At 31.3% G+C, this 57671-nt stretch carries 40 protein-coding genes and 7 tRNA genes (2 of these 47 only partly in view); 22 read left to right on the top strand and 25 right to left on the bottom strand.

Annotated features, from left to right (window positions below; all coding sequences use genetic code 11):
* The 5 genes from DPIF8902391_RS05880 to DPIF8902391_RS05900 all read left to right on the top strand — a co-directional run.
* On the top strand, nucleotides 1–996 hold the end of the coding sequence (locus DPIF8902391_RS05880; RefSeq protein ID WP_242037265.1) for a tetratricopeptide repeat protein. The gene continues 2025 nt to the left of window position 1, outside the view; the window shows 996 of its 3021 coding nt (coding positions 2026–3021); its start codon lies off the left edge, out of view; it ends in the stop codon at nucleotides 994–996.
* A gap of 27 nt (nucleotides 997–1023) precedes the next feature.
* Nucleotides 1024–2823, top strand: a complete 1800-nt coding sequence (locus DPIF8902391_RS05885; protein ID WP_172505294.1) for a hypothetical protein — start codon at nucleotides 1024–1026, stop codon at nucleotides 2821–2823.
* A 34-nt stretch (nucleotides 2824–2857) separates the two neighbouring features.
* Nucleotides 2858–4471 (top strand): amidohydrolase, encoded by a 1614-nt coding sequence (locus tag DPIF8902391_RS05890; protein ID WP_172505295.1) that lies wholly within the window; start codon nucleotides 2858–2860, stop codon nucleotides 4469–4471.
* Nucleotides 4472–4512: 41 nt separating this feature from the next.
* A complete protein-coding gene (locus DPIF8902391_RS05895) occupies nucleotides 4513–4971 on the top strand; it encodes an FKBP-type peptidyl-prolyl cis-trans isomerase (RefSeq protein ID WP_101902994.1) in 459 nt (152 codons plus the stop codon).
* A 354-nt stretch (nucleotides 4972–5325) separates the two neighbouring features.
* Nucleotides 5326–5877 (top strand): sigma-70 family RNA polymerase sigma factor, encoded by a 552-nt coding sequence (locus DPIF8902391_RS05900; RefSeq protein WP_172505296.1) that lies wholly within the window; start codon nucleotides 5326–5328, stop codon nucleotides 5875–5877.
* A 56-nt stretch (nucleotides 5878–5933) separates the two neighbouring features.
* Here the strand turns inward: DPIF8902391_RS05900 and DPIF8902391_RS05905 are convergent.
* From DPIF8902391_RS05905 to DPIF8902391_RS05920, 4 genes are all read right to left on the bottom strand, one after another.
* Nucleotides 5934–6016 (bottom strand) — tRNA-Tyr (locus tag DPIF8902391_RS05905).
* Between the two features lie 54 nt (nucleotides 6017–6070).
* Nucleotides 6071–6143: transfer RNA gene (locus DPIF8902391_RS05910), tRNA-Lys, on the bottom strand.
* 134 nt (nucleotides 6144–6277) lie between these two features.
* Complete coding sequence (locus tag DPIF8902391_RS05915; protein ID WP_058885689.1) at nucleotides 6278–7042, bottom strand: ABC transporter ATP-binding protein; 765 nt, start codon at nucleotides 7040–7042, stop codon at nucleotides 6278–6280.
* Nucleotides 7043–7786 carry an MlaE family ABC transporter permease gene (locus DPIF8902391_RS05920; protein ID WP_058885690.1) on the bottom strand — a complete coding sequence of 248 codons (744 nt, stop codon included), beginning with the start codon at nucleotides 7784–7786 and terminating at the stop codon, nucleotides 7043–7045. It lies immediately after the preceding gene.
* A gap of 118 nt (nucleotides 7787–7904) precedes the next feature.
* Between DPIF8902391_RS05920 and pafA the strand changes: the two genes are divergently transcribed.
* Complete coding sequence (pafA, locus tag DPIF8902391_RS05925; RefSeq protein WP_083501084.1) at nucleotides 7905–9545, top strand: alkaline phosphatase PafA; 1641 nt, start codon at nucleotides 7905–7907, stop codon at nucleotides 9543–9545.
* Between the two features lie 304 nt (nucleotides 9546–9849).
* Here the strand turns inward: pafA and DPIF8902391_RS05930 are convergent, their stop codons facing one another.
* The 10 genes from DPIF8902391_RS05930 to DPIF8902391_RS05975 form a co-directional block, all read right to left on the bottom strand.
* A complete protein-coding gene (locus tag DPIF8902391_RS05930) occupies nucleotides 9850–10557 on the bottom strand; it encodes a M48 family metallopeptidase (protein ID WP_172505297.1) in 708 nt (235 codons plus the stop codon).
* Nucleotides 10558–10561: 4 nt separating this feature from the next.
* Nucleotides 10562–13816: a type I restriction endonuclease subunit R gene (locus tag DPIF8902391_RS05935; protein ID WP_172505298.1), complete on the bottom strand. Its 3255-nt coding sequence runs from the start codon at nucleotides 13814–13816 to the stop codon at nucleotides 10562–10564.
* Between the two features lie 74 nt (nucleotides 13817–13890).
* A complete protein-coding gene (gene dinD / locus DPIF8902391_RS05940; RefSeq protein WP_172505299.1) occupies nucleotides 13891–14730 on the bottom strand; it encodes a DNA damage-inducible protein D in 840 nt (279 codons plus the stop codon).
* 59 nt (nucleotides 14731–14789) lie between these two features.
* On the bottom strand, nucleotides 14790–15980 hold the full coding sequence (locus DPIF8902391_RS05945) for a restriction endonuclease subunit S (RefSeq protein WP_172505300.1): 1191 nt from the start codon (nucleotides 15978–15980) through the stop codon (nucleotides 14790–14792).
* 1 nt (nucleotide 15981) lies between these two features.
* Nucleotides 15982–17496, bottom strand: coding sequence for a type I restriction-modification system subunit M (locus tag DPIF8902391_RS05950; protein ID WP_172505301.1), 1515 nt, complete (start codon nucleotides 17494–17496; stop codon nucleotides 15982–15984).
* A gap of 262 nt (nucleotides 17497–17758) precedes the next feature.
* On the bottom strand, nucleotides 17759–18346 hold the full coding sequence (locus DPIF8902391_RS05955) for a restriction endonuclease subunit S (protein WP_172505302.1): 588 nt from the start codon (nucleotides 18344–18346) through the stop codon (nucleotides 17759–17761).
* 698 nt (nucleotides 18347–19044) lie between these two features.
* Nucleotides 19045–19118, bottom strand: a tRNA-Arg gene (locus DPIF8902391_RS05960).
* A 30-nt stretch (nucleotides 19119–19148) separates the two neighbouring features.
* Nucleotides 19149–19223 (bottom strand) — tRNA-Pro (locus tag DPIF8902391_RS05965).
* Between the two features lie 15 nt (nucleotides 19224–19238).
* A tRNA-Ser gene (locus DPIF8902391_RS05970) sits at nucleotides 19239–19322 on the bottom strand.
* A 100-nt stretch (nucleotides 19323–19422) separates the two neighbouring features.
* Complete coding sequence (locus tag DPIF8902391_RS05975) at nucleotides 19423–21471, bottom strand: HD family phosphohydrolase (RefSeq protein WP_172505303.1); 2049 nt, start codon at nucleotides 21469–21471, stop codon at nucleotides 19423–19425.
* 95 nt (nucleotides 21472–21566) lie between these two features.
* On the opposite strand from DPIF8902391_RS05975, the gene DPIF8902391_RS05980 reads away from it, so the two are divergent.
* Together DPIF8902391_RS05980 and DPIF8902391_RS05985 are read left to right on the top strand one after the other, a co-directional pair.
* Nucleotides 21567–22742 carry an acetyl-CoA C-acyltransferase gene (locus tag DPIF8902391_RS05980; RefSeq protein ID WP_058886298.1) on the top strand — a complete coding sequence of 392 codons (1176 nt, stop codon included), beginning with the start codon at nucleotides 21567–21569 and terminating at the stop codon, nucleotides 22740–22742.
* 30 nt (nucleotides 22743–22772) lie between these two features.
* Nucleotides 22773–23600: a C40 family peptidase gene (locus DPIF8902391_RS05985; RefSeq protein ID WP_172505304.1), complete on the top strand. Its 828-nt coding sequence runs from the start codon at nucleotides 22773–22775 to the stop codon at nucleotides 23598–23600.
* Between the two features lie 93 nt (nucleotides 23601–23693).
* Here the strand turns inward: DPIF8902391_RS05985 and DPIF8902391_RS05990 are convergent, their stop codons facing one another.
* Nucleotides 23694–24929 carry a tetratricopeptide repeat protein gene (locus DPIF8902391_RS05990; RefSeq protein ID WP_058885694.1) on the bottom strand — a complete coding sequence of 412 codons (1236 nt, stop codon included), beginning with the start codon at nucleotides 24927–24929 and terminating at the stop codon, nucleotides 23694–23696.
* Between the two features lie 18 nt (nucleotides 24930–24947).
* On the bottom strand, nucleotides 24948–27488 hold the full coding sequence (gene gyrA, locus DPIF8902391_RS05995) for a DNA gyrase subunit A (RefSeq protein ID WP_172505305.1): 2541 nt from the start codon (nucleotides 27486–27488) through the stop codon (nucleotides 24948–24950).
* A gap of 302 nt (nucleotides 27489–27790) precedes the next feature.
* Between gyrA and DPIF8902391_RS06000 the strand changes: the two genes are divergently transcribed.
* Entirely contained in the window at nucleotides 27791–30340 is a 2550-nt protein-coding gene (locus tag DPIF8902391_RS06000) for an ATP-dependent Clp protease ATP-binding subunit (RefSeq protein WP_172505306.1), read from the top strand.
* Between the two features lie 211 nt (nucleotides 30341–30551).
* Nucleotides 30552–31943, top strand: a complete 1392-nt coding sequence (locus tag DPIF8902391_RS06005; RefSeq protein ID WP_172505307.1) for a TlpA family protein disulfide reductase — start codon at nucleotides 30552–30554, stop codon at nucleotides 31941–31943.
* Between the two features lie 83 nt (nucleotides 31944–32026).
* On the opposite strand, the gene DPIF8902391_RS06010 is transcribed toward DPIF8902391_RS06005, so the two are convergent.
* Complete coding sequence (locus tag DPIF8902391_RS06010) at nucleotides 32027–32491, bottom strand: DUF4442 domain-containing protein (protein ID WP_058885698.1); 465 nt, start codon at nucleotides 32489–32491, stop codon at nucleotides 32027–32029.
* 204 nt (nucleotides 32492–32695) lie between these two features.
* Here DPIF8902391_RS06010 and DPIF8902391_RS06015 point away from each other — a divergent pair, with 204 nt between their 5' ends.
* The 8 genes from DPIF8902391_RS06015 to DPIF8902391_RS06050 all read left to right on the top strand — a co-directional run bounded on the left by DPIF8902391_RS06015 (nucleotide 32696) and on the right by DPIF8902391_RS06050 (nucleotide 41393).
* Nucleotides 32696–33145 (top strand): DUF4870 domain-containing protein, encoded by a 450-nt coding sequence (locus tag DPIF8902391_RS06015; RefSeq protein ID WP_198912918.1) that lies wholly within the window; start codon nucleotides 32696–32698, stop codon nucleotides 33143–33145.
* Between the two features lie 18 nt (nucleotides 33146–33163).
* Nucleotides 33164–33508, top strand: coding sequence for a PadR family transcriptional regulator (locus DPIF8902391_RS06020; RefSeq protein WP_058885700.1), 345 nt, complete (start codon nucleotides 33164–33166; stop codon nucleotides 33506–33508).
* Nucleotides 33501–35189, top strand: coding sequence for a PspC domain-containing protein (locus DPIF8902391_RS06025; RefSeq protein ID WP_172505308.1), 1689 nt, complete (start codon nucleotides 33501–33503; stop codon nucleotides 35187–35189). Before DPIF8902391_RS06020 ends, DPIF8902391_RS06025 begins: the two co-directional genes overlap by 8 nt.
* 380 nt (nucleotides 35190–35569) lie before the next feature.
* Entirely contained in the window at nucleotides 35570–36856 is a 1287-nt protein-coding gene (locus tag DPIF8902391_RS06030) for a DUF445 domain-containing protein (protein ID WP_172505309.1), read from the top strand.
* Nucleotides 36857–36891: 35 nt separating this feature from the next.
* A complete protein-coding gene (locus DPIF8902391_RS06035) occupies nucleotides 36892–37584 on the top strand; it encodes a M15 family metallopeptidase (RefSeq protein WP_172505310.1) in 693 nt (230 codons plus the stop codon).
* A gap of 341 nt (nucleotides 37585–37925) precedes the next feature.
* Nucleotides 37926–38606, top strand: a complete 681-nt coding sequence (locus tag DPIF8902391_RS06040; RefSeq protein ID WP_172505311.1) for a hypothetical protein — start codon at nucleotides 37926–37928, stop codon at nucleotides 38604–38606.
* Between the two features lie 141 nt (nucleotides 38607–38747).
* Nucleotides 38748–39743, top strand: coding sequence for a pyruvate dehydrogenase (acetyl-transferring) E1 component subunit alpha (pdhA, locus tag DPIF8902391_RS06045; RefSeq protein WP_058885705.1), 996 nt, complete (start codon nucleotides 38748–38750; stop codon nucleotides 39741–39743).
* Nucleotides 39744–39746: 3 nt separating this feature from the next.
* Nucleotides 39747–41393, top strand: a complete 1647-nt coding sequence (locus DPIF8902391_RS06050; protein WP_172505312.1) for a pyruvate dehydrogenase complex dihydrolipoamide acetyltransferase — start codon at nucleotides 39747–39749, stop codon at nucleotides 41391–41393.
* A gap of 90 nt (nucleotides 41394–41483) precedes the next feature.
* Here the strand turns inward: DPIF8902391_RS06050 and aroC are convergent, their stop codons facing one another.
* A complete protein-coding gene (gene aroC, locus DPIF8902391_RS06055; RefSeq protein WP_172505313.1) occupies nucleotides 41484–42545 on the bottom strand; it encodes a chorismate synthase in 1062 nt (353 codons plus the stop codon).
* Between the two features lie 289 nt (nucleotides 42546–42834).
* Here aroC and DPIF8902391_RS06060 point away from each other — a divergent pair.
* Nucleotides 42835–42919: transfer RNA gene (locus DPIF8902391_RS06060), tRNA-Ser, on the top strand.
* A 56-nt stretch (nucleotides 42920–42975) separates the two neighbouring features.
* Here the strand turns inward: DPIF8902391_RS06060 and DPIF8902391_RS06065 are convergent.
* From DPIF8902391_RS06065 to DPIF8902391_RS06085, 5 genes are all read right to left on the bottom strand, one after another.
* Entirely contained in the window at nucleotides 42976–43668 is a 693-nt protein-coding gene (locus DPIF8902391_RS06065; protein ID WP_058885708.1) for a M48 family metallopeptidase, read from the bottom strand.
* A 250-nt stretch (nucleotides 43669–43918) separates the two neighbouring features.
* On the bottom strand, nucleotides 43919–47095 hold the full coding sequence (locus tag DPIF8902391_RS06070) for a type I restriction endonuclease subunit R (RefSeq protein ID WP_172505314.1): 3177 nt from the start codon (nucleotides 47093–47095) through the stop codon (nucleotides 43919–43921).
* Between the two features lie 95 nt (nucleotides 47096–47190).
* Nucleotides 47191–48822, bottom strand: a complete 1632-nt coding sequence (locus tag DPIF8902391_RS06075; protein ID WP_172505315.1) for an ATP-binding protein — start codon at nucleotides 48820–48822, stop codon at nucleotides 47191–47193.
* Between the two features lie 159 nt (nucleotides 48823–48981).
* Nucleotides 48982–50259 carry a restriction endonuclease subunit S gene (locus DPIF8902391_RS06080; protein WP_172505316.1) on the bottom strand — a complete coding sequence of 426 codons (1278 nt, stop codon included), beginning with the start codon at nucleotides 50257–50259 and terminating at the stop codon, nucleotides 48982–48984.
* On the bottom strand, nucleotides 50256–51821 hold the full coding sequence (locus DPIF8902391_RS06085) for a type I restriction-modification system subunit M (RefSeq protein ID WP_172505317.1): 1566 nt from the start codon (nucleotides 51819–51821) through the stop codon (nucleotides 50256–50258). Before DPIF8902391_RS06085 ends, DPIF8902391_RS06080 begins: the two co-directional genes overlap by 4 nt.
* Nucleotides 51822–52318: 497 nt before the next feature.
* Between DPIF8902391_RS06085 and DPIF8902391_RS06090 the strand changes: the two genes are divergently transcribed.
* From DPIF8902391_RS06090 to DPIF8902391_RS06100, 3 genes are all read left to right on the top strand, one after another.
* Nucleotides 52319–52403 (top strand) — tRNA-Ser (locus DPIF8902391_RS06090).
* A gap of 148 nt (nucleotides 52404–52551) precedes the next feature.
* A complete protein-coding gene (locus DPIF8902391_RS06095; protein WP_172505318.1) occupies nucleotides 52552–53634 on the top strand; it encodes a DUF6688 domain-containing protein in 1083 nt (360 codons plus the stop codon).
* A gap of 50 nt (nucleotides 53635–53684) precedes the next feature.
* On the top strand, nucleotides 53685–54608 hold the full coding sequence (locus DPIF8902391_RS06100) for a hypothetical protein (protein WP_172505319.1): 924 nt from the start codon (nucleotides 53685–53687) through the stop codon (nucleotides 54606–54608).
* An 88-nt stretch (nucleotides 54609–54696) separates the two neighbouring features.
* Here DPIF8902391_RS06100 and DPIF8902391_RS06105 read toward each other — a convergent pair whose 3' ends face one another.
* A complete protein-coding gene (locus DPIF8902391_RS06105) occupies nucleotides 54697–55524 on the bottom strand; it encodes a GIN domain-containing protein (RefSeq protein WP_172505320.1) in 828 nt (275 codons plus the stop codon).
* 165 nt (nucleotides 55525–55689) lie between these two features.
* On the bottom strand, nucleotides 55690–57671 hold the 3' portion of the coding sequence (locus DPIF8902391_RS06110; protein ID WP_242037264.1) for a YgiQ family radical SAM protein. Its footprint extends 154 nt past the window's final position; only the last 1982 of its 2136 coding nucleotides appear in the window; the start codon falls outside the window, past its right edge; the stop codon is at nucleotides 55690–55692.

Genomic DNA, 57671 nt, shown 5'->3' on the forward strand with positions numbered 1-57671 from the left:
GCAAAACATCCTAATTCAAAAGAGGCTGCACAGGCGGTTAGCAATGTTAAAAACATATATATTGACCTTGGTAAGGTAGATCAATATGCCGCATGGGCTAAAGATATCAGCTTTATAAATATTACCGATGCAGAGCTTGACAATGCCACCTATCAGGCAGCTGAAAATAAATTTTTAGAGAATAACAACAACAAAGCAATTACAGGTTTTAACAAATACCTTCGTACTTTTCCTTCAGGAATACACGCTTTAAAAGCCCATTTTTATTTAGCACAATCGTACAGTAACATCAAAAAATTTCAAAATAGCATACCTCATTATAACTATGTAATTGGTAAAGATAAAAACGCATTTACAGAAGAATCTCTAATTAAACTTGCTAAAATATACTTAGAAAAAGAGAATTGGAAAAATGGAATTCCTATTTTAGAAAAACTAGAAAAAGCAGCAAATTATCCTCAGAATATTGTTTTTTCTCAAAGTAATTTAATGAAGGGTTATTATGAAAAACAAGCCTATTCAAAAGCAATTTCTTATGCCGAAAAAGTATTGGCAACTTCAAAAATAGACACCAATATTTCTAATGATGCAAAAATAATTATTGCCCGTTCGGCTTTTAAAACAAATGATTTTACCACTGCCCAAGAATATTTTAATGAGGTAAGTAAAAATGCTACTGGCGAATTAAAAGCAGAAAGTTTATATTATAAAGCCTTCTTTTTAAACAAACATAAAGATTTTGAAGCCTCTAATAAAGCAGTACAAAATTTAATTGCCAACTACTCCTCTTATAAATATTGGGGTGTAAAAAGTTATGTTATTATGGCAAAAAATTATAACGCCCTAAATGATGCATATCAGGCAACCTATATTTTAGAAAATATTATTAAAAATTTCAGTCAATATAAAGACATTACAGAAGCGGCTAGTAATGAACTTCGAGCAATTAAAAATAAAGAAGCCAAAACCAACGAATCAATTAACAGCCAAAACTAAAATTTGTTAAAAACAAAAAAGAGTTCAATGATTAAATTAATAAAAAAACACCTTGTTTTACTTGTTTTATTTGTAATTTCAATTGCCAATTCACAAGAAAAAAAAGCCTCCGAAAAGCCCGTAATTTTAAAAGATAGTATTATAAAAACAGAAGTTGTAAATGTTGTTACTTCCTATGTTCCTAAAATTACAGATGCTTTTAAAATAAAACAAAAACCGTTTATAAAACACACGAAAGAAACTCAGAAAAAAGCCCTAGAATATACTATATTTTCAGTGCCTGTCGCCTCTACTTTTATTCCTAAAAGTGGCGTTATGAAAAAAGTTGATTTAGGAAAAAGAGAAGAATTATACCCTAATTATTTTTCGCTTGGTTTTGGTACAAAAATGACGCCTTTTGCAGAAGCTTATATCAAAAATGATGATGGATATGGTGGTGAATTTGGTGCCTATTTAAATTTTTTACTTTCGGCTAATCCCGTTGCAGAAAAACCACTTAGCAGTACCTATTACACTATGGGATTGAAATTATTTTACGCACAAGACGAACGATATTACAATTGGAAAGCAGGTATTAATGCAAATCGAAATAAGCATAATTGGTATGGTTTACCAAAAAATATAACTTTTAAAGATGCTACAACTAGCCGTATAGAACCCGAACAAGCCTACAATTTTTTTAATCTTTTTGGGGAAATTAACATAGAAGATTCTTCTTTAGAGTACGCAAAAATTTCAGGATCATTTTTTTCTGATATTTTAAGCAGTAGTGAATTTTTAGTTGATGGAAATGCCCTTTTAAAATTTCCTTTAGATAACATACATCGCGAATTAAATGACCTATATATCAATACAACTTTAAGTTATTTAGGCACTAATTTCAATAATAACTACCAAACACAAGACCAATTAAAACATGGTTTTTTTACCGCAGGAATACATCCTAGTTATAATTTTTTAGCACATAATTTTTCGGTTAAAATAGGGGCGAAAAGTTATTTTTCTATGGATATGGAAAAAAGCACCAATCAATTTTTAATCTATCCTGATCTTGAAATTTCTTACCCTATTATAACAAATGCGCTAGATATGTATATAGGTGCTTCTGGTGATTTAAAAACAAATAACTATCATGATTTAGCCACTAAAAACCCTTATATTTCTCCTACGCAAAAATTATTACAAACTAGTAAATATGAAGCTTTCGCAGGTTTTAGAGGGAAGTTAAAACATCAATTTAGTTATCATTTAAAAGCAAGCTATGCTGATATTGAAAACAAGGCATTTTCATCTTTAAATCAATCAAAATCTAACGGAAAAAACAATGCAGGAAGCAATGCTTTTTCGTTATTTGGATATGAATACGGAAACTCTTTTAATACAAATTACGATAATGTTAGCATTATTTCGGGCTTTGGTGAACTTGCTTTTGATGGTATTAAAAACCTAAGTATTGGTTTAAACGGACAATACAATCAATTTACTTTAACTACCCAAACAGAACCTTGGAATACACCTGAAATAAAAGGAGAATTATTTGGAACTTATAAAGCTGATAAATGGTTTGCGGGTACAAACTTATTTTTTGTAGGACAACGAAAAGGAAAATTACACGCTATACTACCCCAAAAAACGTTTACAACGGTAAATTTAGACAGTTATTTTGACATTAACTTTAATGGTGGTTATCATTTTAGCGATTCATTTTCGGTGTTCTTAAACCTGAATAATGTATTAAATAACGAATATCAGCGCTTCCATAATTTTAACGTACAAGGCTTTCAAGCTATGGCAGGATTAACATGGAAATTTGATGCTATTTTATAAGCAAAATAGCAAGCACTAAAAAACTAAATTCTACATGAAAAAAACACTATTTTACGGCCTTATTTTTAGCCTTTTACTTTCTTGTAAAACCCATCAAAAAGTCGATTTAATTGTTATTAACGCAACCATATACACCGTTAATAAAAATTTTGATAAAGCCCAAAGTTTTGCTGTTAAAGACGGTAAATTTATCGGTATAGGAAGCAATAATGATATTCAAAAAAAGTACAGCGCACCCCAAATTATAGATGCTAAAAACAAGCCAATATACCCTGGTTTTATCGATGGGCATTGTCATTTTTATGGCTTAGGATTACAACAGCAAAAAGTAAATTTAGTCGGCACAAAAAGTTATGATCAAGTACTTGAAAAATTGGTAGCATTTCAAAAAGAAAAAAACAGCAATTTTATAACAGGTCGTGGATGGGATCAAAACGATTGGGAAGTAAAAGAATTTCCTAGCAAAGAAAAATTAGATCAATTATTCCCTACAATTCCTGTGGCTATCCGTCGAATTGACGGACACGCAATGTTGGTTAATCAGGTGGCTATTGATATGGCTAAAATTAACATTGATTCAAAAATTGAAGGTGGTGAATTTCTTCAGAAAAAAGGAAAACTCACTGGCGTATTAATTGACAATGCTATGAACTTTATCAATGTTCCTAAACCGAGTAAAAAAGCGCAAATTCAAGCGTTAAAAGATGCTGAAAAAATTTGTTTTAAAGTTGGGTTAACTACCGTTGACGATGCTGGTTTAGACAAACAAGTTATTGAATTAATTGATAGTTTACAGCAAGTAGGCGCTTTAAAAATGCGTATTTATGCCATGATTTCTAATAATAAAACCAACTTAGAGTATTATCTAAATAAAGGAGTTGTAAAAACCGACAGACTGCATGTACGTTCGGTAAAAGTATATGCTGATGGAGCTTTAGGTTCTCGTGGTGCGGCTTTAAAAAGTGACTATTCTGATAAAAAAGGGCATTTTGGTGCATTGGTTAATTCGTACGAAAACTTACAGAATTTAGCTCAAAAAATTGCCGATTCAGACTACCAAATGAACACCCACGCTATTGGCGATTCTGCCAATTATGTAATGTTAAAAACTTATAACAAAGCATTAAAAAACAAAAAAGATCGTCGTTGGAGAATTGAACACGCTCAAATTGTTGCTCCGCAAGATTTTCATCATTTTAAAAACATTTTACCTTCTATTCAGCCAACACACGCTACAAGCGATATGTATTGGGCAGAAAACCGTGTGGGTACTCAAAGAATTAAAGGTGCTTACGCCTATAATGATTTATTAAAACAATATGGTAAAGTTGCCTTAGGAACTGATTTTCCGATTGAAAATGTAAGCCCACTTTATACTTATTTCGCCGCTACTATCAGAAAAGATTTAAAAGGATTTCCTAAAGATGGATATCAAATGAAAAATGCCTTATCTAGAGAAAACGCCTTAAAAGGAATGACTATTTGGAATGCCTACGCTAACTTTGAAGAAACCGAAAAAGGAAGTATTGAAATTGGTAAAGTTGCCGATTTTATCATCCTTGAAAATGATATTATGACTGTCACAGGCGATAAAATTCCAAATACAAAAGTTATGGCAACCTATGTAAATGGTCAAAAAGTACACTAATCTTAACCTTTAATATTTATAGTAATTTAAAACAATCAATAATGAAAAAAATAGTATGTTTATTAACACTTATCGCCTCATTCTTTTCTTGTGGCTCATCATCATCAAATGATGTTCGTGATTTTGATGCGCAAAACCAGGCTGATATTATTAAATATATTGCCGATAATAATTTAAAAGCAACAAAAACTGAGTCAGGTTTATACTATATTGTAAATAAGGAAGGCTCAGGAGCAAAACCTGTTAGTAACTCGCAAGTCACCGTGGCATATAAAGGTTATTTTTTAAATGGTAACGTTTTTGATCAAAATAGCAATGGTATTTCATTTAACCTACAACAAGTTATTGCTGGTTGGACCGAAGGAATTACCTATTTTAAAGAAGGTGGCGAAGGAATGCTTTTAGTACCTTCTAAATTAGGGTATGGTAGTCAAAACAGATCAAGAATTCCTGGTGGCTCTGTTTTAATTTTTGATATCAAACTCTTAAAAGTAAAATAATTTTAGCAAAAAGCATAACATCTACAAAAAAGACACTTTAAAACGATATTTTAAAGTGTCTTTTTATTTTAATTTAAGGTTTAAAAAATATTTTATCAAAAAAGTGCATCTTTTTAAGCTTTTTAAAGTCTATTATATGAACTTTAAAAACAAATTACCATGAGCAACTATAAAAATCAATGTAACTGTACCTGTAATTGTGACGGATGTAAAACAGGAAACTGTGCTAGTTGTACCTGTGAAAACTGTACTTGCAATAATTGTAATTGCTAAATAAACTAGGTATTAATTTTTGTCATTACAAAGTAGCAAGTACCTGTTGACTTTGTAATGACATTTTCGTAAATTTAGAAGATGACAACAAAGCAAGTTTGGGCAACATACGCAAGCGATGTAAAATATTTTATTTTAAGTAAGGTAAAAAATACTGCCGCTACCGATGATATTCTACAAGATACTTTTATTAAAATACACACAAAACTTCACCGCTTAAAAGATATTACCAAGTTAAAACCTTGGATTTTTACCATTGCTAGAAACACTGTAATCGATTATTTTAAAAGCAATAATCAAACAGCTAAATTAGCTATTGAATTGGCTAATTTAAAAACAGAAACACTCCAAAAATCAGACACACATACCGAAAAAGATTGTTTACAAGGTATTTTAAAAAACTTACCTAAAAAATACAGGGATCCGTTGTTTTTATCCGATATTAAAGGACTCAAACAACAAGAAGTTGCCGATGCCTTAACACAAAGCTTGCCCACCACAAAATCGCAAATTCAACGAGCTCGTAAACTCATAGCAAAAGGCTTTATGGATTGTTGCGGATTTGTTTTAAATGAAAATGGTAAACTTGTTGGCGAAATACAAGACAAAGACGACTGTAAAGTTTGTGGGTAAAAATCAAAAAATAAGGCATAAAAAAACTTTCAGCTTTATAAAAGATGAAAGTTTTGTGGGGAGAGCAGGATTCGAACCTGCGAAGTCGTAAGACAACGGAGTTACAGTCCGTCCCAGTTGGCCGCTTTGGTATCTCCCCAAAGCTTTTGCATAAAAAATAAAAAAGCTTCTCTTTTAATAAGAGAAGCTTTAGTGACCGGGCTGGGGCTCGAACCCAGGACCCTCTCCTTAAAAGGGAGATGCTCTACCAACTGAGCTACCAGGTCATTATATTGTTTTCTGCTTAGCGGTTGCAAATATACAAGGTTTTTAGAGTTCTACAAACTTTTTTAGCAAAAAAAAATAAGTTTTTTTCAAGTTTTTCTATAGCTATTTGTTTTTCAATTATTTACCTTTAAAATTATTTTTCTAATAAATAGGCTTCCCGTACTTTTTTAAACAAATTAGACGAATATACAAAGTTTACTACAGCCTGGTTATCTGTTCTAAAAATTTCTTTATGCGATCCTTCCCATTCTTTGAAGCCATTTTTCAAGAAAACAATCTTCTCCCCTATTTCCATCACCGAGTTCATATCATGTGTATTGATAATGGTTGTTATTTGATATTCATCAGTAATTTCTTTAATTAAATTATCGATAACCGTTGCGGTTTGCGGGTCTAAACCTGAATTAGGCTCATCACAAAACAAATATTTAGGATTCATTACAATAGCTCTTGCAATTGCCACCCTTTTTTGCATTCCTCCTGATAATTCGGCAGGAAATTTTTTATTCGAATTTTCTAAGTTTACCCGTTTTAAAACAACATTTACCCTGTCTAGCATTTCACTTTCTATCTGCTTGGTGAACATTTTTAAAGGAAACATTACATTTTCTTCTACGGTTTGTGAGTCAAATAAGGCGCTTCCTTGAAAAACCATGCCTATTTCTTTACGAAAATTTCGTTTTTCGGCTGCTGTCATTGCTGTATTTACCAAACCATCATAAGTAACAGTTCCTGATTCTGGAATGTGTAATCCTATTAACGATTTTAAAAAAACTGTTTTCCCCGAGCCACTTGTTCCTATAATTAAGCTGGTTTCTCCTGGTAAAAAAGTGGTGCTTATTCCTTTTAAAATTTCAACACCATTAAATCCTTTATGTAAGTTTTTTACTTCTATCATTTACGTTAATAACATTTGTGTTAATAAATAATTGGCGATTACAATAAGTACGGTTGTCCAAACTACCGATTGCGTACTTGCCTTACCCACTTCTAACGAGCCTCCTTTTACATAATATCCGTGGTATGCTGGCACAGTAGCTATTAAAAATGCAAAAATTAAGGTTTTTATCATCGCATAAGTTATTAAAAATGGGTCAAATTCCATTTGTAAGCCTATAATATAATCTACTCCTGAAAACAGCCCCGAAAGCATTCCGGTAAGCCATCCTCCAAAAATCCCTAAAATCATTGCTAATATTATCAGAAAAGGATAAAAAAATACCGTGGCTATTATTTTAGGTAATACCAAGTAATTTAAAGAATTAATTCCCATTACCTCTAGCGCATCAATTTGTTCGGTAACACGCATAGATCCGATACTTGATGTAATATACGACCCTACTTTTCCTGCTAAAATAATAGAACAAAATGTGGGTGCAAATTCTAAAATCATCGAGCGTTTTGCGGCAAATCCGATTAATGAATCAGGTATAAAAGGACTGTCTAAACTAAGGGCGGTTTGCAAGGCAATTACTCCTCCTATAAAAAAGGAGATAAAGGAAATAATCCCTAATGATTTAAGCCCCAATTCATCAACTTCTCTAAACAATGCTTCTTTAAAAACACGTGCACGCTGTGGCTTTGTAAAAACTTGCTTTAGCATTAAAATATACGTACCTATATGCTCAATGTAGTTCTTCATTTAAACGAATCTATTTTTCTTTTGGCTAAAGTATTAAAAAACCATTAACTCTTAGCTTTATTATTAATTTTAGTGTGCATTTACCTACCTTTGATTTTATAACTTTTTAAATTTTATAATGAAAAAATTCATACCCTTAGCTGCTTTGGCTATCGTTTGCCTGTGTAGTTTTACTCCCCCTAAAAAAAAGACTCCTAAAAAACCGAAATTGGTTGTAGGCGTTGTTATAGATCAAATGCGTTACGATTATCTTACCCGTTTTGCGAGTAAATATGGTGCCGATGGTTTTAATCGCCTATTAAATGAAGGGTTTTCGCTTGAAAACGCTCATTACAACTACATTCCTACCTATACCGCTGTTGGGCATACCTCTATTTATACAGGAACAACACCTATAAATCATGCTATTATCAGTAATAATTGGTATGATAAATACTTAAAAAAATCGGTGTATTGTGTTGACGATAGCACTTATAAAACTGTTGGAAACAATGGCGATGGCGGGAAAAAATCACCTAACAGAATGCTTACCACCACCATTACCGACCAATTACGATTGGCACAAAATATGAACGGAAAAACTATTGGTATTGCTATTAAAGACCGTTCGGCAATTTTACCTGCGGGGCATACTGCGAACGGTGCATATTGGTTTGATGGCGGTAGTAAAGGTGATTGGATTACCTCGTCATATTATATGGATAAATTGCCAAAATGGGTGCAAAAATTTAATAAGGCAAAAATTGCAGATGCTTATTTAAGCCAGCCGTGGGAAACCTTATATAACATAAATACCTACACCGAAAGCATTGCTGATGACAACAATTTTGAGCAAGCTTTTAAAGGTGAAAAAAAACCTGTATTTCCGCATAATATTCCTAAATTAAGAGCTAAAAACAATAATTACAGTATTATAAAAGGGCTTCCAGCAGGAAATTCTTTAACTACCGATTTTGCAAAAGCAGCCATTATTGGCGAAAACTTAGGGCAATCTGATTATACCGATTTTTTAGCTGTTAGTTATTCATCTACCGATTATGTTGGGCATCAATTCGGTGTTGCATCTAAAGAAATTGAAGATACTTATTTACGTTTAGACAAAGATTTAGCTTCTTTATTTCAATTTTTAGATGCTAAAGTTGGTAAAGGAAATTACACCTTATTTTTAACAGCCGACCACGCAGCGGTTCAAGTGCCTGCTTATTTGCAGTCGGTTAAAATTCCTGCCAATTATTTTAGTTATAAAAAATTTACTGCTTTTGTAAATGATATCACCAAAAAATATTTTAATTCGGATGCTTTGGTTGAAAACATTTCAAACTTTCAGATTTTTTTAGATAAAGATAAAATAGAATCTTTAAACTTAAATAAAAATGAAGTAGCACAGAAAATAGCCGATCAGGTAATTAATTACAAAGGAATTTACAAAACCGCAACCGCTAGAACTTTACAAACAACCTCGTTTACTACGGGTATTTTAAATTCGTTACAAAACGGCTATAATCAAAAGTTTTCAGGCGATGTAATGCTTGTTCCTACTCCGTCAACGGTTAGTTATCCTAAAAAAGGAACTACCCACGGATCGGGATATTCGTATGACACACATATTCCTATAATTTTTTACGGAAACGGGATTAAAAAAGGGGCATCAAAAAAGAAATATGAAATTGTTGATATCGCTCCTACACTTTCTAATTTACTTCAAATTGAGTTTCCTAATGGTAGCACAGGAAAAGTTATAGAAGAAGTTTTAAACTAAAAAATTAAGAGGCGCTCAATGAGCGCCTCAAAAAAAACTACAATATAAAAGGGGGGGAAATTATTTTTTTTATGTTTTGTTTATGCAATAACTTTTGCTAAGCATCTTTCTAAATTATTAGACACCTTTTTTTACAAAAAGTCACATTTTACAATTATTTAAAAGGATTCACTCAATATATTATTTGTTGTAAGCTTTACCTTTAAAAACTTAAAAAGCTCCCAAATTGGGAGCTTTTTACTTTTTAATCAATTAAAAATGTGATTAACTACTTTCAATAATCGCAATTTCAGCAGCTGTTAAATTAAGATAAAAGCTTCTCTAATTTTTCTTTTGATTTTTTCCAATTAGGTAATTTCTCACCTAATAATTCATAAAAAAATGTACTATGATTATGATATTTCAAGTGACAAATTTCATGTATCAAAACATAATCAATACATTCTTTAGGTGCTTTTATAAGTTCTATATTAAGATAAATAGTTCCGTCACTAAAACAACTTCCCCATCTATTATTAAACCATTTGTATTTAAGTGAGGTTTCTTTTTCTGATAATTCTTTAATCAATCCTAATCGACTATTATAAATAGTATTAAAATGAAGAATAGCTTTTGATTTATACCATTCGTTAAGCTGTTCTTTTATTTTATTTGTTTGGGTTTTATCCTTAGTTTCAATACAGATATAACCTCTTTTTAATTTTATAGATTTATTATCTGATTCCGTTACTTTTAACCGATACATTTTCCCTAAATAAAGATGTCCTTCTCCACTCTGATATGTTTTTTCTGATGTTCGTGGCTCATAATTCAAAAAGAACCTTTTTTGCATAAAAATCCATTGTGCTTTCTTCTTTACTTTTTCTATTATCTTTTCTAAAGTAGCATCTAACGGAGCAGAAACAATTACTTCTCCATCAGGATGTACTTTTATTCCAAGTGTTTTTCGATTCTTATAAATTAATTGAAAATCAATTGTAGAATTACCATATATAATGCGATTAAACTCCAAAGTTTTATTTATATTTAAATATTGCTATCTTCAAACATTCTTCTATTAAATTATCTATTTTATCCCAATCAGCATCTATATCAAACTTCTGATGTAAATCATAAATTACATCACCAAGCTCTATGTTAATTTTACCTGTTATATCCTCATTTTTATGCCAATCTATTATTTTTTTCTGATTCAAGTAAATGTATTGTTTTACTGTTTTATCAATAGTTAAACTTACTTCGATATGAAATGGTGTTTTTAACAATGCTATATCATCAAAAATACTTGTACTAAAGTTATAAAATGCTATAGCTACTGTGTTGTTTACTAATTCATCTGGTACATTTTTTGAATGTCCATTAAAAACTTCGTACTCTTGCTCTTTAGCTCTTTTTAAATATTCTGCTTCGTCTATTCTCTTTTGATGATATGCGGCAATAGTTTCTTTAATTAGGTCTGCAAGTTTTCTATAATAAATAGGGTCTTCTTGCATTTTAATATTAATAGCTTTTACAGTTCTACTAGCAATGTGGTCTGCCTGAGCAGCTTTCCCTTTTATTTTTTCAACCTCAGCATCTCTATCTTCTTTATTAAAAATATCAACAAGCTCCGTAATTTTCATTACTTCTCCATCTGTAGTAATATGTTTATTTATAAGTTTCTGAATCTGTGGTTCAAATTCTTTATAAGCTATATCATCATTATAACGCCTAGTTACATCAACACGTAATTTTAAAAAGAATTTAGCATCTTGCTTATACATATCAATTTTATTACTGGCTATTTTTGTAACAAAATCAACAGAAGATAACCCTAATTTTAATAATCTTGCAAACTGTGAAACCTTTGTATAAAATGTATTTCTTACATCTTCTGGCGATAAATGTTCTTCGTATGCTGTAGGTTCTAAATTTTTACCTTTTAGCGTTTTAAAAATATCCCATAACTCCGAATGTGCTTGCGGTAATTTATCTATTTCATCTTTTATATTCGTTATTGCACCATCTAAATCTTCTTCTTCAAAATTATTAAGGTTAGAATACGTGCTTAAAGCTGTATCAAGGTTTTCTAAATTACCATAATAATCAACAACATAACCATACTCTTTTCCTGGATATACTCTATTTACACGTGCAATTGCCTGTAGTAATGTATGCTCTTTAAGTGAACGACATAAATATAATACCGTATTATTTGGTGCATCAAAACCAGTTAAAAGTTTTGCTACAACAATTAATATCTCGGGTTTATCACGGTTTTTAAACTGATTTATAATACTTTTTTCATAGGTTTTTAAATCTCCATACTTATCAATCATTGCGTTTAAATACTTATCCTCTCTACGCTTATCTTCATTTTCATTAAAATAACCATCTTCTGTTCCCTCTCGCTGGTCAGATTGTGTTACCACAACTGCTGAATCTACCATTCCTATTTCATCAAGATATTCTTTATATAACAAAGCTGTTTTAATAGTGGGTGCTACTAACTGTGCTTTTGGTTTATAATTGTCGTTATGTGTCTGAAAAAAAGTAGTATAATGTTCGCTAATATCTAATGCTCTAGCATAAATTACTTGGTCTGCTCTATTTAACTCATTTACCGTGTTAAATTTTTGTTTCAGTTTTGCACGTCCTCTTTTTGTAAGATTATTGCGTTCTGCTAATTTTTCAAAATAGGTATTTAAAGGTGCTTCATTTAGCAGAATTTGAGTATGCCTTCCTTCATATAATAAAGGAACTACAGCACCATCTTCAACAGCATCTTTTACCGTGTATGGTTTACCAATATAGCCACCAAATTTAGTAGCAGTACTTTTTTCTTTTTTCATTAAAGGCGTACCTGTAAATGCTAAAAAACAAGCGTTTGGAAATACACGTTGCATACTTACATTAAACGTACCATATTGCGTTCTGTGACCTTCATCAATTAATACAAAAATATCAGCAGATGTAAATGGCTTTTTATTATTTTTTACAGTAGCTTCAAATTTATTTATAATAGTAGTTATAATAGCATCATCACTATCTTCTAAAAGTTCTGTAAGATGCTTTCCTGTTTTAGCCTGACGGACTTTCTTTTTACACTTTTTAAAGGTATCTGATATTTGGTCATCAAGGTCAATACGGTCTGTAACCAAAATAATTTTCGGATTTAAAATATCAGCATTTGAAGCCAACATTTGGGCAAGCATCACCATAGTAAGCGACTTACCGCTTCCTTGTGTATGCCATATAACACCTCCTTTGCGTTTTCCTGTAGCATCTAATTTTGTAACACGATTTATCGTATTATTAACACCAAAATACTGCTGATACCTCGCTACTTTCTTAATTCCATCATCATACAAAGTAAAATTTAGTATCAAATCTAGCAATCGTGCTGGACGACATAAATTATAAATTAACTTGTCCTGTTCGGTAAACAAGCGTTCTTCTGTATCAAAGCCATCAAAACTTTTGCGTACATACAGCGTTCGTTCTTCAAAAAGCAGATTTTTTTGAGCTTCTTCCAACGATTTATTTTTAAGCGCTTTAAGTTTTAACCAATAGGCTTTTTCTGTTTCGCTTGATGTAAATTGCTCTTTCCATTTTGCCCAAAATTCTTTACTTGTACCTGTTGTAGCATAACTACCATCATTAGTAGCGATACTCATTAAAATATTTGAATACACATATAACGACCTTATTCCTTCTTTACTAAAGTTTCTTATATGTTGTTCTATTCCTAATGATACAGGAGCTTTTACGCCTGTTAACGAAGGGCTTTTACATTCAATTATTACCGTAGGAATACCATTAATAAACAACACTAAATCGGGTCTGTACGTATCTGTTCTTCCTGTTCTGAATACTGAAAATTCTTCTGTAACATGAAAAATATTATTTGCAGGATTTACCCAATCTATAAAATTTATGGTATGACTTTTTTTATCGCCATCAATACTTTGTTCAAAGGCTTTACCTAAGGTAATAAGGTCATAAAAGGCTTTATTTGCATTGATAAAACCATCTTGAATAGGCAAATCTTTTACCGCTAATACTGCTGAATTAATATTAGCATCTGAAAAAGCATATTCTTTACCTTTACGATTGATAACATTAATTTCTTTTAACTGCTTTCGCAATACCTCAGCAAACAATACTTGCGATTTTCCGCCACGCCATTGCTCTGCTTGTTTTGGGCTTACATATTGGTAACCCATATTTATAAGCAACTGTAATGCGGGTATTTGCGATACATTATCTTCTATATACGATGGTGTACTCATAAATTTGGTGTCGTTTTATTTTTTTTCTTTTTCATAGCTTTTGGTAATGTTTTTTTGCTTTTTATTTCGAAAAATTATTTCAGCTTTTTAGGATTTTTTAAACTTTTCTTTTCATCGCTTTTTAAGCGTCTATCAATTTTACTTATATCTTCTTCAGGCGGAAGATTTTCTGGTTTTATGCCTCGTGATATTAAAGTATTACGAACAGATTTATTATTTGTAATATGTTCTTTAGAAATAGAACTCTCCGTTTTCATATTATTCTCCCTTGCGTTAAAAATGGTGATTTCAGTAGCAAAATCTTTTGCTTTTAACAATATAGTAGGCATAAAATCAGCTAAAGGCTTATTTTTATTAACACCCCATTTATCTTTCATTTGCTGAGTAGATTTCCCAAACAATGCCGTATCTCCTTTGCTACGTATGGTTGCAAAATTTTTGTTACCTCCAGTTTGTTCAAAAATTACTTGTGATAATTCTTTCTCTGTCGATTTTAACTTTTCTCTTGCTTGTACACGCTCATGTTCTAATATTTTTTGCTCTATCAATTCTGCTTTACGAGTTTGAACTGCAAAATAACGTTGTGCAAATGCAATGGTCTCTTTACGAGGGTCTCCGTTTTGAGTTATTAAGTAACAAGCGTATCTTGTTAGCATAATATCAGGGATTTCTTTTTTTGCTCCTTTAGGCATTTGTATCGTTTTCCCGACGTCGGCAAAATGATTCTCTATTAATTCTCCTGAAAGCTCACAAGCAGTTTTTGCTTTAGAAATTACACTCTGAAAATTATCCCATTTTGAGTACGTTAATAAATGTTGTAAATCTCTTGCAAACCAAAATTCTATACCTTCTGGCGTTTTATTGGCGTGTGATTCAAAATTTTCTGTAAGACTATGTATAATTGATGTTTTCATTAGTACTATTTTAGGCATACCATTTTCCCGACAGCGGGAAAATGGTAGCTATTATAATTTTAAAGTTTTACACGTTTTTTTCCTGTTAATAATTGTTGCATTAAGCCTTTTTTCTGATTTTTCAATTGTAATAAATAGGCTTTCTTTTCTGATATTTCAATATCTGATAAATCTATTATTTTTGATATTGCTTTTTGTTCGGATAATGATGACGGAGCATTAAATTTTATAATTTTTAAATCTTTAAATTTACACATCCAAGTATCACTAACCATTCCTTGTGAATTTCGATAAAATTTATGAATCATATCATCTAATTTAAATAGATGACTAAAAAAAACTGAATCACAATTTTCTTTAGGATTTAATATCGTATAAGCAGGACTTACAATACCTTCAAGATTTGATAAAGCACTTCTACCTTGCCACATTCGCATTGTATTGTAACCAATATCCCCCTTACAAATTCTTTTATATTTTGATTTATTAGAATTTGAAGTATCTTTTTTATTAGAATTATCTTGAGGATAAACACCTTCTTTACCTACTGATAATAATTCTAAATCTTCTAAACCTGTTTCTTTTCGTTCTGTAAAATAATCTCCTAAATTATTTTCCTCCCATTGTTCACTAAACCCTGCCAATCGTTTTTTACCCGATAACAATTCTTGCATAAGCCCTTTTTTACGAAATTGTAATTTTTCTATAAGACTTTGCGTGGTTTCGATAGCTTCATCCCATGTCGATAAGATTTTAGCTATTTTTTCTTGCTCTTTTAATGGGGGAAGATGAATAGGTAAAAGACTATATTCTTTGCTGTTAATTCCTGGTTGTCCACTTCTCACAGACATAACAGAAACCCATTGATTATAAAAACTAGATTCTGTAAAAAGTTTTAAATAATAAGGCAATAAGATAGTTTTATCTACTGAAAACTTAATTAAGAAACCTGCATAAACTAATTCTCCATCTTTTTCTTGATACAAGTACGACTTTCCTGTAGTACTTCCAGTACGAACAAATAAAATATCATCTTTTTTTAAAATAAAATCTTCCCAACCTTTTTCATTAACTGATGTTAATTTATTAGGACTAAATCTTCCATAATCGTCAATATCAGTAATCCTGATGTATCTTGGTAATTCTTCATTAAATTCTACAGCAGCAGCATTAATACCATAACTTGGTTTTTCTTTACAGCAATCACCAAGTATTATATTATTCCAACTATTAATTTTTTCGATACTCATCTTAATATCCCATTTCATTAAGATAAACCTCCATTTGAGATTCTACTTGGTTTAATTTTTCTTTTAATGCAACTATTTCTTTTTGGGTTTCTGCAATATTTACAGGTTCTTCTTCTACAAAAGTATCAACGTATCTTGGTATGTTTAAGTTGTAATCGTTTTCTTTTATTTCTTCTAAGGTTGCAACGTAGCTGTATTTGTCAACGGTTTTCCATTCAGAAAAGGTGTTGTAAATTTTGTTTACATCTTCTTCTCTAAGTTTATTTTGGTTTTTTCCATTTTCAAAATCGTTACTAGCATCAATAAATAATATGTCTGTATTAGTTCCTTTATTTTTATCAAAAATTAAAATAGATGCAGGAATCCCCGTACCAAAAAATAAGTTTGCTGGTAAACCTATAACGGCTTTTAAAAGATTTTCGTCAATCAGTTGTTTTCTTATTTTCCCTTCACTACTTCCACGGAATAACACACCGTGAGGCAATATAACCCCCGCTTTTCCATGCTGGTTTAGGGTTTCTATCATGTGCGTAATAAAGGCGTAATCACCTTTACTTTTTGGCGGTACACCTCTATGAAAACGCCCATACCTGTCTGATGAAGCGTCTTCTGCTCCCCATTTATCTAAAGAAAATGGCGGATTTGCTACAACGACATCAAATTTCATTAAGGTATCATTTTCCACTAATTTAGGCGAATTAATCGTGTCGCCCCATTGAATATTTGCATTATCCATTTCATGCAAAAACATATTCATACGAGCCAGCGCATAAGTAGAACCGCTTACTTCTTGTCCGTTTAAAGATACGTTTGTATTTCCAACTTCTTTGGCAACTTTAAGCAATAATGAACCAGAACCACAAGTTGGGTCAGCAATACGGTCTCCCGCCTTTGGTTCTACTAATTTTGCTAATAATATTGATACTTCTGATGCTGTATAAAATTCTCCTGCTTTTTTCCCTCCACCAGCGGCAAAGTTTGAAATTAAGTATTCATAAGCATCACCAATAACATCATTTTCCTCAAGGTTTGAAGGTCTTAAATCTAGGTCTTGAAAATCTTTTAAAAGATGCTGTAAACGTCTATTTCTGTCTGTTACTTCTCCTAAATTGGCTTCACTATTATAATCAATATTACGGAATACCTTTTCTAGTTTGGTTCTATTTGCATCTTCTAAAGCTTCTAAACCTATATTTATAATATCTCCAAGATTTTTTTGATTACGTTGCGCATATAAATATTCAAAAGATGCTTTTTCAGGCAATGCAAAACGTTCATGTTTAAGAGCTCTATCAATTCTATCCTGATTTCCTTTGTATTTAATTTCGTAGGCTTCTTTTTTCTCTTTATTTACATCTGAAATATATTTAATAAAAAGCATTGTAAGTATGTAATCTTTGTATTGTCCTACATCTATTGTTCCTCTAAAGGTGTCGCAGGCTTTCCATACTTTGTTATTTATATCTTGTTTTGATAATTTACCTTTACTTGTGTGTGACTCTATTAATTTACTCATTTTGTTTTCTTTTTAAAAGAGCGGTAAATAATACCGCTCTTTATTTGATGTATTAAATATTTAAAAATACACGCTATATTTTCGGAATAGCCTGTGTAAGTCCGAGTCTAAATATCTTTATTTTGATATGTGATAAGATTGGTATATTTTTGTTTTTCCACAAACATTGTTTTTATCAGTTCGGTGACAAGCCACTGAGTGTAAACAATACCAACTTAAAGTCTTTAATTCGACCAGTTTTAAAGACTTTTTTTTATGTCTTTTATATTTTTGATTTATTCGTTAATAACTCATTTAAAATTCCTTTTTTAAGCGCTCTTTTTTTTTCAAGTATCTGGTTAACGATACTTATTTCCTTATCTAATAATTTCTCAATATTTACAATTTTATTTTGCGCTTCTAATGTTGGCAATGGTATTTCTAAATCTAGCAACTCTTTTTTTGTTATAGATATTATTGATGAACCAGAACCCAGTAAAGTTAATTCGTATTGTTTTTGACTAGAATTAAGTATAGAAGCCAAATAATGACCGTTTACTTTAGTTGCATCTGTTCTTATAATATAAAATAATGATGATGGCATTACCACTCCAAAACTTTCTTGATATGCCCAAGCAAATATTCGTTGTCCTTTACCCGCTAATATAACATCGTTCGGTTTCAATAAAAATTTACTATCTTTATCTTTCAACTTAACAAAACTATTTTCAAACAAAGTTGGATTAAGGTATTTATCAAAATGACTAGAAGTCAAGTACTTTACATCGCCTTTCATTTCTTTCTTTTGATAAAGACCAAATTGGACCGCTGCAATATCGCCAAGGTTAGTTATTAAAATATCTTTGTACATGTCTTCTAATTTTATACAAAGGTATAAATATTTTTCAGAAAACCAACTTTAAATTTAATTTTATTTTATTGTAGCGTCTTTCAGATCCTAAAATATCTTGATTTTATTGAGTTATACTTAGAGTATTTACAGGATAAATATTTTTAAATTTCAGCTGAAAAAAATATAAAAGAAAATAAGAAATAGCATCCGCCAACCTGAATTTAGTTCAGGTTCACATGCTGATTTGTCGTATTTATTCGCTTTTTTCTTGATGATTTTTGTCAATTCGAGTGATTTTAATGACTAAAAGGAATTAAAATTATATCGAGAATTTGAATTCTTTTATATTAATGAATTTTAATTGACTTGACTATTAAATAAGTTCTCGATACAATTTTTTTGAAGGAAAAAATTACTCGAACTGACAGTTTCTTTAATTTTTAACAGGCTCTAACAATTATGCTTAATTTATGTAACTCCCCAATAATTATGCTTGATCCAGAGTTTACTAAAATTATAATAGTTTCTCAAATTATTAAAATTAGCAAAAATGCCTAGCCCCGATTGAAGCAATTGTTTGAGCTCTTTTTTGTTTTTCCTTTTAAAAACAAAAAAAGCGAGTGCGGAAAGCGGGAAATTGCTTCAAAAAAAAATCCTGATACAGAACAGAAACTAATAAACAACAAAAAACCTTACTATTTCTAGTAAGGTTTAAGTGAGCCCTGGAGGATTCGAACCTCCGACCGCCTCCTTAGAAGGGAGGTGCTCTATCCAGCTGAGCTAAGAGCCCGTAGTTTTAAAGTTGCTACGTACAACTGTGTCGGGGTGGCAGGATTCGAACCTGCGACCTCCTCGTCCCAAACGAGGCGCGATGACCGGGCTACGCTACACCCCGAGTAGTCATCTTTTGCGGAGAGACAGGGACTCGAACCCTGGAACCAGTTACCCGGTTACAGATTAGCAATCTGCTGCATTACCACTCTGCCATCTCTCCTGAGTGATTCAAAAACTATTAAAAGTAATAGTCTCGAATTGCGAGTGCAAATATATAACGAATTAAAAGATCTCACAAGTTTTTTTTGAAAAAAATTTAATCATTCTGGATACTCTACACGTAAATGATAGATACTCATTAACTTACTCTTAATAATTTTTTTTATTTTTTCGATCTCTCTAAAGGTAATATCTGAATTTACGAACTGATTATCGTTTTTTTGCTTTTCAATAATTTTATCGATTAAATTATCTATCGATTGCGCTGTTGGTTCTTTTAAACTTTTTGAAGCCGCTTCGGCAGCATCACACATCATTAAAATAGCCGTTTCTTTTGAAAAAGGAATCGGTCCTTGGTATTGAAACTTTTTAATATCAACAAATCCTTCAGGGTTGTTCTCTAATTCTTGCTTGTAAAAATAATAGGTAACTGTTGTTCCGTGATGTGTTCGAATAAAATCAATGATTCTGTCTGGTAATTTATGCTTCTTTGCAATTTCAATTCCTTTAATAACGTGTTCTAAAATTATTTGGGCGCTATCTTTTGCTGATAAATCATGATGCGGGTTTACCCCTGTCGATTGATTTTCGCCAAAATATAACGGATTTGCCATTTTACCAATATCATGATACAACGCACCTGTTCGTACCAACATAGAGTTTGCACCTATTTCATTGGCGGCTGCTTCGGCTAAATTTGCCACCTGCATAGAATGCTGAAAAGTTCCTGGCGCTTTTTCATTTAAATCTCTCAATAAGGTTGAATTGGTGTTTGACAATTCTAATAAAGTAACATCAGAAACCAATCCAAATAATTTCTCATAAAAATAAATAAAGAAAACCGCTAAAAAAGACAGCAATCCGTTGGCGGCAAATAAACCAAAATAACCCCAGTTTATTTTATCGGCACTTCCTTCTTTTATAATCGAAAAAGCAAAATAAGTAATCATATAAATTAAGGTAATTCGCCCAATCGATATAAATAAACTCGCACGTTTATAAAGTTCTGAAATCGTTAATATGGTTACAATCCCTGCAATAATATGTAAATAGATAAATTCAAAGCTATTTGGCACTATAAAACCTAGTAACAATACGGTTAGCACATGAGTAAAAAAACCCAATCGGGCATCAAAAAAAGTTTTTAGTATTATTGGTAAAATACTCAGCGGAACTACATACAAAAAACCTGAATTGTATTTAACCACTAGCGTTTGCGCTAAAATCATTAAAAAAACATTCAAAAAAATAAAGGTTACTTTATTATTATCATTAAAAATTTCTAAACGGTATTTTTCTAAAAATAATAATAACATTAACAATGCCAATGCCACTAAAATAGTGTATCCGAAAACAATCCAATTATAGTTTGATTTTGTTAAAAGCTGTGCGCTAGATGCCTTTTCGTACGATTTTAAAATTGTTAATTTTCTGCCAGTAACAATATCACCTTTTAAGAGCATTAATTCACCTTTAGAAATTTTTCCTTTAGCATACGAAATTTTCTTTAAAGCCTCGTTTAGCTCCTTGTCGCTATATTTAGTGTCAAACACTACGTTTGACTGTATAACAGCTGATAAATGACTTAAAAGAATGTTTTGATTAACACTATTAACTTCGGATGTGTTTTGTGAAATAAACTTCAATACATCTTTTGATTGTAGTAATTTTGAAAAAGGAATTTCAGCAATCGAATTGCCTTTTCGTAAAAAAATAAGTTCGTCTTGAGTGGCTTTTTTAATACTCGAATCATCTAAAAATCCGTAGTTATAAATTTTATGAATAACAGCCTCCCCTATTTTTTTTAGAAATACAATATCATTAACCGCAAGCGAATCTGCAAGCATAATTTTACTATTATAAGCCTTTAATACACGTGGCACTACTTTTTGATTGCACACAAAATATTTTTTAACACTCGCTTTAATTTCATTCGTTTCTTGACTAATTTCAAGGCTTGTTTTTTGAATAGCAAAATCAAAAGGAGCATATAAATTGTCGTATTGCCAAGGTTTTGCTTGGGTATATTCATATTTAAACTGCCCTCGTTTAGGGAATAAATAGACAATTGCCACTACCGAAATTAAAAACAAGAGTATTTTATAAATAATCGCATTATTCTTGTATAACTTATTTATGAAATTGTTCATTTTGTATGTTTAAATATGTAAATATAACCTTTCTCTATTATTTGAGTGCTTATTATAAAATGGTTATTTTAGCAGAAGAAATTATACGAAAACATATGAAAGAAGTAGTTATTGTATCAGTAGCAAGAACACCAATAGGTAGTTTTTTAGGTTCTTTATCAAGCATACCCGCGCCAAAATTAGGAGCAGTGGCAATTAAAGGTGCGCTCGAAAAAATAAACTTAAATCCTGCCATGGTAGAGGAGGTTTTTATGGGGAATGTAGTTTCGGCAGGTGTAGGACAAGCGCCCGCACGTCAGGCAGCAATTTTTGCAGGAATACCTAATACCGTGCCTTGTACTACCATAAATAAAGTCTGTTCATCAGGAATGAAAGCAATTATGTTAGCCGCACAAACAATTGCTTTAGGCGATGCTGAAGTTGTGGTTGCCGGTGGAATGGAAAACATGAGTATGATTCCGCATTACCAACACGCCCGAACAGGTAATAAATTTGGTTCGATTACCCTTGAAGATGGTTTGCAAAAAGATGGTTTAGTTGATGCTTATCAAAAAGTAGCCATGGGTGTTTGTGCCGATGATTGTGCTACACAATATGGTTTTTCAAGAGAGGATCAAGATGCTTTTGCTATAGAATCGTACACCCGTTCTGCAAATGCCTGGAACCAAGGAAAATATGCCGATGAAATTGTACCAGTAGAAATACCTCAACGCCGTGGCGAACCAATTATTTTTTCTGAAGATGAAGAATATAAAAACGTAAAAATGGAAAAGATTCCTGCTTTACGTGCTGCTTTTACCAAAGAAGGAACGGTAACTGCTGCAAATGCTTCTACTATTAATGATGGTGGAGCAGCATTAGTTTTAATGTCTTTAGAAAAATCTATCGAACTAAATTTAAAGCCTTTAGCTAAAATAAAAGGGTATGCCGATGCTGCTCACGAGCCAGAATGGTTTACAACAGCGCCTGCAAAAGCGTTACCAAAAGCCTTATCAAAAGCAAATATTTCAATTGATGCTGTTGATTATTTTGAATTAAACGAAGCGTTTTCAGTAGTTGGCTTGGCAAATATGAAAATTTTAGACCTACAAGCCGATAAAGTAAATGTAAACGGAGGAGCGGTTTCTTTAGGGCATCCTTTAGGTGTTTCAGGAGCAAGAATTGTTATTGCTTTAACATCAATATTAAAACAAAAAAACGCCAAAATTGGTGCAGCAGCTATTTGCAACGGTGGTGGTGGTGCTAGTGCAATCGTTATTGAAAGAATGTAATATTTTTCAACCTTAAAAACTCGTAATATTATGTTTTTCGGAATTTGTAATTTAAGTAGTATTCCTATGCGTTTTGAAGCTAGTGATGCTTCTGAAATGGTAAATCAAGTGCTTTTTGGTGAAGCTTTTAAAATACTAGAAAAAAAAGACAATTGGACTAAAATTGAATTGGCTTTTGATAAATATCAAGGGTTTATTGATACCAAACAATACCAAGAAATTAGCCAAGAAATGTATCATAATTTAGCATCCGAAGAACCTAAAAACTATTCGGGTAGTTTTGTTAATCTTGTTAATTTTAAGGATTTTGACGATAATTTTAAAGATAAAAATTCTCAATACAAGCAACAAATAAGTATTCCTTTAGGTGCAAGGCTTCCTTTTTTAAAAGATGGAGAATTTAATATCAACCAAAAAAAATATTCTTATAGCGGTGAAATTTATGATAAAAAGAAAGCTGTTGCTAAAACAGCACTTTTATTTCTAAACATACCGTATTTATGGGGCGGAAAATCTGTTTTTGGAATTGACTGTTCGGGGTTTACACAAATGGTTTACAAATTAGCTGGCTACAATTTATTACGCGACGCTAAAGACCAAGTAACCCAAGGCGAAACCTTAAACTTTATTGAAGAAAGCCAAGCAGGCGATCTTGCTTTTTTTGACACCTCTTTTAATATTTCTGCCGATCAAAAACCAGCAAAAATAACACATGTAGGAATTATTTTAGAAAACAACACCATTATTCACGCACACGGAAAAGTTCGTATTGACACCTTAGATCATCGTGGTATTTACAATGTAGATTCTAAAAAATACACACATCAATTAAGAATTATAAAACGATTTTTAAAATAAATTACTTCAAAAAAAGGCATAAAAAAACCGAAACGTTAAAAGTTTCGGTTTTTTTTGTAGTAAAATAGTTACTCATTAACTTTTGTTAAAATACTATCTCATTGCTTTATACAAGGTTCTATATTGAGTTGCTTTGGCTTCCATTTCTAAAACTTCATATAAGTTCATTAAGGTTTTAACAGTATCAACAGACCTTTTAATTGTATCTGCTTTTTCTAAAAATGGCAACGCTTCTTTATAAACTTCTTTTTGTTCTAACGCTAAAGCATCGTACTTTTTAAAGTTATTAAGATTCTTGTTCATCGCATCAACAATTGCTTTATCTTTATTTAATACAACAACAGCTAAATTCATATAAGCATCTCCGTACTCAGGATTTAACTCAATGGCTTTTTTGTAATATTTTTTAGCATTATCTACCATACCTTCATTGAAGTTAACTACTCCTAAGTTATAGTATAATGTTGGGTTTTTAGGATCTAAAGCAATCGCTTCTTTCATTAATTCCCCAAATTTATCCATTTGTTTAAGCTTGATATACATATCAGCTTCGTTTAACAATAAATTTAAATCTTTTGGATTTTCTTTTCTTGCCTCTGCTAACGCAGCTATAGCTTCATCGGTTTTTCCTTGTTCTTTTAACAATAATGCTACATTTTTAACAATAGTAGCCGATTTAGATGCTGTTGATTTATTTTCAGGTTTGATATATTGCTTAGACCTAACCATTAAATCTCTTTGCTTCTTAGACCCTAAGTTTTCAACTTTACCTGTTAATTTATTGGTTGCTAAATATTGAGTTTCAATACCTGTATAACCAATTTTACGCAACTCTTTGTAGTATTTAATCGCGGCATCATATTCGTTTGCCTGTGTTGCAGATATTGCTGCGTTGTAAGCAAAAGAAGTATCTTTAGGGCTTAATAAATAGGTTAAATAAAAGTTTTCAGCAGCATTTTTATAATCTTTTTTATTGTTATAAAAATCAACCGCTTTTCCTGAAACTTCTTGAATCATAGTATTCAAAATAGGCTTCGCTTTTTCGGTATATTTGGTTTTACCCATTGCTAATAAACTATTTAATGCTGTTGCAGCATTTTGATAGTCTTTTGTAGCAGCCAATGCTTTTCCTTTTAAAAAGTAAAATTTAGAAGTGTATTTACTTTCTCCTTTAGCTATTACTAATTTTTCAGCAGCATTTAACGTAGTAATTGCTGTTTTATAATCTAACTTTTTTATCGCTTTCTCTGCTGTTTTTAACTCTGATTTTTGAGCTACTAAACCTAATGATACTAATCCTAAAGAAAGTGTTATTAATTGTTTTTTCATTGTAGTACTTATTTATTGTTATTCTTGATCTTCGTTTGTGTTGTTTTCAATTTCCGTGCCAGTTTCAGATGCTACTTCGCCTTGAACTTCCGTTTCTTCTTGCTCAACCTGTTCAACCTCTTCTTCACGCATTACTTTTGCTACTGCGGCAATGCTATCATTTTCTTTGATGTTAATTAAACGAACACCTTGTGTTGCACGTCCCATTACACGTAAATCTTCAACAGCCATACGAATGGTAAGCCCCGATTTGTTAATAATCATTAAATCATTTGAATCATCTACGTTTTTAATCGCAACTAAATCACCTGTTTTTTCTGATATATTTAAAGTTTTCACTCCTTTTCCACCACGGTTTGTTACACGATAATCTTCTAATTTAGATCGTTTACCATATCCTTTTTCAGAAACAACTAAGATATTACTATCCATGTCATTTACGGCAATCATTCCTATTACCTCATCTTTATCATGCTGTAAACTTATCCCACGAACTCCTGATGCAGTTCTTCCCATCGGACGCGTTTTAGCTTCTTCAAAACGGATAGATTTACCCGATTTTAAAGCTAACATTACTTGACTATCACCAGTAGTTAATTTTGCTTCTAAAAGCTCATCACCTTCTTTAATTGTAATGGCATTAATTCCGTTAGTTCTTGGACGAGAATACTGTTCTAAAGAAGTTTTTTTAACCTGACCTTTTTTAGTAGCCATAATTACGTAACGACTGTTGATGTACTCTTCATCTTTTAAGTCTTCAGTAACTAAAAATGCTTTTACTTTATCATCAGGTTCAATGTTGATTAAGTTTTGCATCGCTCTACCTTTGGTATTCTTTCCTCCTTCGGGGATTTCATACACACGCATCCAGAACACTTTTCCTTTTTGAGTAAAAAACATCATATACTGATGATTTGTCCCTACAAATAGGTGCTCTAAGAAATCTTCATTACGAGTCGTTGCGCCTTTTTGCCCACGTCCGCCTCTATTCTGAACTTTATATTCATCAAGATTGGTACGTTTTACATATCCTGCATGCGAAATAGTAACGACTACTTTAGAGTTTGGTATCATATCTTCGATACGCATATCGCCACCAGCATAATGAATTTCAGAACGACGTTCATCTCCATATTTATCTCTAATATGGATTAGTTCATCGGTAATTATTTGATAACGTCTTGGCTCATTGGCTAAAATATCTTTTAAATCAGTGATCGTTAACATAATTTCATCAAACTCACCACGTAATTTGTCTTGCTCTAAACCAGTTAATTGACGCAAACGCATTTCAACGATGGCTTTTGCCTGAATTTCCGTTAATTCAAAACGCTCAATTAAACTCTCACGAGCTTGATCACCATTTTTAGAGGCACGAATAATTTTAATTACCTCATCGATATTATCCGAAGCAATAATTAATCCTTCTAAAATATGCGCTCTTGCCTGTGCTTTCTTTAATTCAAACTCAGTTCTACGAACAATTACTTCGTGTCTGTGTTCAACAAAATAATGAATTAATTCTTTTAAGTTTAACTGCTCAGGACGACCATTTACAAGTGCAATATTATTTACACTAAATGAGGTTTGTAATTGGGTATATTTGTATAATTTATTTAATACAATATTAGGAATTGCATCACGTTTTAAAATATAAACGATACGCATTCCGTTTCTGTCAGATTCATCACGAATATTCGCAATTCCTTCTAATTTTTTATCATTAACTAACTCGGCAGTTTTTTTAATCATTTCTGCTTTGTTCACCTGATACGGAATTTCAGTAACAACAATACATTCTCTTGCTTTTACTTCTTCAAAACTAGTTTTAGCACGCATTACAATACGACCTCTACCAGTATGAAAAGCATCTTTAACACCTTCATAGCCGTAGATAGTTCCTCCTGTAGGAAAATCGGGCGCTTTGATGTGTTCCATTAACTCATCAATTTCAATGTCTCTATTTTGAATATAAGCAATCGTTCCGTTTACAACTTCTGTTAAGTTGTGTGGTGCCATATTGGTTGCCATTCCTACTGCAATACCTGACGCTCCGTTTACTAATAAGTTAGGAATACGGGTTGGTAATACGGTTGGTTCTTGTAGGGTATCATCAAAATTTAAACGATGATCAACAGTATCTTTTTCAATATCCGCCAACATATCTTCGGATATTTTTTGCATTCTTACCTCGGTATAACGCATTGCTGCCGGAGAATCTCCATCAACAGAACCAAAGTTACCTTGCCCATCAACCATCATATAACGCACACTCCAGTTTTGTGCCATACGAACCATAGAATCGTATACAGAAGTATCACCGTGTGGGTGATACTTACCTAGTACTTCCCCTACAATTCTTGCAGATTTTTTATATGAACCTGTTGCTTTTATACCTAGTTCGTGCATACCGAATAAAACTCTTCGATGAACTGGCTTTAACCCATCTCTTACATCTGGTAATGCTCTTGATACAATAACCGACATCGAATAATCGATATACGCTGATTTCATTTGCTCTTCAATGTTGATCGGAATCAACTTTTCGCCATCTGCCATATATATTTCTTTAAAATATTAGTTATCATTTTTATAAAGAAATGAACTTTATACCTTATAAAATTCATTTACAAAATACGCTAAAATCAGCTGTATTTCTTAAAACATTGCAAGATACTACAAAGCCTTCTTTTATACAAAAATTATACTTATTGTTTTAACCAACGATATTAATGGTTTTTAAACATTAACAACGTATATTTAACACCACAGAATCACTAAAAAATATGCGCTAAAAAGTAGTGGCATATTTTTTGTTATTTTTAAGAAGAAAAAACGTAGTAACTATACAAATTAATTTTATGGAAGATAATTTTTCACCACAAGTTAGAGATGTAATTACTTTCAGTAAAGAAGAAGCCTTACGATTAGGGCATGATTTTATTGGAACAGAACATTTACTGCTAGGTTTGATTAGAAAAGGAGACGGTAAAGCCATCGAAATTTTAACTACTTTTGATGTAGATTTAGAATTGATGCGTAGTAAGTTAGAAAAACTAAACCCAACTACACTATCAATCGAAAACCTCGAAAAAAAGAGCTTACATCTTACAAGGCAAGCAGAAAAAGCGATAAAAACAACTTTTTTAGAGGCAAAGTTATATCAAAGTAATTCAATAGATACAGCACATTTATTATTATGTATTTTACGTAATGAAAATGATCCTGCAACAAAACTACTTCAAAAACATGATGTAAGTTATGAAATTACGAAAGCTCTTTACAAAGAACTTCATATAGAAGATAATTTTTCTTCTCCAACTGCCGAAACACCTTCAGAAGATGCCCCTTCTGGTCAAGGCTCAAATCCTTTTGGGCAAGGTTCAAAGGCGAAACAAGCAAAAATTTCTAAAACCCCTGTTTTAGATAATTTTGGTCGTGATTTAACGGCATTTGCTATTGCTGGAAAATTAGACCCTGTTGTTGGGCGTTTAAAAGAAATTGAACGTGTATCGCAAATTTTAAGTAGACGAAAAAAGAACAATCCAATGTTAATTGGTGAACCTGGTGTTGGTAAATCAGCAATTGCAGAAGGATTAGCCTTACGAATTGTAGAACGAAAAGTATCTCGAATTTTATTTGACAAAAGAGTTGTTTCTTTAGATTTGGCTAGCTTAGTTGCCGGTACAAAATACCGTGGACAGTTTGAAGAGCGCATGAAAGCGCTAATGAATGAATTAGAAAAAAATGACGATATCATTTTATTTATTGATGAAATTCATACCATTGTTGGTGCAGGAGGTGCAACAGGTTCTTTAGATGCTTCAAATATGTTAAAGCCAGCCTTAGCGCGTGGCGAAATTCAATGTATTGGAGCTACAACTTTAGATGAATACAGAACAAATATTGAAAAAGATGGCGCATTAGAACGTCGTTTTCAAAAAATAATTGTTGAACCTACAACTGTTGATGAAACAGTACAAATTTTACACAATATTAAGGGTAAATATGAGGCGCATCACCAAGTATCATTTACCGACCAAGCTATTGAAGCTTGTGTAAAATTGACGAATCGTTATATGACAGATCGTTTTTTACCTGACAAAGCTATTGATGCTTTAGATGAAGCAGGGTCAAGAATTCATATAACAAACATTGTAGTACCTCAACAAATTTTAGAGTTAGAAGCTAAGTTAGAAGAAATACGCAAGCATAAAACAACCGCAGTAAACGGGCAAAAATATGAAGAAGCAGCAAAACTTCGTGATGACGAAAAGAACATTGAAACAGCCTTAGTATCTGCTGAAAATCAATGGGAAGAAGATTCTAAACTAAACCGAGAAATTGTAACTGAAGACAATGTTGCTGAGGTGGTTTCTATGATGACAGGAATTCCTGTAAACAGAGTTGCTGAAGCTGAAAGCCATCGTTTAGCCGATTTACCTAACATGATTAAAGGTAAAGTTATTGGGCAAGATCAAGCGGTTACCAAAGTAGTTAAAGCAATTCAACGAAATCGCGTTGGTTTAAAAGATCCTAACAAACCAATTGGTTCATTTATCTTTTTAGGTTCTACAGGGGTTGGAAAAACACAATTAGCAAAAGTTTTAGCCCGTGAATTATTTGATTCTGCCGATTCTTTAATTAGAATTGATATGAGTGAATATATGGAGAAATTTGCTATTTCTCGTTTAATAGGAGCGCCTCCAGGATATGTAGGGTATGAAGAAGGTGGTCAATTAACTGAAAAAGTTCGTAGAAAACCGTATTCTGTAATTCTTTTAGATGAAATTGAAAAAGCACATCCTGATGTTTTTAACATGCTTTTACAGGTTTTAGATGACGGGCATATTACCGATAGTTTAGGGCGTAAAATTGATTTTAGAAATACTATTATCATTATGACATCTAATATTGGTGCTCGTAAAGTAAAAGAATTTGGTAGCGGTGTTGGTTTTGGTACAGCCTCTAAAAAAGACCAAGAAGATGCCCACGTAAAAAGCATTATTGAAGGAGCTTTAAAAAAATCGTTTGCTCCTGAATTTTTAAACAGAATTGATGATGTAATTATTTTTAACGCCCTAGAACGTGAAGATATTCATAAAATTATTGATATTGAATTAGAAAAATTATTAGCTCGTATTGCCGATTTAGGCTATAAATTAATCTTAAGCGAAAAAGCAAAAGATTATATTGCCGATAAAGGTTTTGATAAAAAATACGGTGCACGTCCTTTAAAAAGAGCTATTCAAAAATACATTGAAGACGCTTTAGCAGAAGAAATTGTAAATTCTAAACTAGACGAAGGCGATACTATTTCGATGGATTTAGACACAGAAAGCAATACACTTGTTATTAATATTGAAAAAGGAATCAAATCAGAAGAATCTCGAACAGAGGTAAAAGAATAAAATAATTGAAGAATTCAACTAAAAACTCCTAAGTATTTACTTGGGAGTTTTGTTTTAAAAGCTATCATTACCATTAAAAAAGCTACTTATAACTAAAATATATCAAAAAAACAAAATCTGTAGTAAATATATTACTAATTTCTTTTGATAAAAAACCTAAAAAAAGTAACTTTGACCCTTTAAAAACCTTCAATCACATAAACCGTAAACGATGAAAAAAATACTGCTTTTAGCACTAATAGGAGTTAGCATTATTTCCTGTAAAGAAGAAAAACCTAAGCCTGTAAAAGATTATCTTGTTTTATCTGGAAAAATTGAAAATTTCAAAAAAAGAGACGTTACTTTAAATGGGTTTAACTTTAACAAAAAAATAAAATTCAATAAAAAAACAGGAACTTTTTTAGATACTTTAAAAATTAGTAAAGAAGGTTATTATACGCTTATAGCAAATAAAAAACCTATAAAATTATACCTTTCTGATACTGTAAATACCAAAATTATTTTTGACTACAAAAATAACACGAGTATTAAATTTGAAGGAGGCAATGCTAACATCAATAATTACTTTGTTCAAAAAGGTAAAAAATTTAGTGAAATTTTAATAAACGCCAACAACTTGTTTTCATTAGAAGAAGGTGATTTTTTAGAAAAAATGAATCAATATAAGGAAGCATTAATTACCTTATCTATTTCAAATAATTTACCTACCAATTTTTTAAAGAAAGAAGTTAAAAATATTAACTACGAATATTTAAGAAATTTAAGTAATTATCAAGATTTTTACGCCACTTTAACCGAAAATGAAGAGTTTGCAGTTTCAAAAGATTTTCCAAACCCACTTAATGGTTTCAATTATAGTAGCGATGAAGATTATGTAAATTCATATGCATACCGTAAAATGCTAGAAACGCAATTGGACCTTTTAGCGAAAGAAAAAAATGAAGAAGGAAAATGTTACTATTTAACCTATCTAGAAACTACACACGCGGAGGTTAATAGCAGTATTGCTAAAAACGATTTATTATATAAAAATGCAAAAAATGGCATTACTTTTACACCTCATTTAAAAGAATTTCATGATAAATTCATTGCATATTCTACCAATGAAAAACATAAAAAAGAAATTTCTAAAACTTACAATATTTTAAAAACAACAGCAAAAGGACAACCTGCTCCAAAATTTTCAAATTTTGAAAACTATAATGGCGGAACAACTTCTTTAGATGATTTATTAAATAAAGGTAACTATTTATATATTGATGTTTGGGCAACTTGGTGTGCATATTGTAAAAGAGAAATTCCTTTATTAAAGAATTTAGAGGAAGAATACCACGGAAAAAAATTAACGTTTGTAAGTATTAGTGTTGACGATAAAAAACAACATGAAAAATGGAAGCAAACAATAATTGACCGAGAAATGACAGGAATTCAGTTATTTAGTGGTAAAAAACAAAATGACTTAGAATGGGCTCAAAAATTCTTAATTAAAGGATTGCCTAAGTTTATCATTATTGCGCCTGACGGAACAATTGTAAGCCCAAATGCACCTGCACCTTCTCAAGGAGAAAAATTAACAAATATATTTGATGAATTAGGAATATAATTTCTAGTCTTTCAAAAACTCATAAAACTCAAAAAAACCGCAATTAGTTGCGGTTTTTTTTTGATTAAAATTACGATATATAATTAAATGGCTTTTGATTTCACTTTTAAACTCCATTCAAATTCAAATTTTGATACCGAAACACCTTCTTTATTAATTCCTTGTGAAGTTACTAAAACAGTTTGCCCCTCGCCTGTTTCAACTGATTTTTGAATTGCTTTTTTTATTGCCAATCCGTCATTGCATGAAAACTGAATTTTTCCCGTTGCTTTTTTGGTAAAAGTTGCATTCATATTAGTTACCAACATGGATACTTTTCGGTTTGATTCCTGAATAGCTTGTATAACCAAAATACCTGTAGACAACTCCGCTGCCATTCCTTGAACTGCCCAAAACATACTGTTAAAAGGATTTTGGTTTATCCAACGATGTTTTACCGTTACGGCTGATTTTTCTTCAGAAATAGACTGTACTCTAATTCCGCAGATATATGCCGATGGCAGTTTGAACAAGGTAAATAAATTTATTTTTCGAGGTGTAAATTTCATTTTATCTTAATATTTAAACGCAATTTACTTCTTTTCTTTTAAAGTCAACAAAAACAACAACTTCAGGTATTTTATATCTCTACTCAAAAAATAATAACACATTTACAAATGTTAAAAAAATGTTAAATACAGTACTATGCATTACAAAGTACCTTTTAAAAGATATATATTTGCATAGTACAGTAGTATTTAAAACACACCATTATGCCAAATAACGAAAATACCAATGTTTTTTTAATACATTTATCCGCTTTTACTGGATATTTTTTTCCATTAGGAAATATTATTGCGCCTTTAATTTTATGGCAGGTATTTAAAAGTGATACTTTATTTTTAAACAACCACGGCAAAGAGGCTGTTAATTTTAACCTTAGCTATACCTTATATCTTTTTATAACAAGCACCGTATTTTTTTTATTTTTAAGCTTGTTTTTTTTCGGAAACGTTATTATAGATATCTATAACAAACCCTCATTTAATTTTGATACAAACCACACATACTTCAGTATTTTTAGTATCATCGGCTTATTTATTAGTGGGTTTTTAATGCTGACCATTTTTATAAGTAGCATCGCCTTAATTATTATCGCTTCCATAAAAGCGAATAAAGGAGAAGAATATCAATACCCTTTTAGCATTAAATTTATAAAATAACCTTAGAAACCATCGTATATGAAAATTGAAAATACAAAAGCACAAATGCGAAAAGGGGTTTTAGAATATTGCATTTTATCTATTTTACAAAATGGAGATGCCTATACTTCTGAAATACTTCTAACATTAAAAAGTGCCCAAATGATTGTGGTTGAAGGAACAATTTACCCCTTACTAACACGCTTAAAAAATGCAGGTTTACTAAGTTACAGATGGGAAGAGTCAAGCTCTGGACCACCACGAAAATATTATGTTTTAACAGAAAATGGGGGGCTTTTTTTAAAAGAATTAAACAAAACTTGGGGGAATTTAGTGAACGCTGTAAATTTAATAACTACTACAAAATCAACTAAAGATGAATAAGACAATAAACATAAACTTAGGCGGATTCTTCTTTCATATAGATGAAATTGCTTATCAGAAATTAAACTATTATTTAAAGGCTATCGCTAATTCTTTAAATGATGATCCGCAGGGTAAAAATGAAATAATTTCAGATATTGAAGCACGTATTAGTGAACTTTTATCTGAAAAAATAACAGATGTACGCCAGGTTATTAATGAAAATGATATTGAACAAATCATTACCATTATGGGGCAACCGGAAGATTATTCGGAAACACAAGACACTTACAGCGATGATTACTCTTCTAATTATAAGGCTAAAAAAGGAAGTGTTAAAAAATTATTTAGAGATGGCGATGACAAGTTTTTAGGCGGTGTTTGTTCGGGTATTGCGCATTATTTTAATATTGATGTTATTTGGATTCGACTTGCTTTTATCATTTTAGTTGCTTCTGGTTTTTCACCTTTAGCCTATATTATTTTATGGGTTTTATTGCCCGAAGCAAAAACAACTTCTGAAAAATTACAGATGCAAGGCGAAGCGGTAAATATTGATACTATTGAAAAAAAAATTCGCGACGAGTTTGAGTCTTTATCCGAAAAATTAAAAGATGGGGCTAGTGAAATATCTGATAAATTTTCAAGTGCCGACTATGAAAAAATTCGCTCACAAACAAACTCTAAACTACAAGATTTTATAGGTATAATAGGTGAAATTTTACGTGTATTATTTAAAATATTTGGTAAATTTATAGGGATATTATTAATTTTTATTGCTGCTAGTACTATACTTGCGTTATTATTTGGAGCATTTTCAATTGGTAGTTTTGAAATTTTAAATGTTGATAACGATTTTGTACAGTATCCGCCGTTTTTTTATGAAGCTATGTTGCCTAAATGGTTGTTAGCAATTTCATTATTTTTATTGATTGGAATTCCGATGATGGTATTATTCATATTAGGATTAAGAATATTATCTCCATCAGTTAAAAAATTAAATACAACAACTGTTTTCATCTTATTAGGTGTTTGGTTACTGTCGTTATTTTCGATTGGTTTTTCAGGTATTGAATACGCTACAACGCATGCTTATAATGGTGCTAATGTGAATAAACACACGATTAATTACACCAAAGAACAGCCTTTAAAAATTAGCGTTGTTAATGATGATAACATGTATTACAGCCATAATTTAAGCAATAGAAATAACGCTGAAAATGTAATGGTTAATGATATTAAAATGAAATATTCTAACGATATAAATATTGATGTTCGTAAAAGCGAAACTCAGGTTGCTTATATCGAAATTAAAAAAACATCCGAAGGTAAAAAACGCAAGCAAGCAAATGATAACGCGCAGGCAATTCAATATAATTTTAAGATAGTAAATAACAGTATTATTTTCGATGCCTTCTTTTTAAGTGCTTATAAAAATATATGGAAAGACGAAGAAATTAAAGCAACTGTTTATATTCCTGAAAATACAATAATTTATTTTGAAGATTCAGCTGGTAAATTTATTGACGACATTAAAAACACTCAAGATATTTATGACCGTGACATGGCAAATCATCATTTTAAAATGACTTCGAAAGGTTTTGAATGTACTGATTGTAACTCTTCTAATAATTATAATGATGATAATAATAATTACGATAATGATAATGATGATAGCCATGATGCTAATTCAGATTTATAGAATAACACGATAACTAATATTTTTTTACTAAAAGTCTGTTTAAAAATTAAATAAACTGTCAGTTCGAGTGATTTTTTTCCTTCAAAAAAATTGTATCGAGAACTTTTTTGTATAAAATTCATCAACATAAAAGAACTCAAATTCTCGATACAATTTTAATTCCTTTTAGTCATTAAAATCACTCGAATTGACAAGAATTATCAAAAAAAGCTAAAAACTACGGCAAATCAGGATGCGAAACTGAACTAAATTCAGTTTGACGGATTCGATTTCTAATTTTTATGTTACAATAGTTTTTTAGATGAAATTTAAACAGGCTCTAAGCCAAAACGTTACTGTTTTGGCTTTTTTATGTTTAAAAACTTATTTTTACATAAAAAATGAAATTACCAAAAAAAGGCGCACTTTCTTTAGCCATCGCAACCCTTGGGATGCTGCTGCTAATCGCAGGTATTAAAACTGAATTTTTAACACATATCATCTGGCATATTTTATTAGCTGGTTTTGAGGCTGCCGTAGTTGGTGGCTGTGCCGATTGGTTTGCGGTACGGGCATTATTTGCCGAAATTCCTATTCCGTTAATTAGCAAACACAGCAATATTATTGTTAAATCAAGGGCTAAACTTTCTAACGGTATTGTTGATTTGGTTTCTAACGAATGGCTTTCGAAAGAAAGTTTAGCCGATAAAATAAAATCGGTTGCTATTGCCGATAAAATAGTAGCGGCGCTGAAAGAGGAAAAAAATGTATCAAAAATCATTCATTTTTTACAAGATATTTTATTGCAATTTTCAAAAAATACCGATTTTTCAAAACTTACACCCTATTTAGAAAAAATGCTAAAAAAAGAATTACAAGGCATCGAGCTTGGTAAGCCTTTAGGTATTTGGCTACAAAAAGCACTCAAAAACCAAGAACATTCTGAACTTTGGAAGGTTGCTTTATCGAGTGTTTCTAAAACCATTAATAGTGATGAAACTCGCAACATGCTTGTAGAAAATATTGCAAACCAATCTGAAAACCTAAAAAAAGAAAGTACGTTTAAGCTTATTGCCGTAAAAACAGCTCAGAAATTCGGCGGATTAAACAATGAAAGCATAGCTGATAAACTAGTAAAATCAATCAATGATTTATTAGACGAAATAGCAAAAGACAAACAACATCCGTTGCGTAAAAGATTAGAAAATGAACTGCTAGATTTTGCTCAAAAATTAGAAATTGGAAATTTAAACGCACTTGCTTCAATTCAAAATATGCAAGAAAAATTAATCGGCAATATTGAATCAAAAAGTATTGTTTCAAAATTAGTAAACTCACTACAAAATAAATTACAAGAACAATTAAACGATGATAAAAGTGTTTTTATTGAGTTTATCAAACAAAAATCTACCCAAATAATAAGCGATTTTTCTAAAAATACCGAGCTTATTGAAAAAGCAGATGCTTCTTTAAAAAAGCTATTGGTTAGTACAATTCATAAAAATCATCATTTAATTGCAAACACGGTTTCTGAAAGTTTAGAAAACCTAAACAACGAAGATTTGGTAAAACAAATTGAAGATAAAGTGGGTGATGATTTACAATATATTCGACTTAATGGCGCAATTGTTGGAGGTGTCGTTGGAATGATATTATATATCATAAAAACAACAGTTTTAAACCTGTAATTTTTACAACAAAACAAATTACTTATTTTTGCTTAATGAAACAACTATTTTATTTATTAGTATTTTGTTCTTTTATTGCTAACGCACAAAAAAAAACACTTACAAAAGAACAACAAAAACTTCCTAAAAATTTTTCGTATTTAAAAGATATTGCGCCTACAATTAAGCAAGAAATGCGCTATTGTTCTAAAAATAATTTTGTAGGAACTTCTATAAATGGCTACCAAGAAGCTGTACTTATAGGAAGCACAGCGATGGCAAAAGCGCTAAAAAAAGTCCAGGAGAATTTATTAAAAAAAGGATTGAGTCTTAAAATTTTTGATGCCTATCGTCCGCAAACCGCGGTGAATCATTTTGTAAAATGGGCACGTGTTATAAATGACACATTAATGAAACAAGAGTATTATCCTACAATTAATAAACGGCATTTATTTCAAAAAGGTTTTATTGCTTCAAAATCAGGGCATTCTCGTGGTAGCACTGTTGATTTAACAATTGTTGATCTAAAAACAGGCAACGAATTAGATATGGGAAGTCCTTTTGATTTTTTCGGAATATCCTCAAATGTTTCTTACCCTAAATTGACTAAAAAACAGCTAGAAAATAGAAAATTATTACAAGCTGTTATGAAGGCGCATAATTTTAGGGCGTACCATAAAGAATGGTGGCATTTTACCCTGCGTTTTGAACCTTTTCCTAAAACATATTTTAAATTTCCTGTTCAATAAATTAAATACTAAGAGCCTGTTTAAATTTCATCTGAAAAAAAGTTTTATCACATAAAAATAAGAAATCGCAGCCTGATTTTCCGTAGTTCTCCTGTTGATGTGATACTGAAATAAATTCAGCATGATGTTTACTATTTTCTTACTATCGAAAAATATACAAAAAAAGCAAAATGCCTAGCCCCGATTGTAGCAATTGTTTGAGCTCTTTTTTATTTTTTTCTTTTGAAAAATAAAAAAAGCGAGTGCGAAAAGCGGGAAATTGCTTCAAATAAATATGTTTTAACGCTTTATTGAGAAATACAAAAAACGACGGCATTATATTTGCTCAGATTTATTTTGATATGATAAAACAAACAATACATTTTTTTATAGTAATTTTTGCAGTAAGTATAAGCTCGCATGCTTTTGCACAACTTGATGCTTCTTATGGAAATAAGAAAAATAATACCGGTGCATTTGGTCGTATTCCTACTGCTGCTAAAGAGCTAAAAAAACCAACATCGTTAGATTTTAAAAATAATAACGGTTTTAAAAACGCACACAGCAAACAGCAAAAAGAATATGAAAAAAAACAAGCCAAAAGTGCTTTTGAAAATAAAGGGATTTTAACAAAAGCGAAAATTGCAGAAGAACAATATTTAAAAGCTTTTCAAAAGATAAATGGACGCTATGTGTACCCTATTATTGATCAAGATTTAGGAAGTTTTACCACAAAAGATAAAAGTGTTACCATTATTTGTAGAGATTTTCAATATCCTGATGGCGATAAAGTGACTATTTTAGTCAATAATATTCCGGTGGTTACAAACTTAATTCTTCAAAAAAGATATCAATCTTTTAAAATATCGCTAGATCAAGGAATTAATACCATAAATATTTTAGCGCTAAACCAAGGGAGTTCAGGACCAAACACTGCTGGTTTTAAAATTTATAACGCCAATGGAGCACTAATTTCGGCAAATCAATGGAACTTGGCTACAGGTGCAAAAGCGACTATTATTATTGCCAAACAAAAGCAATAATTTAAGCGGTTTTAAAAATAAAAAAACCTGTGTGTAAATTTTAACAAGAACTTTTTTAAAATTACTAAAAACTACTTACTTTTGTAGTTGCGTTTTAAGACAAGCGCAACAAACAAACTTTAAATAAACAACTAATATATAATGAATAAAATCACTAAAGAAACCTATATCAACTGGTATAGAGACATGCTTTTCTGGAGAAAGTTTGAAGATAAGTTAGCCGCTGTTTACATTCAACAGAAAGTAAGAGGGTTTTTACACTTATATAACGGTCAAGAGGCTGTTTTAGCAGGTGCATTGCACGCAATGGACTTATCTAAAGATAAAATGATTACCGCTTACCGTAACCACGTACAACCAATTGGTATGGGGGAAGACCCGAAACGTGTAATGGCAGAATTATATGGTAAAGTTACTGGTACCTCTAAGGGTATGGGTGGTTCTATGCATATTTTTTCGAAAGAACACCGTTTTTATGGTGGTCACGGAATTGTTGGTGGTCAAATTCCATTAGGAGCTGGTTTGGCTTTTGGTGATAAATATAAAGGGAATGATGCCGTAACATTATGTTGTTTTGGTGATGGTGCTGCTCGTCAGGGTTCATTACACGAAACTTTTAACATGGCAATGACCTGGAAATTACCTGTAGTATTTATTGTTGAAAACAATGGGTATGCTATGGGAACTTCTGTTGAAAGAACTGCAAATCATACCGATATCTGGAAACTTGGTTTAGGATACGAAATGCCTTGTGGACCTGTTGACGGAATGAATCCTATTAAAGTTGCCGAAGCTGTAGATGAAGCTATTCAAAGAGCGCGTCGTGGTGAAGGACCAACTTTCTTAGAAATGAAAACCTACCGTTATAGAGGACATTCAATGTCGGATGCTCAACATTATCGTACAAAAGATGAAGTTGCTGAGTACCGTAAAATTGACCCTATTACGCAAGTATTAGATATCATTAAAGAAAATGAATACGCTTCTGCTGATGAAATTGAAGCGATTAAAAAAGAAGTAAAAGAATCGGTAAGTGAATGTGAAAAATTTGCGGAAGATTCTCCATATCCTGAAGTAAGTCAATTACACGATATGGTATATGAACAAGAAGATTATCCATTTATAAAATCAAAGTAAACCATGGCTACAATTATAAACATGCCTCGCTTAAGCGACACAATGGAAGAAGGAGTTGTTGCTTCTTGGTTAAAAAATGTAGGTGACAGCATTGAAGAAGGCGATATTTTAGCTGAAATTGAAACTGACAAAGCTACCATGGAATTTGAATCTTTTCACGAAGGTGTTTTATTACACATCGGGGTTCAAGAAGGCGAAGCTGCTCCTGTTGATACTTTATTAGCTATTATTGGTGAACAAGGGGAAGATATTTCTGCTTTATTAAACGGCGGTACTGCTGCTGCAACAATTGAAGAAGCTCCTAAAGCTGAAGCTGTTGTTAATGAACAGGTCGCTGTAAAAAGTGAAGCTGTAGCAATGCCAGCAGGTGTTGTTGTAATTAACATGCCACGTTTAAGTGATACCATGGAAGAAGGAACTGTTGCTTCTTGGTTAAAAAATGTAGGCGATACTATTGAAGAGGGTGATATTTTAGCTGAAATCGAAACTGATAAGGCTACTATGGAATTCGAATCTTTTAACGAAGGTGTTTTATTACACATCGGTGTTCAAGAAGGCGAAGCTGCTCCTGTTGATACTTTACTTGCTATTATAGGTAAAGAAGGAACTGATGTTGCTACCGTACTTTCAGCTTTAAACTCAGGAAATACAAGTGTTTCTGCGGATGTAAAATCAGAAGAAAAAACAGCTCCTAAAGAAGAGGCTCCTAAAGTGACTTCTAAAGAAGAAATTAAAGTAGCTACTGAAACAGTAACTACAACAACTTCTGGAGGTAGAATATTTGCTTCTCCTTTAGCTAAAAAAATAGCAAAAGATAAAGGAATCAAATTAACAGCAATTAAAGGTTCTGGTGAAAACGGACGTATCGTTAAAAAGGATGTAGAAAACTACACTCCTGCCGCTGTTAAAGTTGAAGCTCCTACTAATTCTAAATCGGTAACAGCAACTAATTTTGCTATCGCTGGAGAAGAAAACACATCAGAAGTTAAAAATTCTCAAATGCGTAAAGCAATTGCTAAAGCATTAGGAAACTCTAAATTCTCTGCACCTCATTTCTACTTAAATATTGAAGTAGATATGGACAACGCAATGGCTTCTCGTAAAACAATTAATGCTGTTCCTGATACGAAAGTATCATTTAACGACATGGTTGTTAAGGCGTGTGCTATGGCATTAAAAAAACACCCGAATGTAAATACTAGCTGGACGGATAATACGACATTATTCCACAGTCATATTCATATTGGTGTTGCCGTGGCTGTTGATGAAGGTTTAGTAGTGCCTGTTGTAAAACATACAGATGCGTTAAGTTTAACTCAAATTGGTGCTTCGGTACGTGATTTAGCTGGTAAAGCTAGAAACAAAAAAATTGCTCCTGCCGAAATGCAAGGAAGTACTTTTACGGTTTCTAACTTAGGAATGTTTGGTATCGAAAGTTTTACTTCGATTATCAACCAGCCGAATTCTGCTATTTTATCTGTTGGTGCAATTGTACAAAAACCTGTTGTTAAAAACGGTGAAATTGTTGTTGGTAACACCATGAAATTAACTTTAGCTTGTGATCATAGAACGGTTGATGGTGCTGTAGGTGCTCAATTCTTACAAACATTAAAAACTTTTGTTGAAAACCCTGTTACCATGTTAGCATAGGTTTTTAACGTATATATTTTACTGAAAAATCCCAAGCAAATGCTTGGGATTTTTTTATGGGATTAAATTATCATTTTAAAAGCACTATTTTTATACTGTACGCATTTTATCAATCAAATAAAAATCAGCTAAAACTAATGCCGCTAAAGCCTCTACAATTGGTACAGCTCTTGGCACAACACAAGGGTCATGACGACCTTTTCCTTGAATTTCGGTTAGTTCACCATCAGAATTTATAGTTTGCTGATTTGTCATAATCGTAGCTACGGGTTTAAAAGCTACTCGAAAATACACATCCATTCCGTTTGAAATTCCTCCTTGGATTCCTCCTGATAAATTAGATTGTGTTGTTCCATCTTCATTAAAAACATCGTTGTGCTCAGAGCCTTTCATTTTAGCACCGCAAAATCCGCTACCAAATTCAAAACCTTTTACCGCATTAATTGAAAGCATTGCTTTTCCTAATTCGGCGTGTAATTTATGAAAAATAGGTTCTCCTAATCCAACAGGCATATTTTGTATTACACAAGTAATCGTACCTCCAATAGTATCACCAGCTTTTCGGATTTCATGAATTTTAGCAATCATTATTTCTGCTGATTTTTGGTCAGGGCAGCGAACAATATTACTTTCTGTTTTAGAAAAATCTAACTCTTGATAAGGTTTATCAATAAAAATATCGCCTACCGATGAGGTAAAAGCATCAATATTAATATGTTTTATCAGTTGTTTTGCCAAGGCTCCAGCAACCACCCAATTTGCAGTTTCACGTGCCGAGGTACGCCCTCCGCCTCTATAGTCTCTAATTCCGTATTTTTTATCGTAGGTATAATCGGCGTGCGATGGGCGATATACATTGGTATTATGGTTGTAATCTTTACTTTTCTGATTGGTGTTTTTTATAACAAAACCAATAGAAGCACCTGTTGTTTTCCCTTCAAAAATCCCTGATAAAAACTCAACAGTATCAGGTTCTTTACGTTGGGTTACAATTTTAGATTGCCCAGGTTTACGACGGTCTAACTCTTGTTGAATAGCCTCAAAATCTACGTCCATTCCTGCTGGAAAACCATCAATAACGCCACCTATTGCCGTTCCGTGTGATTCACCAAAAGTGGTTACTTTTAATATATTTCCAAATGAATTAAACATGCTTCTTTATTTTAAAACGAAAGTAATTTAAAAATTATAATTCTCTTAAAAAAAACACCAAAAACTAATCAAATAGGTATAAATATAACACTAATGCTATCTTTTGTATATCTATCTAAATTTTTTTTAAATATTTACATTCACATAACCTACTGATAAACAATAACAAATATTTTAAAATAGCGCTTATATAATTTTAAGCTTAAAAAAAATCAATTTTTATTTTCTAGAAACAGAAAAAGGTTGTAAATTTGCAACCGCTAACAACTAATACTTGTTTAGCAGGTCTGGAGAAATGGCAGAGTGGTCGAATGCGGCGGTCTTGAAAACCGTTGTACTGCAAGGTACCGGGGGTTCGAATCCCTCTTTCTCCGCAAAAACCGAAACATTTAGTTGTTTCGGTTTTTTTTTGTGGTTATTTATAAAAAAATTACAATTTCATTTCATCCATTTTGGCATCTAATTTTTTCCAATTTGGCATATATTTAGCCACTTCTGCCCAAAATTCTTTTGAATGATTTTTAACTTTTGTGTGTGCCAATTCATGTACAATTAAATAATCAATTAAACTAAATGGCAGTTTTATTGCGTCAATATTTATTATAATTGTATTAGAAGCCGTACAACTTCCCCAGCGTTTTTCTAGTTTTCTTATTTTTAATTCTTTGAAAGATAAGCCTGTTTTTTTAGCCCATTTATTTATTCTTGGCGTAATTTTTTCAATAGCTTTACGCCTAAAAAAAACTTCAAAAGCATTTTTTAAATCGGCTTGATTATTTAAAGAATTTGGTAATGAAATTTTAAATTTAGATGCCGTAAAATCAATTTCAATATTTTTTATTTCATCATCAATTAAAAGTTGAACATAGTATTTTCGCCCTAAATATTGCATTCGTGAACCTGTAACAATCGCATCAACATCGATTGCACAAACCAAGGCTAATTTCTCTAAAATCCAAGAAGCTTTTTTTAAAATTAATTTTTGCTGTTCTTTTTCAGTAATAAAACACCCTTTTAAAACAACACCTATGTGTTTTTCTACACTAATATAATGCGATTTTAACTGATTATTTTCTTCAAAAAAATAGTCAATTGTTTTATTTCCGTAGGCTACTTTAGTCATTTTTAGTTTTTTAATTAGAGTCTGTTTAAATTTTAATCAATAAAATTTTATTTCAAAAATTTATAAAACACCTGTCAGTTCTAGTGATTTTTTTCTTTCAAATTCCTTTTAGTCATTAAAATAACTCGAATTGACAAAAATCCGATAAAAACTACGGCAAATCAGGATGCGATGCTGAAATAAATTTAGTTTAACGGATTCGATTCCTTATTTTTCCGTTATATTTTTTTTCAGATGAAATTTAAACAGGTTACAAATTTTTAATTAAAACAGCAATCATTTCTTTTGCTTTTATTTTTGCTTGATTATCGGCAATTTTGGCGGTTTTTAAATGATTTTTAACTTTCTTTTCAATGTCATTTCTCACACGCCCTTTTTCTTGCCAATCTATAATTTCTAATTCTTTAGAAATCATATCAAACATTGTTTTGGTCATATTTTGAGCATCTTCGGCAAATAATACTTTCATAGAATCATAAATAGCACGTTCTCCAGTGGTTTTAAACCCTTTTTCTTCGCCTTCTTTTTGCTGATTAATAATTTCATCTTGTATTTCTGAATAGGCTTTAAATAATTCTAATTGCCCAATACGCTCCGCTGCTTTCAACTTGAATAACTCCTCTAAACGCTGTGCTAATGGCTTGTAAAAATCAGGGTTTTTATCGATGCCAACTTTTATGGTATGCTTTAAATGCGTACGCATTTTTAGCTCTTTGGTGGCTGGCGATGCGTTCATTATTTCTGCCTTAAATTTATCTTTATCAGTAATAGAAATTGGCTCATCTAACAGATTTTCTACGCCTGTTGCTGTTAAATGTTCATTGACCATTGCTTGTAAGATTTCACTTTCTTCTTTGGTGGTTTTTAATTCATCATCATCAGGAAAAAAGTTTTTGGCTGTTAATTTTATGTCATTAAAAAGCTTAAAATCGTATTGATATTTTAGTGCTTTTTTATTAGGCAATACAATACTCATCGATTTTTTAAAGGCTTTTAACAATACTTTAAAAGTATCTCTTTTGTCAAGAGGTTCAATAAATAGCAATGCTTTATCGATATATGCTTTTCTATTTTTAAGGCTATCAATTTTTATCGGCTTAAAAAAATCAACTAATTTATGGTGATTCATTGCTAATTTTGGCAATTCTTCATTTATATTTCTTAAAATATCTTCGGGTTTTATATCGCCTGAAAAAATTTCTAATGCCTCAATTAAATTGCTTGTAATTCCGTTATAATCCATTATTAAACCTACTTCTTTTCCTTTTCTAGTACGGTTTACTCTGGCAATTGCTTGTAATAAATTATGCTCTTTTAACGATTTATCTAAATACAAACAAGATGCTATTGGTGCGTCCCAACCTGTAAGTAACATATCAGATACAATTATTATTGCCGTATTATCATGCTTCTTTTTTCCTGATTTTTCGGTGGCTGATATTTCTCCGAAAGGCAATTTAAAATTATCGGTAACTTCTTTAATTTGATTTGTCGGAACTACAAAAATTGGTTTTTTATCCTTCGGATTCTCTTCATTCCATTTTAATGTTTCGTAATATTCTTTCGCAATAGCATCTTTTTTAACCGAACCAAGGCTAATAATTACTTTGGTTTCAAAATTATGAAATCCTTCTTTTTTTAATTTATCTAAGGCTTCTTGATACCTAATTGCGTGTTTTCTTCCGCTACAAACCAACATCGCTTTATGTCCGTTTTTATATATTTTAGTGCGATAATGAGTAATTAAATGTTTTGAAATGTCATTAATTCTTTTTTCTGAAATAAGGTGTTTCTGTAAGGCTTCATTTTTTAATTTATCTTTTTTAGCTTCTGATAAATGCCCAAATTCCTCTTCAAATTCTTTGTCTAAGGCTTCTTTTTTAACTGATAATTTTGCAATACCTTCATCATATAATAAAGGAAGTGTTGCCTTATCGGCTACCGCTTGGGTTAGCGTATAAACATCAATATAATCGCCTCCATAAAACTCGTTTAATGTCGATTTATCCTGCTTTGAAATTGGCGTTCCTGTAAAAGCTACAAATTTTGCTTGTGGTAAAACTGTTCGCATAAACGACGCTAAAAATCCGTAATGACTTCGGTGGGCTTCATCAACTAAAACATACAAGTTTTCTTTGTTTGATAGTTCTTCTAAAGGTATTTCTTCACGCTCAATTTCAACCCATTTATCTGCCTTTAATTCTTTGGTTATTTTTATTAAAAACCTATCTTTTATATGTTTTTCATATTTTAAATTACCAGATTCTTCCAATTCGGTTTGGTCGATAGAAATAGTTTGTTTTGGGTCTTTTTCTTGAAATTTCTGAATTGTACTTGTTATTATTCCTCCGTAATCGTTGCGTAGTAATCCATCTAAATGAACAACAGAACTCGCTTGATTTACATTTTTAAATCCGACATTTCTAAAGGTCGTGTTTATTTGCCTATCTAAATCTTTTCTATCGGTTAAAATTAGCACCGTTGGGTTTTTAAAACCAAATTCTGGTGCTTGTAATTTTCGGGCAATATATACCATCGTTAATGATTTTCCTGAGCCTTGGGTATGCCAAACTACGCCACCTTCTCCCGATTGTAAACGACTAATTGCTTTGTTCGTTGCTCTTATTTGCTGATATCGTGGTAATTTTTTAACCGTAATTCCTTGGCTGGTTTCAAAAATTACAAAATGACGGATTATATCTAAAAGCCGTTCTTTTTTAAATAAAGCACGTATTAGTTTATCTTGTTCACAGTTTGATTTTTCTATAATTTCGGTATCTTCTTTAGATGTTTTAAAAACCGAATAAAATTGTTGCGGGGCATTTACCCCGCCATATTTTGCACCAACACCCCAAATACCTACATTTATTTGATTGTAATAAAATAATTTCTCGTTTAAATTTTCATATTCTTTTAAATCGCTAAAAGCCGAATCCCAAGCATTTCTTGAACTTGCCGATTTACATTCTATTACTGAAATTGGCAAGCCGTTTAAAAAAACCACCAAATCAGGGATTGATATTGTATCTAATCTATTTTTAAATCGCATCTGATTTACCACCAAAAAATCATTGTTTTCTGGTGTATTATAATCGACAAAATAAACAGGTTTAAAAACCTCAACGCTATTTATAACTTGCTTTACTGTAAAATTTCCGCCTCGTAATAATTCCCAAATTTGCTCATTATTTTCCATTAACGACGCACCATTTACAGCCGTTAAAGCTGTTATTGCCTTGGCACAATTTACTTCATTTATCCATGGATTAATACGTTTAATGGCACTTTCTAAACGAGTTTTTAAAAGTACTTCAGAAATATTTTCTCGTTCTTTTTTTTCGCTCGCATTATAATATTGGTAGCCTAATTTTTTAAATAATTCGATTGCTGGTAATTCGCTATCTATATATTCGGGTGACTTTTTCATAGTTTTTTTTATTTAGCAATTATCTATCTTAATTCTATCGGACAAAATCAAATAAATAAACACTATTTGTCCAATAGAATGTCCAATAGGAATATTTATAATAAACGATATTTTCGCCATCTATTTTCGCCAATTTGTTGAATTTCGCCTTCTTTAATTAATTTATCTATTGAGCGCTTCAATTTTTTTTCATGAATCTCTAAACCTATTCTAGTATGAATATCTGATTTAGAACAAGGCTGGTATATTTTTAAATCTTCTAAAATAAGATGTTCTAAACGATGTGATTCAATTTTCTTTAAATCTGTTACACCTTTAAAATCTATATTTTTTAACAATTCAGGATTTACAGAATATTCTCTTGCTTTTGTTCGTCCTTTACTTAAAATTATATCATTTTTAAGTAATTTCTCTATCCAATATTTTAAAGAATCATTAGTACGAACGCATAATTTTTTTGATAACCTAATGGCTGAAATAGCACCACTTTGTGCAATAAGCCCTAAAGCTATTATTTGTTTTTGATTCAAATTAAATTCATCATTTACCCTAGACATTAAACGAACAACCTCTTTACTTATAATTTGCTTTTTTAAAGTTACGATAACTCTATCGTCCCATTCTTCCACTAAAGGTTCTGATTTCCCGTTAAACAATTGAATTTCAAAAATCTTATCATAACCGCTACCTTCTTTTTCTATCAATTTTAAATCGTGAAATATTTTAGATAAATGCTGATTACGCTGTACCGATTTTGAGAGAATATTTGAAGGTGTAATTCCTAAAGGTAGTCTTCCAGGCGAATGTATTTCTAATCTATCATGATATAAATTTATAAAAATATCTCCTCGCATAGTGTACACTTTATGCACCAATGCATTGGCGATTATTTCTCGAATAACTTCAATATCATAATTCGGAATTGTTTTTCTAAAAAGTCCATCTGATATTTCTACGGATTCTTTCCAATCTGGCAATCCAATAATTTCATTTAATAATTCTTTTGGGTTTTTTGTAAAATCATCCCAAAGCATTTTGTTTATTTTATTGCCTTGTTCATCATATTTAATAAATTGAATTGTAGGCGCATAATGTAATAATGCTCTATCTTTTCTTGTTCCAAACCACAAAAGACCTAAGTTGGTTACATAATTTTTTGAGGTTAATAAATAATAGTCTAAAAGCTCTTCTCGAGACATTTCTCTTACGAAATTACTTACACGCTCTGAATTAATAATATCAGATAAAAGCCTATCTCTTTTTGAAAAATCGACATTTTCTATTGAAATTTTACGAACTACTTTTTCTTCCCAAACAAAAGCTTGTTTTTCCGAAGCAACTCTTGTCATATCTTCAGGCATAAGAGGTCGGCATTCATCGGCAACTCGCATATAATATTTCCCATTTGACGTACAAGCAATCGTTTGGCTACTTCTTAAAATCTTTAAATTGATATATTCTCCCCCATTTTCTGCTTTTTCAATAGATGGGATAATTCCTACATTTAAAGTAAGTTGTGGTATTCTTTTATTTATTTCATCAATTAATCGAGGTTTTATTTTTTGTGTTGCATCAGGAAAATCTTCCTCATCTTCAATACCAATATGAATTTCGCCTCCAACACCATTGGCAAAGCAAACACAGTCTTTTGCTAACTCTTTCCAGTCGGCAGTTGAACCTTTAATAAGTTTCAGTGATTTTTTATCAAAATGACTATTTTCTTCCATAATTATTTTTTTTATCGACCAATTACTCGTTATTTATCGGTTTTTGGTCGATAAAAACTGATTTATTCATTTTTTACACCTTTTTTTTAAACAACCTCCAAATAACAAGGGATTTTAACCCCTTGCCGTTCTACTTTCCTAATGTAATTATTTCATCTTTTAAACCGAAACTCGAACTTTCCCCGTTAATAACTGTTGCATCAAGCCTTTTTTAAGATTTTGATAATAGCTTTTCTTTTCTGATAAAACTCCTAACTTTTCATCTACGGAATTTAAAATTGAAGCGATTTTTTCTTGTTCTTTTAGTGGGGGAAGTGCAAATGTTATTTCTGAAAGATGTTTTGTGTAAATATGTACAACAGAATTTCCTTGTCCTAATTTTTTTGTCTGATTTCTAACTATACTACTATTCATCGTATATGATAAGAATTTTGAATTTCCTTTATTTGGTCGATGAATTATAAGGTCTCCACTCGCAAAAACTTTTTCATTTCCGATATAAGTTACACATTTACCTATATCTTCTGCTGTTTCTCCTGAACCTGTAAAAAGTAAATCTCCACTATTGAAAGAATTACTTTTATCTGCTGAATCTTGGTTTATAAATGATTTTAATTGATAAATAATAGTATCATAAATTGTATAAATTTCACCATAACGAATACATGAATATTTACCTTCTTTTAATATTTCAGATTTAGAAATACCTTTTCCTTTAAAAAATTCTCCTATTTCCGCCAATCTCACAACCTCCCAACTCTTTGGAATTTCACCCAACGCCGATTTTTTAAATTCCGTATGTCCAATTCCTTTGGATAACAGGCTTTGCATCAATCCTTTTTTTAAGTTTTTATTTTCGCTAATTTGTTCGTCTATTATTGATATTTTAGCATCTACGGTGCTTAGAATTTCTGCGATTTTTTGTTGTTCTTGTAGTGGGGGAAGTGGAATATTTAAGGATTCGAAGATTGAAGAACTTATATTTGGAGGGTCTGTTCCAGTTAATTCCTTTTCCATTAAATTTATAAATGAAGACGAATTAAAAACTTGATACGCAAAATTTTTATTTAAATTTTCATCCTCTACAATACGCCCGACTCTTTGATTTAATAAAGAGCCTGAATCAAATTTACTAATTCTAGCAATTTTTAGTTTACCACTTAAAATTGGTCTTGTCATTGCTAAAATTATATCTCCTTCATGTAAAACAAAGTCATTATTACGAATTTGAAAATCAAAAGGTAAATAAGATTTATCATCCCATTTAATTTTATTTACACCAACATTAGCAATTTTAACCCATCTAATACCATTTTCACAGGAATCGGAACTTTTAAAAGCAAAACCACCTTTTAGTTTACAAACTTTCCCTAATTTCACAACCTCCCAATCCACAGGAATTTCTCCCAAAGCCGATTTTTTATATCCTACTTTCATATCCCCAATTCTTTTAAAAACTCGTTTAATTTCGCATCAATTTCGGCTTCTTGTTTATGTAACTCGGCTAAATGCTGATGCACGGCTTTAATATCAATAATTTCTTCGGGTTCGCTGGTATCAATATAACGAGAAATATTTAGGTTATAATCGTTTTCTGCAATTTCAGACATCGAAACGATACGCATATATTTATCAATTTCGATGGCTTTGTCGTATGCGTTTACAATTTTATTGATATGCTCGTCTAATAATTCATTTTGATTTTTTCCATCTTTATAATCAGCACTAGCATCAATAATAGTAACTTTATTTTTCTGATTTTCGGTTTTATTTTTATTGATAACCCAAATACTCGCAGGGATTCCCGTATTATAAAAAAGTGCCGATGGCAAGCCTATAATTGCTTCTATTAAATCATTTTCAAGCAAAGCTTTTCTTATTTTTCCTTCTGTACCGCTTCTAAAAAGTGTACCGTGTGGCAACACTACGCCCGCTTTTCCGTCTTGTTTTAATACCGCAATCATGTGTTGTAAAAAGGCTAAATCGGCATAAGCTCTTGGCGGTGTTCCGTATTGAAAACGCCCATATTTATTATCGCTTACTACTTTGTTATAATTTGGCGTTATTTTCTTTTCTTTACCGTTTTTATCAATTTTAGTTTCAATATTTTTTTCGGCAGGAGTCCACCAACCACTCATAGAAAACGGCGGATTTGCTACCACACGATCAAACAATTTTAGTTCGTTTTCGCTGTTAAAATGTTTTGGAGCTACTAAAGTATCGCCTTTTTCTATTTTGGCATCGTTAAAATCGTGAAGCAACATATTTAATTTCCCGATAGCCCAAGTACTTAGGTTTTTCTCTTGTCCGTATAAACTTACATTTATATTTCCATTAATTTCGCCTTTAGGTTGCTGTGCGATATATCGTGCCGATTCTATTAACATTCCTCCCGAGCCACAAGTGGGGTCGTAAACAGATTGTTTTGGTTGTGGTTTTATCAGGTTTACAATAAGTTGCACCACGCCACGAGGTGTATAAAATTCGCCACCTTTTTTCCCTGCATCATTGGCAAATTCTTTGATTAAAAATTCGTAGGCATCTCCTAGCAAATCGTTCGATTCTAAGTGGTCATTTCGTAGTGAATATTTATTAAAATGACGTAATAATTGTTTTAAAAGGTCATCGCTTAACATTTCTTTATCGCCAAATTTAGTGGCTGTCATTACGCCTTCTAAATCTGTATTTTCAGATTCAATAGCACCAAAAGCTTCATCTATAATAACACCGATATTTTCCGTTTGCTCGGTAATATATTGCCATTGAGCTTTTTTAGGAAGTTTAAAAAACACCTCATCTTGGGCATCTTCTCTTGAAGAATTATCATTTTTCATGATATTTTCTACCTCTTCTTGAAAAACATCGTTAGAGCGTTTTAAAAAAAGCAGTCCGAAAATGTAGTTTTTAAAATCAGAAGAATCAATACTTCCACGTAATATATTTGCCGAATCCCAAAGCCAAGAGTTAAGAATATCTTTATTTAATTTATTGTCAGTCATTTAATTTTTGATGAATTATTTTGTGTTTACTCTAGGGGTAATATAAATTTTTATTGTAAAAAAGCCTATTAAAATAAAATAAACGTCATACTTAATTTAGTTCAGCATCGCATCAAAAGGAGAACTTCGGCAAATCAGGATGCGATTTCTTATTTTTCTGTTATATTTTTTTTTCAATGCTATTCAATAATAATTTTATTGACAAAAACTGTCAGTTCGAGTGATTTTTTCCTTCAAAAAAATGGTATCGAGAACTTTTTTATCCTCAAAACTCATCAATATAAAACAATTCAAATTCTCGATACAATTTTAATTCCTTTTAGTCATTAAAATCACTCGAATTGACAAATTCAATTTACTGTTTTTATACTACAAAATTTTTTCAGATGAAATTTAAATAACCTCTAAAGAAAATAAATATTTAAAAAACTTGCAATAATCAAAAAAAAGGTTGTAAATTTGCAACCGCTAACAACTAATACTTATTTAGCAGGTCTGGAGAAATGGCAGAGTGGTCGAATGCGGCGGTCTTGAAAACCGTTGTACTGCAAGGTACCGGGGGTTCGAATCCCTCTTTCTCCGCACAAAACCGAAACATTTAGTTGTTTCGGTTTTTTTTGTCCTAAAAACAAGGTTTTTATCATTTCTAAACTTCATTATCAAAAGATTTTTCTTTTTAGTTATTTTTAATAACTTAGCTCATAATACTAAAGCAGAACACTTTTATATTATGGAATTTTTACTAATTATTTTCTTATTATTTATAATATCTCTCTTTTTTGCTATTAAATTAAAAGCATCAGCAGGTACTATTATTACAGTTATAATTCATTTAATTACTTTTATTCCTTTTCTGTTTTGCTTGCTAGTTAGTGCTGAACACAACATAGCCATAGATCCAATGGACCAAGGCTACACTCCTCTTGGGCAAAAACATATGCTCACTGTTTTTGTTTTTTACATATTATATGTTATTTCTAAAATTTTAATTTGGAAGAAAAGTAAAATACTACCACCACTTACTTGGGGTATTGCAACTGTTTTTGTCGTTATTGGTATTGTTTTAAATGTTTTTATCATCCTTCAAACATCCTATTCAAATGATATGTTTGAATTCAATTCCGCCTCGCTTATTAATACCTCAACAAACAATAATGCAATAACATTTTTTTTATTTTATCCTTTTATATCTAGCATTACTTCTTTTTACATATTAGCTAAAAGTTTTAATACTGTCGCTAATCATTTTGATGAGTATCAATACCAAAACTCGATTCTAAATTATTTACATAAAACACTTTTCAAAATAAAATCATATCCCTTACTAATACTAATGTTAATTTTTCCTGTTTTTTGTGTGATAACCATCATTTTAATGCTATTTGGGCAAGATGCTGACAGCATGATAAAGGTATTTACTGATACTACAACTTGGCGTTTTTCTCAACAATCACATCCACCAGCACTAGACCATAAAGGACACTATTTATGTACTGTTGCAGCACGAGGAAACCCAAGTATTGTAAAACCGATAAGAATAGGAAAAAGACACGGAAAACCAATTGTAATAAATAGGCAATTAATGATTGCCAATGCTTTTGAAGATTTAATTCAAGTTAATTACCCGAAAACACATCATTTTATTCGTAAAAATTATGATACTTACGGCTATAATTTATCCAAAGTTATAAATACGCCTTTCAAATCTGATGTAACATACATAATAATGAAACCACTAGAATGGTTCTTTATTATTTTTCTATATCTATTTTGCACGAAGCCAGAAGAATTAATCAAAAGACAATACAGATAACATTTTATAAAAACCCAGTACTTTTACATACTAATTATCAATAATTTAATATGAAAACATACCTAAAATTAATATGCTACATATCATTAATAGCTGTTTTATATAGTTGTAAAACCACAAAACCCGTAGTAAAAGAAGTAATAGAAAAAGTAGAAGAAGTCGAAGAAGTAGAAACTAATATTACATTTAAAAACTCATTAAATATTTCGCTTAAAAACTCAAATAATGAATTTATAATAGAAAATAATCTTATAAATAAATTATCCGAAGAATTGATTTTTAAAGATATTGCCCCAAGTTATTATATGAATATTGAAGGTGTTTACAATATTCCTAAAAATATTAGGCAGATTACTTCTTCAACAAAATATGAGTTATACGATTACTATTTTGATAAAAAAGGCAAATTAGACTCTTTATATTCTAAAAGAAATGGCTCGTATAAAGTTAATTATAATAAAAATGGTTTAATTGACTATATTAAAAAAACCAAAACATACAAAAATTCTAAAAGGATAAAATCAACAAAATATCTAACATACTTTGCTACAGATAAAAATACGATTACAAAATATGAAACTAATAACAAGAACTTAATAGTCTCTAATAATACATTTAGTCATAAATTCAGTTATAATAATAAAGGCGAAATTATTAAAACAAATTATAATAAACCTATTGATAGTAACTTTATTGAATATTATACATTTAATAAAAATCTGTCAACTATAAAATTAATAAAAGCAATAGCTGGTACATATTTTTTTATCAAAGGATATAAATTAGATAATAATGGTAAAATTATAAATACTTATTTCACCAATTATGCTATGGATTTAAATTCCAATTCGGTAAAATTAGATAAAATTTTATACAAAGATGACAGTCCTGCTTTACTCACTAAATACGATAAAAACAAACGTGTTTTAGTAATTGAAAATAACAAAATCAAACACATATATAAATATTATTAATCATTTATTATTTCAAAAAACGCATAAAAAAAGCTACATTACCTAGGTAATATAGCTTTTAAAATAAATGATACTTTTGGGTTACTGCTTACTTCTTAAAAAGTTTAGCCGTCCCTTTAAAACCTTTTAATTCTATTGTAGGTTCGCCATATATTGCTACTTCACTTTTACCTTGGGCATATAAAATTAACTTTTTTCCTGCATATATAGAAGCATCTGCACTCCCTGAAGTATATACATCTAGCTCAGAAATTTTCATTTCCTTTGCTTTCATATCAGCAGCTTCTTTTAAACTAAAGCTTGCTTTTTTAGCTTCTCCTTCTAAACTTAAATCGGCTGAATTCATTAATTTAGCGGTAACATTATCGGCTAAAACATGAGCCTCTAGCCTTGCTTTATCCGACATTAAAAAAGTGGTATTCGTTGCTTTTATTTTTAACGCCCCCTTTGATTTTCCAAGCATATTTACAGTAACTTCTTCCGCTTTTAAATCTAATTCAAACTCACTTGAGTTATAGCAATCAATATGCATTACTTTTGAGTTGAATACTCCGTCTCCTTTTATTTTAGCCCCATTTTTTAAGGTGATTTTTTCAAGTTTTACAAAATCTAATGCTATTTTAAGTTTTTTACTCCTTGCTATTTTATGTGTTGTTGAAATTTTAAGAACACTGTCTATTACTACAAAATTAATAACTTCGTGTAAATTTTTATCCGTAGTTAATACATAACTGTTTTTAGTAGCCTGATTTATACTTAGCTCTAAAGCATCGTCAATTTCAATTTTATAAAACGCTTTATCAATAGATTTACTCGTTGTTATTACCTGTTTATTTCCTTTAATTTTCTGTTTATCCTGAGCAAGTACTACGGTACTAATCATTACTGAAAACACGACTAAAATTATTTTTTTCATGGTATTAATTTTAAATTATAGTTAAGGTTATTAAACCATATTTAAGACCCCTAAACCATCAGTAAGTCACTAGTTATATATTTAATCCTCATAAAAAAAACCTAGCGCTTTTACACACTAGGTTTATATTGACTTTAAATATTTTTTACGCTTTCAAAAACAAATTTACCTTCTCCTTTTTTTGTTTTTAGGAGCGCTGTATTTTTTAGTTTCTTTCGCTTCCGTTTTAGAACCACCGTTATTTTGGCTTTCTTTTGCGTTTACTCTAGGCGCTCTATAATTTTTATTTTTACGTTGATTAAAAGGCACTTTTTCATCCAATTGATTTTTAGTACTTTTTGTATCTCTTGTATTTTTTACAGCTGTTTTAGGCGATCGGTAATTTTTACTTTTTCGCTTATTAAAAGGAACTGCATCATCAAAGGTATTTTTAGCATCTTTTGCTCCTGTATTCTTTTTCCACGAATTATTTTCAGGCAATAATTTTTTAAGTAAATCTGTTCGTCCTACTTTGTTCAGCGTATTACGAATCCAATCTTTATTTTCTTTTTTATACCAAAAGAAAAATCGATGTTGATCTTCCTTTTCCTTGGCTGTTTTCGGTGTTTTTGTTGGTTTTAACGTATAAGGATGATATCCGCTGTAATAAATTACGGTAGCCACTGTCATTGGCGTAGGCGTAAACCCTTGCACTTGCTCTAGCTGAAACCCCATATCTTTTGTTTCGGCAGCCAAATTTGCCATATCTTCTTTTTCACAGGCTGGGTGATTCGATATAAAATAAGGAATTAACTGAAGCTTTAATTTTTTCTTGATATTAATACGGTCAAACCTATCTTTAAACATGTGAAAATATTTAAATGATGGCTTACGCATTAACTTTAAAACAGGGTCAGAAGTATGTTCTGGCGCTACTTTTAAACGCCCCGAAACATGATTGGTCATCACCTCTTCTGTATAGGCATCTAACTCTTTTGGGTCGGCATTTTTATTGAATTCTGGCACCAACATATCATGCCTGATACCACTTCCAATAAATGATTTTTTTATCTTCGGATGCGCATCAACAGCTTTATAAAGGTCTGTTAATGGTTTATGCGAAGTATCTAAATTACTACAAATTACTGGCGAAATACAAGAAGGCGCCACACATTTATCACAAATAGATTGGATTTTTCCTTTCATCTGATACATATTCGCAGAAGGCCCACCAATATCAGATAAATATCCTTTAAAATCGTCCATTTTAGTAACGGTATCGACTTCTTTTAATACCGATTCTTGACTACGACTAGCAATAAATTTTCCTTGATGTGCCGATATTGTACAAAAACTACAACCTCCAAAACATCCACGGTGAATATTTATTGAAAATTTAATCATTTCAAACGCAGGAATTGGTCCACGTTTATCGTATTTTGGATGCGGTAATCGTGTAAAAGGCAAATCAAAAGAAGCATCAATTTCTCCTTCGGTCATTGTTGCACACGGCGGATTAATCATCAGTTTTTTATTACCAACCTTTTGAAAAATACGACGTGCATATAATTTATTCGACTCCTGCTCTATTACCTTAAAGTTCGATGCAAATGTTTTTTTATCCTTTAAACAAGCCTCGTGAGAATTAATTTCTACATCCTCCCAATTTTTATTCTTCGGAACATTTTCATGTTCATCAATAAGAACAGCGGTTTGTTTTATCGTTTTTAAACTCGAAAACGGCACCCCTTTTTGTAACAGCTCTACAATTTCTCGTAAAGGTTGCTCACCCATTCCATACACCAACATATCTGCTTTAGAAGTTTCTAAAATAGTTGGTAATAATTTATCCGACCAATAATCGTAATGGGTAACACGACGCAATGAAGCCTCAATACCACCAATTAAAACTGGAGTGTCAGGGAATTTTTCTTTTAATATTTTTGAATATACCGATGTTGCATAATCAGGTCGAAACCCTTTATCACCATTTGGTGTATATGCGTCTTTATCACGACGGCGTTTACTTGCCGTATAATTACTCACCATCGGATCCATACATCCGCCCGTTACTCCGAAGAATAAGCGGGGTTTTCCTAATTTCTCAAAATCTTGTAAATTATCATTTACACTAGGTTGTGGTACAATTGCTACTCGCAAACCATAAC

The sequence above is a fragment of the Tenacibaculum finnmarkense genomovar ulcerans genome (assembly GCF_900239495.1).
In the GTDB taxonomy this organism is placed as follows: Bacteria; Bacteroidota; Bacteroidia; order Flavobacteriales; family Flavobacteriaceae; genus Polaribacter; species Polaribacter ulcerans.

Excerpts from the sequence above, each read along its gene's own strand:
- DPIF8902391_RS05885 (WP_172505294.1), top strand. The coding sequence starts at position 1,024 with ATGATTAAATTAATAAAAAAACACCTTGTTTTACTTGTTTTATTTGTA.
- DPIF8902391_RS05890 (WP_172505295.1), top strand. The coding sequence starts at position 2,858 with ATGAAAAAAACACTATTTTACGGCCTTATTTTTAGCCTTTTACTTTCT.
- DPIF8902391_RS05895 (WP_101902994.1), top strand. The coding sequence starts at position 4,513 with ATGAAAAAAATAGTATGTTTATTAACACTTATCGCCTCATTCTTTTCT.
- DPIF8902391_RS05900 (WP_172505296.1), top strand. The coding sequence starts at position 5,326 with ATGACAACAAAGCAAGTTTGGGCAACATACGCAAGCGATGTAAAATAT.
- DPIF8902391_RS05915 (WP_058885689.1), bottom strand. The coding sequence starts at position 7,042 with ATGATAGAAGTAAAAAACTTACATAAAGGATTTAATGGTGTTGAAATT.
- DPIF8902391_RS05920 (WP_058885690.1), bottom strand. The coding sequence starts at position 7,786 with ATGAAGAACTACATTGAGCATATAGGTACGTATATTTTAATGCTAAAG.
- pafA (WP_083501084.1), top strand. The coding sequence starts at position 7,905 with ATGAAAAAATTCATACCCTTAGCTGCTTTGGCTATCGTTTGCCTGTGT.
- DPIF8902391_RS05935 (WP_172505298.1), bottom strand. The coding sequence starts at position 13,816 with ATGAGTACACCATCGTATATAGAAGATAATGTATCGCAAATACCCGCA.
- dinD (WP_172505299.1), bottom strand. The coding sequence starts at position 14,730 with ATGAAAACATCAATTATACATAGTCTTACAGAAAATTTTGAATCACAC.
- DPIF8902391_RS05945 (WP_172505300.1), bottom strand. The coding sequence starts at position 15,980 with ATGAGTATCGAAAAAATTAATAGTTGGAATAATATAATACTTGGTGAT.
- DPIF8902391_RS05950 (WP_172505301.1), bottom strand. The coding sequence starts at position 17,496 with ATGAGTAAATTAATAGAGTCACACACAAGTAAAGGTAAATTATCAAAA.
- DPIF8902391_RS05955 (WP_172505302.1), bottom strand. The coding sequence starts at position 18,346 with ATGTACAAAGATATTTTAATAACTAACCTTGGCGATATTGCAGCGGTC.
- DPIF8902391_RS05975 (WP_172505303.1), bottom strand. The coding sequence starts at position 21,471 with ATGAACAATTTCATAAATAAGTTATACAAGAATAATGCGATTATTTAT.
- DPIF8902391_RS05980 (WP_058886298.1), top strand. The coding sequence starts at position 21,567 with ATGAAAGAAGTAGTTATTGTATCAGTAGCAAGAACACCAATAGGTAGT.
- DPIF8902391_RS05985 (WP_172505304.1), top strand. The coding sequence starts at position 22,773 with ATGTTTTTCGGAATTTGTAATTTAAGTAGTATTCCTATGCGTTTTGAA.
- DPIF8902391_RS05990 (WP_058885694.1), bottom strand. The coding sequence starts at position 24,929 with ATGAAAAAACAATTAATAACACTTTCTTTAGGATTAGTATCATTAGGT.
- gyrA (WP_172505305.1), bottom strand. The coding sequence starts at position 27,488 with ATGGCAGATGGCGAAAAGTTGATTCCGATCAACATTGAAGAGCAAATG.
- DPIF8902391_RS06000 (WP_172505306.1), top strand. The coding sequence starts at position 27,791 with ATGGAAGATAATTTTTCACCACAAGTTAGAGATGTAATTACTTTCAGT.
- DPIF8902391_RS06005 (WP_172505307.1), top strand. The coding sequence starts at position 30,552 with ATGAAAAAAATACTGCTTTTAGCACTAATAGGAGTTAGCATTATTTCC.
- DPIF8902391_RS06010 (WP_058885698.1), bottom strand. The coding sequence starts at position 32,491 with ATGAAATTTACACCTCGAAAAATAAATTTATTTACCTTGTTCAAACTG.
- DPIF8902391_RS06015 (WP_198912918.1), top strand. The coding sequence starts at position 32,696 with ATGCCAAATAACGAAAATACCAATGTTTTTTTAATACATTTATCCGCT.
- DPIF8902391_RS06020 (WP_058885700.1), top strand. The coding sequence starts at position 33,164 with ATGAAAATTGAAAATACAAAAGCACAAATGCGAAAAGGGGTTTTAGAA.
- DPIF8902391_RS06025 (WP_172505308.1), top strand. The coding sequence starts at position 33,501 with ATGAATAAGACAATAAACATAAACTTAGGCGGATTCTTCTTTCATATA.
- DPIF8902391_RS06030 (WP_172505309.1), top strand. The coding sequence starts at position 35,570 with ATGAAATTACCAAAAAAAGGCGCACTTTCTTTAGCCATCGCAACCCTT.
- DPIF8902391_RS06035 (WP_172505310.1), top strand. The coding sequence starts at position 36,892 with ATGAAACAACTATTTTATTTATTAGTATTTTGTTCTTTTATTGCTAAC.
- DPIF8902391_RS06040 (WP_172505311.1), top strand. The coding sequence starts at position 37,926 with ATGATAAAACAAACAATACATTTTTTTATAGTAATTTTTGCAGTAAGT.
- pdhA (WP_058885705.1), top strand. The coding sequence starts at position 38,748 with ATGAATAAAATCACTAAAGAAACCTATATCAACTGGTATAGAGACATG.
- DPIF8902391_RS06050 (WP_172505312.1), top strand. The coding sequence starts at position 39,747 with ATGGCTACAATTATAAACATGCCTCGCTTAAGCGACACAATGGAAGAA.
- aroC (WP_172505313.1), bottom strand. The coding sequence starts at position 42,545 with ATGTTTAATTCATTTGGAAATATATTAAAAGTAACCACTTTTGGTGAA.
- DPIF8902391_RS06065 (WP_058885708.1), bottom strand. The coding sequence starts at position 43,668 with ATGACTAAAGTAGCCTACGGAAATAAAACAATTGACTATTTTTTTGAA.
- DPIF8902391_RS06070 (WP_172505314.1), bottom strand. The coding sequence starts at position 47,095 with ATGAAAAAGTCACCCGAATATATAGATAGCGAATTACCAGCAATCGAA.
- DPIF8902391_RS06075 (WP_172505315.1), bottom strand. The coding sequence starts at position 48,822 with ATGGAAGAAAATAGTCATTTTGATAAAAAATCACTGAAACTTATTAAA.
- DPIF8902391_RS06080 (WP_172505316.1), bottom strand. The coding sequence starts at position 50,259 with ATGAAAGTAGGATATAAAAAATCGGCTTTGGGAGAAATTCCTGTGGAT.
- DPIF8902391_RS06085 (WP_172505317.1), bottom strand. The coding sequence starts at position 51,821 with ATGACTGACAATAAATTAAATAAAGATATTCTTAACTCTTGGCTTTGG.
- DPIF8902391_RS06095 (WP_172505318.1), top strand. The coding sequence starts at position 52,552 with ATGGAATTTTTACTAATTATTTTCTTATTATTTATAATATCTCTCTTT.
- DPIF8902391_RS06100 (WP_172505319.1), top strand. The coding sequence starts at position 53,685 with ATGAAAACATACCTAAAATTAATATGCTACATATCATTAATAGCTGTT.
- DPIF8902391_RS06105 (WP_172505320.1), bottom strand. The coding sequence starts at position 55,524 with ATGAAAAAAATAATTTTAGTCGTGTTTTCAGTAATGATTAGTACCGTA.